At 72.1% G+C, this 57671-nt stretch carries 47 protein-coding genes and 1 pseudogene (1 of these 48 running past the window's edge); 18 read left to right on the top strand and 30 right to left on the bottom strand.

The annotated features are described in order from the left end of the window. The 3 genes from ACFWEJ_RS01445 to ACFWEJ_RS01435 all read right to left on the bottom strand — a co-directional run. Positions 1-596, bottom strand: partial view of a histidine phosphatase family protein gene (locus tag ACFWEJ_RS01445; RefSeq protein WP_377227418.1) — the 5' portion only. It extends 157 nt beyond the left edge of the window; only the first 596 of its 753 coding nucleotides appear in the window; its start codon is at positions 594-596; its stop codon lies beyond the left edge, outside the window. A 43-nt stretch (positions 597-639) separates the two neighbouring features. Beyond that, positions 640-1395, bottom strand: a complete 756-nt coding sequence (locus tag ACFWEJ_RS01440) for a zinc ribbon domain-containing protein (protein ID WP_377227417.1) — start codon at positions 1393-1395, stop codon at positions 640-642. Between the two features lie 83 nt (positions 1396-1478). Continuing rightward, a complete protein-coding gene (locus ACFWEJ_RS01435) occupies positions 1479-2402 on the bottom strand; it encodes a Nif3-like dinuclear metal center hexameric protein (protein WP_377227416.1) in 924 nt (307 codons plus the stop codon). Positions 2403-2614: 212 nt separating this feature from the next. Between ACFWEJ_RS01435 and ACFWEJ_RS01430 the strand changes: the two genes are divergently transcribed. The 3 genes and pseudogenes from ACFWEJ_RS01430 to mtnN all read left to right on the top strand — a co-directional run bounded on the left by ACFWEJ_RS01430 (position 2615) and on the right by mtnN (position 5799). Then, positions 2615-4378 carry a SulP family inorganic anion transporter gene (locus ACFWEJ_RS01430; protein ID WP_377227415.1) on the top strand — a complete coding sequence of 588 codons (1764 nt, stop codon included), beginning with the start codon at positions 2615-2617 and terminating at the stop codon, positions 4376-4378. 42 nt (positions 4379-4420) lie between these two features. Next, a pseudogene (locus ACFWEJ_RS01425) lies at positions 4421-4870 on the top strand (S-ribosylhomocysteine lyase); the annotation flags it as partial. 188 nt (positions 4871-5058) lie between these two features. After that, positions 5059-5799 carry a 5'-methylthioadenosine/S-adenosylhomocysteine nucleosidase gene (gene mtnN, locus ACFWEJ_RS01420; protein ID WP_377227414.1) on the top strand — a complete coding sequence of 247 codons (741 nt, stop codon included), beginning with the start codon at positions 5059-5061 and terminating at the stop codon, positions 5797-5799. On the opposite strand, the gene ACFWEJ_RS01415 is transcribed toward mtnN, so the two are convergent. Then, positions 5768-6841, bottom strand: a complete 1074-nt coding sequence (locus tag ACFWEJ_RS01415) for a LysR family transcriptional regulator (protein WP_377227413.1) — start codon at positions 6839-6841, stop codon at positions 5768-5770. The genes mtnN and ACFWEJ_RS01415 overlap by 32 nt on opposite strands. Positions 6842-6951: 110 nt before the next feature. Between ACFWEJ_RS01415 and ACFWEJ_RS01410 the strand changes: the two genes are divergently transcribed. Then, a complete protein-coding gene (locus tag ACFWEJ_RS01410) occupies positions 6952-8244 on the top strand; it encodes an aspartate aminotransferase family protein (protein WP_377227412.1) in 1293 nt (430 codons plus the stop codon). A gap of 42 nt (positions 8245-8286) precedes the next feature. Here ACFWEJ_RS01410 and ACFWEJ_RS01405 read toward each other — a convergent pair whose 3' ends face one another. Continuing rightward, the gene (locus ACFWEJ_RS01405) at positions 8287-10089 is read right to left on the bottom strand and encodes a bifunctional 3'-5' exonuclease/DNA polymerase (protein WP_377227411.1); all 1803 of its coding nucleotides are present in this window, start codon (positions 10087-10089) and stop codon (positions 8287-8289) included. A gap of 176 nt (positions 10090-10265) precedes the next feature. Between ACFWEJ_RS01405 and ACFWEJ_RS01400 the strand changes: the two genes are divergently transcribed. Continuing rightward, positions 10266-11870 carry a DUF222 domain-containing protein gene (locus ACFWEJ_RS01400; RefSeq protein WP_377227410.1) on the top strand — a complete coding sequence of 535 codons (1605 nt, stop codon included), beginning with the start codon at positions 10266-10268 and terminating at the stop codon, positions 11868-11870. A gap of 95 nt (positions 11871-11965) precedes the next feature. Here ACFWEJ_RS01400 and ACFWEJ_RS01395 read toward each other — a convergent pair whose 3' ends face one another. From ACFWEJ_RS01395 to ACFWEJ_RS01350, 10 genes are all read right to left on the bottom strand, one after another. After that, the gene (locus tag ACFWEJ_RS01395) at positions 11966-14023 is read right to left on the bottom strand and encodes a hypothetical protein (RefSeq protein ID WP_377227409.1); all 2058 of its coding nucleotides are present in this window, start codon (positions 14021-14023) and stop codon (positions 11966-11968) included. Further along, on the bottom strand, positions 14020-15261 hold the full coding sequence (locus ACFWEJ_RS01390) for a VWA domain-containing protein (RefSeq protein ID WP_377227408.1): 1242 nt from the start codon (positions 15259-15261) through the stop codon (positions 14020-14022). Before ACFWEJ_RS01390 ends, ACFWEJ_RS01395 begins: the two co-directional genes overlap by 4 nt. After that, complete coding sequence (locus tag ACFWEJ_RS01385) at positions 15258-18029, bottom strand: DUF5682 family protein (protein WP_377227407.1); 2772 nt, start codon at positions 18027-18029, stop codon at positions 15258-15260. The genes ACFWEJ_RS01390 and ACFWEJ_RS01385 overlap by 4 nt, the downstream gene beginning before the upstream one ends. A 20-nt stretch (positions 18030-18049) precedes the next feature. Then, positions 18050-19198, bottom strand: a complete 1149-nt coding sequence (locus tag ACFWEJ_RS01380; protein ID WP_377227406.1) for an AAA family ATPase — start codon at positions 19196-19198, stop codon at positions 18050-18052. 199 nt (positions 19199-19397) lie between these two features. Next, positions 19398-20024, bottom strand: a complete 627-nt coding sequence (locus ACFWEJ_RS01375; protein WP_377227405.1) for a dihydrofolate reductase family protein — start codon at positions 20022-20024, stop codon at positions 19398-19400. Next, on the bottom strand, positions 20021-20524 hold the full coding sequence (locus ACFWEJ_RS01370; protein ID WP_377227404.1) for an SRPBCC family protein: 504 nt from the start codon (positions 20522-20524) through the stop codon (positions 20021-20023). The genes ACFWEJ_RS01375 and ACFWEJ_RS01370 overlap by 4 nt, the downstream gene beginning before the upstream one ends. Then, entirely contained in the window at positions 20521-20901 is a 381-nt protein-coding gene (locus ACFWEJ_RS01365; RefSeq protein ID WP_377227403.1) for an ArsR/SmtB family transcription factor, read from the bottom strand. The genes ACFWEJ_RS01370 and ACFWEJ_RS01365 overlap by 4 nt, the downstream gene beginning before the upstream one ends. A gap of 132 nt (positions 20902-21033) precedes the next feature. Next, on the bottom strand, positions 21034-24888 hold the full coding sequence (locus ACFWEJ_RS01360; protein WP_377227402.1) for a DUF4132 domain-containing protein: 3855 nt from the start codon (positions 24886-24888) through the stop codon (positions 21034-21036). A 138-nt stretch (positions 24889-25026) separates the two neighbouring features. Then, positions 25027-26451 carry an aspartate--tRNA(Asn) ligase gene (aspS, locus tag ACFWEJ_RS01355; protein WP_377227401.1) on the bottom strand — a complete coding sequence of 475 codons (1425 nt, stop codon included), beginning with the start codon at positions 26449-26451 and terminating at the stop codon, positions 25027-25029. 257 nt (positions 26452-26708) lie between these two features. Then, positions 26709-27644 (bottom strand): alpha/beta fold hydrolase, encoded by a 936-nt coding sequence (locus ACFWEJ_RS01350; RefSeq protein ID WP_377227400.1) that lies wholly within the window; start codon positions 27642-27644, stop codon positions 26709-26711. A 174-nt stretch (positions 27645-27818) separates the two neighbouring features. Between ACFWEJ_RS01350 and ACFWEJ_RS01345 the strand changes: the two genes are divergently transcribed. Together ACFWEJ_RS01345 and ACFWEJ_RS01340 are read left to right on the top strand one after the other, a co-directional pair. After that, on the top strand, positions 27819-28475 hold the full coding sequence (locus ACFWEJ_RS01345; protein ID WP_377227399.1) for a heme oxygenase (biliverdin-producing): 657 nt from the start codon (positions 27819-27821) through the stop codon (positions 28473-28475). A 126-nt stretch (positions 28476-28601) separates the two neighbouring features. Beyond that, entirely contained in the window at positions 28602-30338 is a 1737-nt protein-coding gene (locus tag ACFWEJ_RS01340) for an L-aspartate oxidase (protein ID WP_377227398.1), read from the top strand. Positions 30339-30440: 102 nt separating this feature from the next. Here the strand turns inward: ACFWEJ_RS01340 and ACFWEJ_RS01335 are convergent, their stop codons facing one another. Next, positions 30441-31202, bottom strand: a complete 762-nt coding sequence (locus ACFWEJ_RS01335; protein ID WP_377227397.1) for a cytochrome b/b6 domain-containing protein — start codon at positions 31200-31202, stop codon at positions 30441-30443. Beyond that, positions 31189-31686: a hypothetical protein gene (locus ACFWEJ_RS01330; RefSeq protein WP_377227396.1), complete on the bottom strand. Its 498-nt coding sequence runs from the start codon at positions 31684-31686 to the stop codon at positions 31189-31191. Before ACFWEJ_RS01330 ends, ACFWEJ_RS01335 begins: the two co-directional genes overlap by 14 nt. A 173-nt stretch (positions 31687-31859) precedes the next feature. On the opposite strand from ACFWEJ_RS01330, the gene ACFWEJ_RS01325 reads away from it, so the two are divergent. Then, positions 31860-32423 (top strand): RNA polymerase sigma factor, encoded by a 564-nt coding sequence (locus tag ACFWEJ_RS01325; RefSeq protein WP_377227395.1) that lies wholly within the window; start codon positions 31860-31862, stop codon positions 32421-32423. Continuing rightward, the gene (locus tag ACFWEJ_RS01320; protein ID WP_377227394.1) at positions 32420-33514 is read left to right on the top strand and encodes a zf-HC2 domain-containing protein; all 1095 of its coding nucleotides are present in this window, start codon (positions 32420-32422) and stop codon (positions 33512-33514) included. The genes ACFWEJ_RS01325 and ACFWEJ_RS01320 overlap by 4 nt, the downstream gene beginning before the upstream one ends. Positions 33515-33632: 118 nt before the next feature. Here ACFWEJ_RS01320 and ACFWEJ_RS01315 read toward each other — a convergent pair whose 3' ends face one another. Then, on the bottom strand, positions 33633-34709 hold the full coding sequence (locus ACFWEJ_RS01315) for a LacI family DNA-binding transcriptional regulator (protein WP_377227393.1): 1077 nt from the start codon (positions 34707-34709) through the stop codon (positions 33633-33635). Positions 34710-35004: 295 nt separating this feature from the next. Here ACFWEJ_RS01315 and ACFWEJ_RS01310 point away from each other — a divergent pair, with 295 nt between their 5' ends. From ACFWEJ_RS01310 to ACFWEJ_RS01290, 5 genes are all read left to right on the top strand, one after another. Next, the gene (locus ACFWEJ_RS01310) at positions 35005-36264 is read left to right on the top strand and encodes an extracellular solute-binding protein (protein WP_377227392.1); all 1260 of its coding nucleotides are present in this window, start codon (positions 35005-35007) and stop codon (positions 36262-36264) included. A 5-nt stretch (positions 36265-36269) separates the two neighbouring features. After that, a complete protein-coding gene (locus ACFWEJ_RS01305) occupies positions 36270-37406 on the top strand; it encodes a carbohydrate ABC transporter permease (RefSeq protein ID WP_377227391.1) in 1137 nt (378 codons plus the stop codon). Positions 37407-37447: 41 nt separating this feature from the next. After that, a complete protein-coding gene (locus ACFWEJ_RS01300; protein WP_377227421.1) occupies positions 37448-38281 on the top strand; it encodes a carbohydrate ABC transporter permease in 834 nt (277 codons plus the stop codon). After that, positions 38278-40431: a glycogen debranching N-terminal domain-containing protein gene (locus tag ACFWEJ_RS01295; protein ID WP_377227390.1), complete on the top strand. Its 2154-nt coding sequence runs from the start codon at positions 38278-38280 to the stop codon at positions 40429-40431. Before ACFWEJ_RS01300 ends, ACFWEJ_RS01295 begins: the two co-directional genes overlap by 4 nt. Positions 40432-40570: 139 nt before the next feature. Further along, positions 40571-41605: a LacI family DNA-binding transcriptional regulator gene (locus ACFWEJ_RS01290; RefSeq protein ID WP_377227389.1), complete on the top strand. Its 1035-nt coding sequence runs from the start codon at positions 40571-40573 to the stop codon at positions 41603-41605. 798 nt (positions 41606-42403) lie between these two features. On the opposite strand, the gene ACFWEJ_RS01285 is transcribed toward ACFWEJ_RS01290, so the two are convergent. The 4 genes from ACFWEJ_RS01285 to ACFWEJ_RS01270 all read right to left on the bottom strand — a co-directional run bounded on the left by ACFWEJ_RS01285 (position 42404) and on the right by ACFWEJ_RS01270 (position 48045). Then, positions 42404-44839, bottom strand: a complete 2436-nt coding sequence (locus ACFWEJ_RS01285) for a TIM-barrel domain-containing protein (protein ID WP_377227388.1) — start codon at positions 44837-44839, stop codon at positions 42404-42406. A gap of 58 nt (positions 44840-44897) precedes the next feature. Beyond that, complete coding sequence (locus tag ACFWEJ_RS01280; protein ID WP_377227387.1) at positions 44898-45719, bottom strand: carbohydrate ABC transporter permease; 822 nt, start codon at positions 45717-45719, stop codon at positions 44898-44900. Between the two features lie 89 nt (positions 45720-45808). Further along, positions 45809-46699: a carbohydrate ABC transporter permease gene (locus tag ACFWEJ_RS01275; RefSeq protein WP_377227420.1), complete on the bottom strand. Its 891-nt coding sequence runs from the start codon at positions 46697-46699 to the stop codon at positions 45809-45811. A gap of 53 nt (positions 46700-46752) precedes the next feature. Continuing rightward, positions 46753-48045, bottom strand: a complete 1293-nt coding sequence (locus ACFWEJ_RS01270) for an ABC transporter substrate-binding protein (RefSeq protein WP_377227386.1) — start codon at positions 48043-48045, stop codon at positions 46753-46755. Positions 48046-48206: 161 nt separating this feature from the next. On the opposite strand from ACFWEJ_RS01270, the gene ACFWEJ_RS01265 reads away from it, so the two are divergent. Beyond that, positions 48207-48914 carry a TMEM175 family protein gene (locus tag ACFWEJ_RS01265; protein ID WP_377227385.1) on the top strand — a complete coding sequence of 236 codons (708 nt, stop codon included), beginning with the start codon at positions 48207-48209 and terminating at the stop codon, positions 48912-48914. 10 nt (positions 48915-48924) lie between these two features. After that, positions 48925-49527 (top strand): VOC family protein, encoded by a 603-nt coding sequence (locus tag ACFWEJ_RS01260; RefSeq protein WP_377227384.1) that lies wholly within the window; start codon positions 48925-48927, stop codon positions 49525-49527. Between the two features lie 7 nt (positions 49528-49534). On the opposite strand, the gene ACFWEJ_RS01255 is transcribed toward ACFWEJ_RS01260, so the two are convergent. Further along, a complete protein-coding gene (locus tag ACFWEJ_RS01255) occupies positions 49535-49906 on the bottom strand; it encodes a hypothetical protein (protein WP_377227383.1) in 372 nt (123 codons plus the stop codon). Positions 49907-50220: 314 nt separating this feature from the next. Here ACFWEJ_RS01255 and ACFWEJ_RS01250 point away from each other — a divergent pair, with 314 nt between their 5' ends. Continuing rightward, entirely contained in the window at positions 50221-51444 is a 1224-nt protein-coding gene (locus ACFWEJ_RS01250; protein ID WP_377227382.1) for a DUF4241 domain-containing protein, read from the top strand. A gap of 81 nt (positions 51445-51525) precedes the next feature. Continuing rightward, positions 51526-52149, top strand: coding sequence for a hypothetical protein (locus tag ACFWEJ_RS01245; RefSeq protein ID WP_377227381.1), 624 nt, complete (start codon positions 51526-51528; stop codon positions 52147-52149). Positions 52150-52253: 104 nt separating this feature from the next. Here the strand turns inward: ACFWEJ_RS01245 and ACFWEJ_RS01240 are convergent, their stop codons facing one another. The 7 genes from ACFWEJ_RS01240 to ACFWEJ_RS01210 form a co-directional block, all read right to left on the bottom strand. After that, the gene (locus ACFWEJ_RS01240) at positions 52254-53609 is read right to left on the bottom strand and encodes a M15 family metallopeptidase (RefSeq protein WP_377227380.1); all 1356 of its coding nucleotides are present in this window, start codon (positions 53607-53609) and stop codon (positions 52254-52256) included. Positions 53610-53810: 201 nt separating this feature from the next. Then, on the bottom strand, positions 53811-54386 hold the full coding sequence (locus ACFWEJ_RS01235; protein ID WP_377227379.1) for a hypothetical protein: 576 nt from the start codon (positions 54384-54386) through the stop codon (positions 53811-53813). A 117-nt stretch (positions 54387-54503) separates the two neighbouring features. Further along, positions 54504-55073: a hypothetical protein gene (locus tag ACFWEJ_RS01230; protein WP_377227378.1), complete on the bottom strand. Its 570-nt coding sequence runs from the start codon at positions 55071-55073 to the stop codon at positions 54504-54506. A gap of 204 nt (positions 55074-55277) precedes the next feature. Next, positions 55278-55853: an SMI1/KNR4 family protein gene (locus tag ACFWEJ_RS01225; protein WP_377227377.1), complete on the bottom strand. Its 576-nt coding sequence runs from the start codon at positions 55851-55853 to the stop codon at positions 55278-55280. Positions 55854-56067: 214 nt separating this feature from the next. Continuing rightward, on the bottom strand, positions 56068-56523 hold the full coding sequence (locus tag ACFWEJ_RS01220; RefSeq protein ID WP_377227376.1) for a hypothetical protein: 456 nt from the start codon (positions 56521-56523) through the stop codon (positions 56068-56070). Between the two features lie 723 nt (positions 56524-57246). After that, complete coding sequence (locus tag ACFWEJ_RS01215; protein ID WP_377227375.1) at positions 57247-57480, bottom strand: bacteriocin immunity protein; 234 nt, start codon at positions 57478-57480, stop codon at positions 57247-57249. After that, positions 57480-57671 (bottom strand): HNH endonuclease signature motif containing protein (locus tag ACFWEJ_RS01210; protein WP_377227374.1); only part of this gene is annotated, 192 nt, incomplete at its 5' end. The genes ACFWEJ_RS01215 and ACFWEJ_RS01210, both read right to left, overlap by 1 nt.

Here is a 57671-nt window from a genome sequence, read left to right as displayed (position 1 = left end):
TGCCCCACCACCACGACCGTGCGGTCCACGCCGCCCGCTAGCAGCTCGGTGAGGCCGTCCCAGACGCGGGCGCCGACCTGCGCGTAGGACTCGCCGCCCGGCGGCACGAAGGTGCCGGTCGAGTGCCACTGGGCCAGCTCGCCCGGCCAGCCCTGCTCGATCTCTGCGGCGGTACGCCCGTCCCACTGCCCGAACCGGCTCTCCGCGAACCGGTCGTCGGTGCTGACGTGCAGCCCGAGGCGACGTCCGACGGCGGACGCCGTCTCCTGGGTGCGCACCGTCGGGGAGGCGACGAGCGCAGTCGGACGCGGCAGGTCCGGCCAGAGGCCGCCGCCGCGCATCCCGCCCGACGAGGCCGCCCCGGCCCGCGGCGCCCGCCCGATGCGGAACACGGCGTCCGCCGCCTGGGCGGCCTGGAGCCGACCGCGGGCGCTCAGCGACGGGCCGGGCGCGTCCGAGCCGGAGTAGACGCCGGCCTCCGTCAGCGGGGTCACGCCGTGCCGCACGAGCACCACGGTGAGCGGGACGGCGTCGTCGAACCGCGTGGGGATGCCCGAGGGACGCACGTGCGTGTCGAGGCCGGGCGCCTCGCTCATGCTTGATTCATCCGGTGGGTCGTGCAGCAGCTCGTCCAGCAGCTCATCCGGCGGCTGCGCCCGTCGTCGACGCGACGCGCACCAGGATGCGACCGCACTCCTCGCAGCGCACCACGGCGTCGGGCGCCGCGCTGCGGATCTTGTCCAGGTCGACCGGCGGCAGGTCCATGCGGCAGCCGTCGCAGCGGTTGCCGTTCAGCACAGCCGCGCCCGTGCCGCCGAGCTGCGCGCGGAGCTTCTCGTACAGCGCCACCAGGCCCGCGTCGAGGCCCTCGATCGTGGACGCGCGGCTGGCCGCGAGCGCCGCGACCTGCGCGTCGACGTCGGCCCAGCCCGCGTCGCGCTCGCCCTCGACCTTCGTCTTCTCGGCGACGAGCTCGTCGTTCGCGGCCTCGACCTTGGCCAGCGCGTCCTCGTGCGCCTCGAGGCGCTCCATGACGTCGAGCTCGACCTCCTCCAGCGCGGCCTGGCGGGCGGCGAGCGAGCGGAGCTCGTCGGTGAGCGCGACGGCGTCCTTGGCGGTCACGCTGCCCGTGTCGAGCCGCTGCTGGTCGCGCGCTGCGCGGTTGCGCACCTGCTCGACGTCGCTCTCCGCCTTGGTGAGCTCGCGCTTCAGGTCGGCCACCCGGGTCCGCGACTCGACGAGCGAGGCGCGCAGGTCGGCGATGCGGCCGTCGAGCTCGGTCAGCTGCGTGAGCGCGGGAAGGCTCTTGCGCGTGTGCGCGAGCTGCTGAGCGCGGGTGTCGAGCGCCTGGACCTCCAGCAGCCTGCGCTGGTCTTCGGGTGGTGCAGTAGCCACGGGAGGCGTCCTCTCGGTCGTGATCTGGGGGTGGTCCAACGCTACCCCGCGCCCGACGTCCCGGGCGCACCCGGACGGGGTGCTCAGCGGGACGGGATCTGGCCCGTCCAGGGGTCGGTGACCAGCTCGCTGACGCGTGCCTCGACCGCGAGGCCGTCGGCCGCGAGCGCCGCGCCGAGGTCCTCGACGGCGTAGCGCAGCCAGGGCCACTCGCTGGCGTAGTGGGCGGTGTCCACGAGGAAGGGGGTGCCCGCCGGTCCGGGGGCGCCGGCCGCGCGAGACTCGAACTCGGCGCGTTCGCGCAGCTCGGAGGCCGGGTGGTGGCGCAGGTCGGAGGTGACGTAGACGTCGGCGGCGGCCGCGCGGACGGCGTCGAAGTAGCCGTCGCCGGACCCGCCGAGGACGGCGGCCGTGGTCACCGGGGCGTCCGGGTCGCCGGAGAAGCGGATGCCCTGGCCGGTGGCGGGCAGCGCGGCAGCGACGCGGCGCGCGAAGCCGGCGAGGGTGGTGGGCTCGGCGAGGCGGCCGACGCGGCCGATGCCGCGGGCGGCGGCGGTCCCCTCGCTGCCGTCGGTACCGGGGGCGCCGCTCACCTCGAGCGGTCGCCGGTCGGTGATGCCGACCAGGTCGGCGAGGGCGTCGGCGACCCCGCGCGGGGCTGCGTCGGCGTTGGTGTGCGCCACGTGCAGGGCGCAGCCGCCGGTGAGCAGCCGGTGCACGACCGACCCCTTGAAGGTGGTGGCGGCCACGGAGCTGACGCCGCGCAGGAACAGCGGGTGGTGGGTGACGAGCAGGTCGGCGCCCCAGTCGAGGGCCTGGTCGACGACGGCGGACACCGGGTCCACCGCGAACAGCACCTTACGGACCGGGGCGGCCGGGTCGCCGACCACGAGGCCGACGGCGTCCCAGCCCTCGGCCGTCGACGGCGGGTAGAGGCCGTCGAGGGCGGCGACCACCTGCGCCAGCGTGGGAGGTGCGTCGGGGGCGGGGGCGTCGCTGCTGCTCACGCGGTGCAGCGTAGTACGGGCTCCGGAACAGGGCCGGGCGGCCGGACAGGCAATCGACGGCCGCAGGATGACCGGTGCGCCCCGTTACGCCGGAAACGCGCTCTGACCTGGGCGTTTATCGTGCCGCTCACCGAGCGGACGGGCCGTGACCTTGCTACGGTCCTTCACTTATGGGGGATACCGTCGAGCACCGCCTTGGCGGTCCATTGACCATGCGCGCCAGGCTGACCGCTGCCGTCCGCGAGCGCGTCGACATCCGCGATCTCATGCCGTCGCGCGCCGACTACGACCTGCGGCCGCGCACGTTGCGCTCCGATCTGCTGGCCGGCATCACGGTGGGCGTCGTCGCCCTGCCGCTCGCGCTCGCGTTCGGCGTGAGCTCCGGCGTCGGGCCGGCCGCCGGGCTCGTGACGGCGGTCGTGGCCGGCATCGTCGCCGCCGTCTTCGGCGGGTCGAACCTCCAGGTCAGCGGCCCCACCGGGGCCATGGCCGTGGTCCTGGCGCCGATCGTCGCGCAGCACGGCGTCGGCTCCGTCGCGCTGGTGACCCTGCTCGCGGGCGCGCTCGTGCTCGTGTGCGGGCTGCTCCGGCTGGGCCGTGTGGTCACCTACATCCCGTGGCCCGTCGTCGAGGGCTTCACGCTCGGCATCGCCGCGATCATCTTTCTGCAGCAGGTGCCGGCCGCCGTCGGCATCGCCGCCGAGACCGGGCACAACACCCTGGTCACGGCGGTGCGGTCGGTCGGTACCGCGCTCGGGTCGGGCAGCCCGGCCGACGGCGGACTGCCCACCTGGGTGTGGACGCTCGGGGTCGTGGCCGTGGTCGCCGCCGTCATGCTCCTGCTGCCGCGCGTGGCCAGCGCCCTGCCCGCGTCGCTGGTCGCCGTGGCCCTGGTGACGCTCCTGGCGGGAATCTTCGACGCCCCCGTGCCGCGCATCGGTGAGCTGCCCAGCTCCCTGCCGGTCCCCGTGCTGCCCGACGCGACCCCGGACGCCGTCCGCGACCTCGTGGGCGCGGCCGTCGCCGTGGCGGCGCTGGCCGCGATCGAGTCGCTGCTGTCCGCCCGCGTGGCGGCCACGATGAGCGGCGCCCAGGGCCGGACGACGACCTACCACCCCGACCGGGAGCTCGTCGGGCAGGGGTTCGCGTCGCTGGCCAGCGGCGTGTTCGGCGGCATCCCCGCAACGGGCGCCATCGCGCGGACGGCGGTCAACGTGCGCTCCGGGGCGCGCACCCGCCTGGCCGCCGTCGTGCACGCGCTCGTGATCCTCGCCGTCATCTACCTGGCCACCGGGCCCGTGGGGCACATCCCGCTGGCCGCGCTCGCCGGGGTGCTCATGGTCACCTCGTTCCGCATGATCGGCGCCTCGACCATCCGGTCGGTGCTCACCTCCACCTGGCCCGACGCGCTCACGTTCGTGGTCACCGCCGTGATCACCGTGGCCTTCGACCTCATCGACGCCGTCCAGATCGGCCTGCTCGTCGCCGCGTTCTTCGCGCTGAAGGCCGTGGCGGGCGCCGCGGCGGTGCACCGCGAGCCCCTGCCCGGCGTCGCGCACGAAGGTGACGAGCGCATCGCGCTGTTCCGGCTGGAGGGCGCCATGTTCTTCGGCGCGTCCGACCGGATACTGAGCGAGGTCACGGCGATCACGCACGGCGAGCGCGCCGGGCCGGGCGGGGCGGGCGGACCTGAGGACGAGCCCTGTCTGCGCGAACCCGTCGACGTCGTGATCCTGTGGCTCTCCCACCTGCAGCTCGTGGACGCCACCGGCGCGCGGGCCCTGGCCGATCTCGTGCTGGAGCTCGAGCAGCGCGACGTGACCGTGCTGGTCAAGGGGATCCAGCCGCAGCACCGCAAGCTCCTGGAGGCGGTGGGCCTGAACCGGATGCTGGCGCACGAGAGCCACCTGTTCACCGATCTGCCCGCCGCCGTGGAGCACGCGAGGTCGCATGTGCCCGCGCCGCTGACGGCATAGGCTCGGACGGTGACCGAGTCAGCATCCTCCCCAGCGCCCCGTATGAACGTCGAGTCCTTCAACCTCGACCACCGCGCCGTCGCCGCGCCCTACGTGCGCCTCGCGGACCGCAAGCAGCTCCCGCACGGCGACGTCATCGTCAAGTACGACGTGCGCTTCACCCAGCCCAACGTCGCGCACCTGGAGATGCCGACGGTGCACTCCCTGGAGCACCTGTTCGCGGAGCACTCGCGCAACCACTCCGACGCCGTCCTGGACTTCTCCCCCATGGGCTGCCAGACCGGCTTCTACCTGATGCTGCAGGGCGAACCCGAGTACGACGACGTGCTCGCCCTCATCGACGCGACCCTGCGCGACATCGTCGCCGCCTCCGAGGTGCCGGCCGCGAACGAGGTGCAGTGCGGCTGGGGCGCGAACCACACCCTGAGCGGCGCGCAGGAGGCGGCGTCCGCCTTCCTGTCCGCGCGCGGCGTGTGGTCGGAGGTCTACGCGAAGGGCGCGCCGGGCGAGGCCTCGGCCGCCGACGCCGCCGCCCGTGACGCCGCGGCCCGCGAGGCTGCCGCGCGCGACGCCGAGGCTGGCCTGCAGCGGGAGGGTTCGCCGCTGCCTGGAACTCCGCTGCCGGGGACGCCGCTGCAGGGCTCGCCGGTGTCGCCGGAGCAGAACGGCGGGGCCAACCGGTGAGCGACGGGCCTGTCGCCGCTGTCCCTGGTGCCGTCGCCCCCGTCGCCGTCGTGCTCGTCGCGATGGACGACGAGGCGGCGCCGTTCCTCTCCCTCGCATCCGACGTCGGGGAGCCCGAGCGGGTCGGCCTCGCCGAGCAGCGCACGATCACGCTGGCCGGCCGGCCCGTCGTCCTCGTGCGTACCGGCATCGGCTTCGTCAACACGACGGCCGCGGGCACGGGCACGATCCTCCGGTACGGCACGGGTGTGCCCCTGATCAGCGCGGGCAGCGCCGGCGGCCTCGCAAAGGACGTCGCCGTGGGCGACGTCGTGCTGGGCGCCCGCCTCGTGAACGCGGACGCCGACGCCCGCGCCTTCGGCTACGTGCTCGGCCAGGTGCCGGGCATGCCCGAGGCATACGACGCCGCCCCCGCGCTCGCCGACGCCGTGCGCCGTGCCGCGACCACGGTCGACGACCAGGTGCTGCGCGAGGGCAGCATCGGGTCCGGCGAGAAGTTCGTGACCACCGACCTGGCGCAGCAGCTCCGCTCCGACTTCCCCGACGTGCTCGCCGTCGACATGGAGTCGGCCGCGCTGGCGCAGCTCTGCCACAACTTCGGCGCGGACTTCGTGTCGGTGCGTGCCGTCTCCGACCTGTGCGCCCCCGACGGCACCGAGTTCCGCACCCACGTGGACGACGCCGCGCACCGGTCCGCCGAGGTGGTCACGGCCGCGATCGGACTGCTGGGCGGCTGACGGCGGCGGTCTCGGCGGCGGGCTCGGCGGCGGGCTCGCGGGCGGCCGGCTCGCGGGCGGCGGCGTCCGTCTCGCGGGCCGCGGCGCCCGTCTCGCGGGCCGCGGCCTGGAGCTGCGCGACGGCGTGGGCGATGAGCGCGGCCCGGCGCCGGTCGTGGCGGGCGTGCACGACGATGCGTCGTGCGACCGTGGGCCGCACCACCGGCCGGGCGACGAGGCCGTCGGGCAGGTCGGTGACCGCCAGGAGCGGGAGCACCGTCACCCCGACCCCGGCGAGCACCAGTCGGAGCGCCGCCCGGTGGTCGTCGAGCCGGGCGGCGTAGCGCGGCGTGAAGCCCGCGGCGCTGCACGCGGTCAGGACGATCTGCCCGATCGGGCTGTCGTAGATGTCGTAGTCGATCCAGGGCTCGCCGGCGAGGTCCCGGAGGCTGACCGCGGGGGCGGCGTCGGGTCCCATCTCGGGGCTGATGCCGGGGCCGGCCCCGGGACCGGCTTCGGTACCGGCAGCGAGCGGGTGGTCGGCCGGGAGCACGGCGACGAAGCCCTCGACGGTGAGCTCGTGCCGTCGGTACCCGTCGAGGTGCACCTCGGCACCGCCGGCGGGCTCGGTCCGGACGTCGAGGTCCGGCCGCCGTCGTCCGCGCCCGTCCACGGGCTCGTTCAGGCTGATCTCGACGGTGAGGTTCGGCTGGAGCTCGCGGACGCCCTGCACGACGGCGGGCATCCACTGCTCGGCGGCCGAGGCGAAGCAGGCGACGGCGAGGTGCTGGCCCTGGCCGCTGCGGAGATCCGCCACGACCCGTTCGAGGAGGCCGAAGTCGGCCAGGAGCACCTGGGCCTGGTCCGCCAGGTGGCGCGCGTCGTCGGTCGCGACGATGCCACGACCCTGCTTCTCGAACAGGACCAGCCCGGTCTCGCGCGCCAGGGCGGTCATGTGCTGGCTGATCGTCGCGGGCGAGTAGCTGAGGTTCCGGGCCGCCTGGTTGATGGAGCCGGCCGCGAGGACCGCCCGCAGGATCTCGAGCCGTCGGGGATTGAGCATGACGCGACTGTACGGGGATGACGAACGGTCACGCGGTTTTGTTTGCTTGTCCTGATCCTTTCGCGCGATCGAAGATGGCCTTCGGCTCACCATGAAGGACGGCGATCGACATGACGTTCCAGGACGAGGCGGACCGCCTCCTGATCCGCTACGGCCCGAGCTTCAGCCCGCGGCTGATCGAGCGCGCCGCCGGCTCGTACGTGTACGACAGCGACGGCACGCCGATCCTCGACTTCACGTCCGGGCAGATGAGCTCGATCCTCGGGCACGCGCACCCGGACATCGTCGCGACGGTGTCGTCGTCGGTCGCGTCGCTGGACCACCTGTTCAGCGGCATGCTCAGCGCCCCCGTGCTGGGCCTGGCCGACCGGCTGACCACGACGCTGCCCGCCGGCCTCGACAAGGCGCTGCTGCTCAGCACGGGCGCGGAGTCCAACGAGGCCGCGATCAAGCTGGCCAAGCTCTACACCGGCCGCTACGAGATCGTCTCGTTCGACCGCTCGTGGCACGGCATGACGCAGGGCGCGGCGTCCGCCACGTTCTCTGCGGGGCGGCGCGGCTACGGCCCGCCGACGCCGGGGAACCTCGCCCTGCCCACCCCGAACGCCTACCGCTCCCCGTTCCGGCACGCCGACGGGTCGTACGACTGGGAGGCCGAGCTCGCGTACGGCTTCGCCCTGGTGGACCAGCAGTCCGCCGGCAGCCTGGCGGCGTGCGTCGTCGAACCCATCCTGTCGTCCGGCGGGATCATCGACCTGCCGCCCGGGTACCTGCGCCGCCTCAAGGAGCTGTGCGAGGAGCGCGGGATGCTGCTCGTCCTGGACGAGGCGCAGACCGGCCTTGGCCGCACCGGCACCATGTACGCGTTCGAGCGCGACGGCGTCACGCCCGACATCCTGACCCTGTCGAAGACGCTCGGCGCCGGGCTGCCGGTGGCCGCCGTCGTCACCAGCGCCGAGATCGAGCAGGTCTGCTATGACCGCGGGTTCCTCTTCTACACGACGCACGTCTCGGACCCGCTGGCGGCGGCCGTGGGCCTCACGGTCCTCGACGTCATCGAGCGCGAGGGCCTGGTCGAGCGCGCCGCACGCCTGGGCGAACAGCTCACCGGGCGGCTGCACGCGCTGCGCGACGCCTACGACGTGGTCGGCGACGTCCGCGGCCGCGGGCTGCTGCAGGGTGTGGAGCTGGTCCAGGACAAGGTGACCAAGGCCCCCGCCGACGCGCTCGGCAACGCGGTGACCTCGGCCTGCCTGGACCGGGGCCTGCACATGAACATCGTGCAGCTGCCGGGGATGGGCGGCATCTTCCGGATCGCGCCGCCGCTGACGATCAGCGAGGACGACCTGCACGGGGGTGTGGACATCCTGGAGGCGTCGCTCAAGGCCGTGCTGGACAGGTAGAGCTGGACCGGTAGAGCTGGACCGGGATCGGCGGACTGGCGGTCAGCCCTTGGCGTCCGCGTAGCTCTCGGTCACGGCGACGCTGAGCGGGAAGTCGACGGGAAAGTCCCCGAACAGCAGGCGGCCGGCCTCGTCGGCGGCGTCCCGCACCTCCTGCGCGACGACGTCGGCGAGCGCCGCCGGGGCGTGCACCACGATCTCATCGTGCAGGAAGAACACCAGGTGCGGCCGGCGGTCGAACGGCGTCGGGGCGAGCCCGGGGACGCCGCCGGAGGCGTCCTCCCCGAGCGCCCAGAGCCGACGACGGATGGACGCGATCCAGCACAGCGCCCACTCCGCCGCGGTGCCCTGCACCACGAAGTTCCGGGTGAACCGGCCCCAGGACCGGGTCTGGCTGCGGGCGCGGGACTGGGCGTCGGCGCCGGCGTCCTCGTCGAACGCGGAGCCCTGCACGGCGGCCCAGGACTCGCCGGGCAGCGGCGAGCTGCGGCCGAGCCGGGTGGTGACCACCTCGCCCCGCTCCCCCGCCCGGGCCGCACGTTCGACCAGGTCAATAGCCTGCGGAAATGCCCGGGCGAGCCGCGGCAGCACCTGGGCGCTGACGCCGGTCGTGCCGCCGTACATGGCGCCGAGCATCCCCACCTTGGCGTGCTCGCGGGAGTCGACGGCCCCTGTGGCGACGATCCCGGCGTACATGTCGGTGCTCGCGCCGTCCTTGGTGCGGCCGGCGGCGGCCATGCGCTCGTCGCGGGCCAGGGCGGCCAGCACGCGCGGTTCGAGCTGGGCAGCGTCGGCGACGACGAAGGTCCAGCCGGGGTCGGAGACCACCGCGCGGCGCACGTTGTGCGGGAGCTGGAGCGCGCCGCCGCCCGTGCTGGCCCAGCGGCCGGTGACGACGCCGCCCACGACGTACTCCATGCGGAACCGGCCGTCGGGCGCCCAGGTGTCGAGCCAGTTCCAGCCGTTCGCGGTGTAGAGGCGGTAGAGGCTCTTGTACTCCAGGAGCGGCGCGATCACGGGGTGGTCGAGCTTCTCCAGCTCCCACTTGCGCAGGCTGCGCGAGCCCACGCCGGCGTACTCCATGGCGCGCAGCAGGTCCTGGTGAGAGTCGGGGTTGAGCGTGGGCGGTGCGTCCAGCGCGGCCCTGATCTGCTGGGCCAGCGCTTCGAGCTTCGCGGGCCGCACGCCCGGCCGGGGCCGCGGGCCGAGTGCGTCGGTGAGGATCTCGTCGTGGATGTCGCCGCGCCACGGGAGGCCGGCGTGGTGCATCTCGGCGGCGGCCAGCGCGCCCGCGGACTCCGCCGCGAGCAGGAGCCGGAGCCGTCCGGGGTCGGTGCTGTCCTTGATCGCGAGGAGCTGGGCGGCCAGCTCCGTCACAGGGTCGAGCGGGTCGGCAGGGTCGCCCTCTGCGGCGCCGGCCGGGCTGGTGGTGGCGGGTGCGCTCTCGCCGAGGTCGAAGAGCGCCTCGGCGCCGGGGTGCCGGTCGGGCCGGACCAGCGCGGCCGCCGTCGGACCGCCCGGAGGCGGGATGGGGGTGAGCCGGTCCCAGGCCGTCGGCCCGGCCTCGGCGAGCGCCGTGTGCGCCGACAAGGCCGAGGCACGGAGCACCGTATGCGCGAGCCGGAGGTCGTGCGCGCGGTCGACCCGGACCCCCTCGGCAAGGAGGGCGGGGTACCAGCCGTTGGTGTCGTCCCAGGTCCAGCGGACGTGAGCCGCCTCGTCGGCAGCCACCTCCTGGGCCAGGGCGGACGTCTCGACGACCCGCGGCTCTCCCTCGGGCACGCCCGTGTCGGACACCGGCCGCAGGCCGATGCCGGAGCCGTCCCGCGAGACCACCGTGTGCATGGGCCCAGTCTGCCGTGCGCCACTGACACTCGGCCGACGGGATGGTCCCGGGCGGCCCGAGGCTGCCCATGAGTTATCCACAGATCGTAAATCTGCCTAGAAGCACGTACGGATGTTCTATATCGTCCATCGTGTCGCCGGCACCAGGCCGAGCGTCGGATCGAGGGGGTGGACCGATGGTGCTGGCACAACCGAGCGCGACCACCGCAGGTGCACGCTCGCTCGAGGAGATCCTGACGGACCTCCAGGTCGTGACACGAGAGCTGATCGGCGCGGCCGGACCGGCAGCGCTGGACGGCGCTGCCCTGGGCGGTGCAGCCGGGATCGGCGTGCGCCTCACCGCGGCGTCGCCGCTGCTGCGCGCGGTGTGCTCGCAGCTCGACATCCTCCGGATGACCTGGCTGCCTCGCATCGAGACGGACGGCATGTGGGCACTCGACGGTTCGCGCACGTTCCGGACCTGGCTCGCCCGCCGGGAAAAGGTGACCATGCGCACTGCCGGCCGAGAGACGCTCACGGGCGAACGCCTGCTCGAACACCTTCCGGCCACGCTCGCCGCCGCCCTGAGCGGGCGGCTCGGGATGGACCAGGTGCGCGCGATGGTCGACGTCGGCCCGACGTCGGACGACCGGCGCAAGGCGCTGATCAGCCCGGTCGACACGGGGCCGGCGAGCGTGACGGAGGCTGGTGGGACGCCGGGCGACGGGACGACGAACGAGCTGGACACACCCGAGCGACCCGGCGCGGACGACCCCGGGGAGGCTGACACCGCGGCCGACGGCGTCGGGGACCCCGAGCGCGCCGCCCAGTCCCCGGACCGGTCACCGACCGGAGAGGAACTGCTCCTCGTCCTTGCCGACCAGCACGGTCCGCTGGTGTTCCGCCGGTTCGTCGATCGGTTTGCGCGCGTCGCCGACCCGGAGTCCGACGAGCGCGGATACAAGCAGGCGTCGGAGCGCGAACATCTCGACGTGGCCAAGACGTTCAGGGGCTACCACGTCAACGGGTTCCTCACCGACGAGCACGGTGAGGCACTGCGGGCCGCGATGGACTCCGTGATGGGGGCGCCGACACAAGGTGACGAGCGGACGCCCGCACAGCGTCGCGCCCAGGCACTCGCCGACCTCGCCCGCACAGTGCTCGACAACGGCCTCTCCGGAACAGGCGCGGCCGTGCGGCCGCACGTCACCGTGACCGTGTCGTGGACGGAGCTCGTGCGCCTGACCAGCCAGTTCTCCTGCAAGATCCCCGGACAGCTTCCCGGCCAACCTTCCTCGCCCGGCGAGCCCACGATCGCGGAACCAGCCGGTCTGACCGATGTCACCGCGGCACCCGCCCGGTTCGGGATCTCGGCGTCGCTGGTCCCGACCGCCACGCTGCGCCGTCTGCTGTGCGACTCCGCCGTGACCCGGGTGGTCTTCGGGGCGGACAGCCAGGTGCTCGACGTCGGGCGGGCACAGCGGACCGTCACCGGGCAGATGCGCCGCGCCGTGATCGCCCGCGACAGACACTGCGTCTACGTGGACTGCACCCAGCCGCCCGCGCGGTGCGAGGTCCACCATGCCGAACGCCACTGGGCCGACGGCGGCGACACCAGCGCGCGCAACGCCGCACTGTTGTGCTGGCACCACCACGACCTGGTCGACACCACCGGCATCACCATGCGCTGGACCGGGAACCCCGACGGCGCCCGCCACTCCGGCTGGACCCTGGTCAACCGGCACGGCAAGGAGATCAACCCCGCGGGGAGCCCGCTTCGAGCGATCGGAGAACGGAGGTGAAGCAACCCGAACCGCCCGCACTGAGCACGAGCCCCGCGCAGGCGCGTGCTGGCGCCCTGCCCCGGCCGGACCTCCGGCCGGGGCAGGCAGTCGAATCAGCCCGCGACGTCCGCCACGGCTCGGGCCCGGCCCACGACGAAGGCGGCGTGCAGCACCGCGGGCGGCGTCAGCTCGCCGGCCAGCAGGCCCTGGGCCGTCCGCTCCAGGGTCGCGAGCCCGAGGTCTCGCGCCAGGATGCGCGCCTGCTCGACGTCGGACCGCTGCCGCACCGTGAGCGCCGGCCGGCCCGTGGCCGCCGCCGCGAGCAGGACGTCGCCCAGCAGCAACGTGACACGGCGTACCGGGGGCGGCGGTGCCGTCGGCGGCCGGACGGCCTTCGCCGAGGACGCCTGGGCCTTGAGCTTGCGGATCCGCTTGCGCCAGAAGTCCCAGTAGCTGTTCTCGAGCGACCAGGCCGGCGTGATCGTGGGACTGACCAGGCGGATCGCGCCCTTGTCGCGCACGAACAGACCGACCGGCTCGTCCCGCTCCTCGCGGCGCTCGATCGTCACCGCGACCAGCCTCGACCGCACCGACAGCAGCGTCTGGACCGCCTGTTCCCCCGCGGCCGGCAGGCGCAGCTGCCGCGTGTCGCCGTCCGAGGTGACAACGGCGAGCGTCAGCTCCTGCCGCACCTCGTCGATGCCCACCTCGCCGACGTCGCGGACCAGCACGAGCCGCACGTTCGCCGGTCGGCGTCCGAACCCGACGACGTCGCGCGGCTGGACTCCCACCCCCGTGCGCTCGGCGATCACGCGGAGCTCCTCGAGGTCGAACCCGTCGCCCTCCAGCCGCTGGAGCACCGGGGTGCCGCCCGCGCCGAGGCCGCCGTCGGGCTTGGTCCGCACCTGGGTGAGGGCGAACGCCCCCTCGCACAGGGTGCTCAACGACCTGTTCCACAGGAGCGGGCTGGTCCAGCTCCGCTGGAACCTGGGGTCGCTGCCCGACGGGCGGCCGGTCACGACCTGCCGCACCTGGCCGGCGTCCGTCGTGGCAGGCGCACCCGCCTCGGTCTCGGTGTCCCAGCCCAGGTAGGCCAGGCCACGCGACCCGCTCTGCGACGTCCACCAGCGGGCCCCGAGCGGCACCCACCGCGGGAGGTCGATCTCGTCGTCGGCGCCCTTTCCGGACCCGCGCCCACGGCCGGTCACTGCGCGTCCGGACACGCGCGCGGCAGTTACCGGCACGCCCGTGGCAGGTCCCGAAGAGGCGGCAGCAGCACCCGTCGAACCGGCTGTAGCAGCCGATCCGCGTGCGGAAGTACCCGCCGCGCTGGCTGTCACACCCGGCGCGCCCCCGGCGCCAGACACCGGTGCGCGCGTCGCACGAGCTGCACCGGCCGTTCCGGCCGGGTCCGCCGCACGCTCCAGCACCTCGCACATCGCCCAGATCTCGGCGAAGGCGTCGAGCAGGTCGGACTCCGTGACGGCGTCGTCGCGACCGGCGAGGCCCGCGACGAGGCCGCCGGCGATCCGGACAAGGCCGTCGAACCGCACGTTGCCGACCAGCTCGGGCGCGACCTGGTCGAACCCGGCGACCCGCACCCGGCCGGCCAGCGCGGTCAGCGACTCGGCGTCGTCCATCCCGAGGTGCGACAGCCCGCCCGACATGAGCCGCCCGACGACGTCGCGCACCTCCGCGAGCGCCTCCCGCCGGCGCTTGAGCACCGCCGGGGAGGGGGCGCGGCCCGTTGTCTCACCGCCAACCCCAGTCCCCACACCAGGAGCAGTCGCCCCACCGGCCGCAGTCGCTCCATCCGGGACTGCCCCGGATCCGGCCGCCCGGGGCACGGACTGCGCGACGACAGCGCCAGCATCGGCGCCCGCCGGCGCCACGTCGGGCGCGATCCCGGTCGCCCACAGGCAGGCGGCCACGACGTGCTGGCACACGCCCGCCGTCGGGCAGTCGCATGCGACCGCGGCCGGGCCGCGGCCGTCCACGCGCACCGAGACACCCGACACGTCGAGCACCGCGCCCTTGGCGTCGTACGACACCTCGGTCACGGAGTCCTTGCGAGCCCGGCGCAGCAGGCCCGCGTTGCCGAGCGCCTTGAGCGCGTCGTCGTCCAGGCCCGCGTAGGGCGCCGCCCACGCGTAGGTCTTCCGGTCGCTCATGAGAGCACCTCCCCCAACCACTCGGCGAACCGTTCGGGCGTGAGCGCGGCGACCTCCATGCCGCACTCCGCGAGGTGCCGGGCCGTGCCCTGGTCGTAGACGGGTTCGGCCGCCTCGTCCAGGGCGGCGAGCCCGAGCATGGTGACGCCGGAGGACGCCATGCGCCGCACCGTCGTCAGCAGGTTCGACACCGATCCGCCCTCGTAGAAGTCGCTGACCAGCGCCACCACCGTCCGCGACGGGTTGCGGACCTGCTTCTCGGCGTGCCGCACGGCCCGTGCGATGTCGGTGCCACCCCCGAGCTGCGCGGTCATCAGGACCTCGACGGGGTCGGCGGCCAGGTGCGACATGTCCACCACCGAGGTGTCGAACAGGTAGAGCTGCACGTTGATGCCGGGCAGCCCGGACAGGATCCCGGCGCACACCGCGGAGTACAGCAGCGACGGCGCCATCGAGCCCGACTGGTCGACGAGCAGGATGACGTCCCAGGTCAGGGTGCGCTTGGCCCGGGCGGAGAAGCGGACGTCCTGGACCGTCATCCGGCCGTCGGCGTCGACCCGGCCGAGGTTGGCACGCAGCGTGCGCTTCCAGTCGAAGTTCCGCGCGACCCGGTGCATCGACCGGCGCGACCGGTCGATGCGGCCGTTGACCGCCGTGGCGAAGCGGGGCCGCAGCCGCCGCACGACGTCGTCGACGACCCGGCGGATGATCCGCCGCAGGCCCGCCGCGGCCTGGTCGCCCAGGGCGCCCCGGACCTGCAGCATCGCGACGGCGAGCTCGCGCGACGGTTCGAGGGTCTCGAGCGCGGTCTCGTCCTGCAGCAGCTCCGTGAGGCCGTACCGGCTCACGGCGTCGACCTGCATGCGCTCGAACGTCTCCCGCGGGAACAGGCTGCCGGCCTCGCTCAGCCAGCCGAGCGCGGTGACGTCCACGCCGTGCGGCTGGGACCCGCCCAGTCCTGCGCCCCCACCACCGCCGCGCGCGCCGCCCTCACCCGGGCCGGTGCCGCGACCGACGCGGTGCCCGCGGGCCGTGTACTCGCGGTCGTACAGGTATCGCAGGGACCGCTCCAGCCCTTGGTCCTGCTGGCTCACCTGCAGCTCGTCGGCCGCGTACCGGCCCAGCACCAGGCGCCAGCGCCGGGCGGCCTCGTCGTCGGAGACGGACGGCGCCGCGTCGGGTGCGTCAAGATCCTCGGGCACCCCGAGATCGGACCTCGTCCGACCGGTCGCGCTCATGCTTCTCCTCCTGCCGTGCCGACGCCGGCGGCGTCCACGGCTCTCGTCGTTGCGGTCGTCGGGCCCCAGTGGGCCAGCCCGTCCCGTTCCAGCACCGCGACCAGCTCCCGGTCCAGGCCCAAGCCGGTCGCCAGGTCCTCCTCCGACAGCGCGACCCGCACGTCCACCTGGTCCACCCGCGCCCCGGTGCGCTCCGCCACGCGCTTCGCCAGCCGGTGCGTCTCGGTGGGGCGCAGCCACGTGAAGGCCCGCCGCAGGTCGGGCAGCACCGCCAGGAACGCGTCGCCGTCGAGCGTGCGCAGCGCGTCGTCCACGGCGTCGAACATCTCCGGCGTGTGCAGGATCAGGTCGGGCGCGGCGCGCATCACGCCGCCCAGGAACCGCACGGCCGCCCCCGGGTCCGCACCCGCGGACAGGGCGCCGCGCACCCGGGTGACCAGGACGTCGTCAGCCACCTCGCCGTCGGTGAACCCCAGGGCGAGCAGCGCACCCGCGACGGCGGGGGCGGTGCCCTCGTCGTCGCGCAGGCGCGCGAGCTCGCGCTCGACGGCGATGCGGTTGACGGCACCGTCGGCCCGGTCCGCGCCGCCGTCTGCCGCAGCGCCGTCTGCCTCGCCTGCGTCCGCTGCCGCCGCGTCCCGGAGCAGGGAACGCAGGCCGATCAGGGTGCCGATCGCGGCGTCCTCGTCCTCGGCCCGGACCTTGCCCAGGTCGCTGACCAGGTATGCCGCGGTGGCGAGCGCCTGGCTCACGAGGTCGAGCAGCTCGCCCGCGTACTCCTCGGCGCCCAGCTCGACCCGCGCCTGCCAGAGGCCGAGCAGCCGGCGCGCACCCGAGACGACGGAGTCCACGTCGCGGTCGGTGTCGAGGGTGACACGCAGCAGGGACACGATCCGGGGCAGGTGCGACCCCATCCCGATCACCAGCGCCTGCGCGACGAGCCGCGCGAGGGCGTCGACCGACGCGGCCGCCGCCCCGGGCATGGAGCCCGTCCCGGTGCCGGCCAACCGCGCCTCCGCCTCGTGCAGCCGGGCGAGCGCCACGGCCTCCAGGGTCGCGCCGAGGTGCACCATCTCCACGAGCCGCGCCTCGACCAGCGGCGTCCAGCAGTACTGCCACTCCTCCGTGATCAGGCCGAGCCCTCGGCCCGCCACGTGGTCCGGACCCGAGACGAGCTGTCCGAAGCCCGCGCCGACGAAGTCGAGCAGCGCCAGCACCTGGCGCTTGGCCCGGTGCGACGCCGTCCGCCGCGCGTCCAGGCGTGCCGTGCGCGGCAGCGAGTCGTCGACGACGAGCCGCACCGCACGCACCCGCTCGCGCACGTCGCGCACGAGCGGCGGCGACGCGCTGCCGGGCGGCAGGTCGCCCAGAGCCCGGCCGCCGAACACCTCGGCAATCGCCAGCCCCAGCGGCCGCTCCGGTTCGCCCGGTCCGCCGACGCCGCCGTCGTCCTGCACGTAGCACGAACGCATCGCGTCCAGCAGGTCGGTTCGGCCGGCGAAGGCGCGTTCGCGCAGGTCAGCGAGCCGGGTCGCCGACGCCGCCGCGGCGCCCACCTGCGGCAGGCTGACGGCATGCCCCCGGTCAACGGCGCCCCGGGCGACGTCCACCAGGATCTCCGCGGCGAGGGCGCGGGCGCCGACCGGACCGGACGCCGCGACGTCCGGTCCGTCGGTGCACTCGACCGCCAGCTCCCGCAGGTGCGCCGCGTGCAGGCGCTCGTAGTAGCCGGGCGAGGGCATGCCCGCGCCGTACCCGCGCAGCCCGTCGAGCCGTTCGTGGTCGTAGCGCACCAGCCAGGCTTCGCCCTGGGCGATCGGGCCGAAGCCGCCCTCGGGCTGCCGGTCGCGCACGGGGGCGCCCTCCGGCGCGCCGGACAGCGCCTCGACCAGCGCGAGCGTGTGGAAGGCCCCGGTCACGACGAGCACCGGCCCGCCGGCCCCTGTCGAGGTTTCCGCCACCGCTTCGGCGATCCGGGCCGACATCCGCGCCTCGCGGTCCAGGGACCCGTCGGCGGCGAGCACGCTCTCCTCGTAGTCGAGTCGCGCGAGCGCCGCCCACGCGAAGACGTCGTCGAACAGGGCTCGCCAGTCTGCGAGCTCGGCGCTGCGCCGGGACTCGAACAGGTGGTCCCACACCTCGTCGTGGTCGCGGCACCCGAGCCGGCGGGCGAGCGTCGCGACCGCCTCGGAGTGCGCCAGGTAGCGCTCGGACATGAGGGTCCGCGCGAAGGGGTCCGGCTCGCCGGCGAGGTTCGGCCCGAAGCTTCCAGGCTCCTCCGATCCCTGCCCCGAGACCGCGTGCTCCGCCGCCGACCGCTCGCCGAACGACCGGTCGATGAACCTGAGCTCCGCGCCGACGCCCCGCCCCGCGTGCAGGGCGACCCACTCCGGGGAGAAGGACGCGAGCGGGTAGAAGCCGGCGCCGTCCCCGGGTTCGCGGTCGCCAGGGCCCGCCGCAGACCCCGAGCCGGAACCCGAGCCGCCGAGGCTCAGCACCGCGATCGGCGGCCGGGTCGCCTCGTGCAGCAGGTCCGGGATGAGCCGCGTGAACTCCTCGGGGCCCTCGATGAGCACGGCCGACGGCCGCAGCTCCTCGATCGCCGCCCGCACCGCCACGGCGCACGCCGGGCTGTGGTGCCGCACGGGCGCGAAGTAGATGCCGCGCTCGGCCCGCAGCCGTCCGACGGCGTCAGCGGCCGTGCGCAGGCGTTCCGGCGCGAGCTCCCAGACGGCATCAGCGCGCCGGCCTACGACGTCGTCACGCACCGCCACAGCCGCCCCGCCCGTCACCGCCACAGCGGCTCTGCCGCGGTGAAGAACGCCTTCCAGCGGGCGTCGGTGCGGGCGCGCTCGCGCACCACGTTGTCGACGTAGTGCCGCAGCCGGCGCGCGTCCTCCTCCTCGCCCTTGAGCGCGACGCCCGCGACCTGCCGGGCGACCTCGGCCGCGGTCACCGTGCCGTCGCCGAGGTACCGGGCCTCCAGGGAGGCGGCCACGGCGACGTTGACGGCCTCGGCCGTGGACATGACCGTCTCCGGCCGCTTCACGGGAGCGCCCTCGCGCGTGCTGCCCGTCCGCAGGTCCTGGAACACGGTGACCAGCACCTCCAGGACGTCGCGCGGCACCTCGGGGCGGTCGCCCTCCGGTCCCAGCTCGGCCGCGAGCTGGCGCTGCACCAGCTCGATCTCGAAGGCGCGGTCGCGCACCGGAGCCACGGTCTCGAAGCTGAACCGGCGCTTGAGGGCCGCGGACATCTCGTGCACGCCGCGGTCCTTCAGGTTCGCGGTCGCGATCACGGTGAAGCCCGGCCGGGCAGCGACCCGCGCGTCGGGCCCGAGCTCGGGGACCATGAGCTGCTTCTCCGAGAGGATCGACACGAGCGTGTCCTGGATCTCCGGCGCGCAGCGCGTGATCTCCTCGAAGCGCACGACGCGCCCCTCGCGCATGCCCGTGCAGATCGGCGACGGCACCAGCGACCGCTCGCTCGGCCCCTCGGAGACCAGGAGCGCGTAGTTCCACGAGTACCGCACGTGGTCCTCGGTGGTGCCCGCGGTGCCCTGCACCGTCAGGGTCGAGCTGCCCGAGACCGCCGCCGAGAGCAGCTCCGACAGCATCGACTTGGCCGTACCGGGCTCGCCCACCAGCATCAAGCCCTGCCGCCCCATCAGGGAGACGACGGCGCGGTCCACCAGCGGGTCGTCACCGTAGAACTTGCGGGTCACGCCGAGCTCCTCGGAGCCCACGACGAACGCCCGCACGGCCCGCGGGCTCAGCCGCCAGCCCGGGGGCCGCTCGTGCCCGCGCTCGGCGTCCCAGGCGTCGAGCGTCGCCAGCTCGGCGGCGTAGCGGATCTCGGCGGGCGGGCGGATCTCGGTGGCCTGGCTGATCTCGGTTCCAGCGGTCGTGCCTGCCGAGACGGTGGTGTCCGTGGTCATGACGTCCTTCGGTGCGTGCGTTACGAGTGATGACGTGCGAGTGATGACGCGAATGATGGCGTGCGAGTAATGCCGCGACGGCCCTGGTCAGGGCCGCTGCGGTCAGCGTGCGATCAAGGTAGCGGGAGCCACTGACACGCCTGCGCAGGCTCTGGTGGCCGCACCTGCCGTCCCCGCCAGCACCGCGGGGGACGCCCGCTCAGACGATGTCCGAGACCCCGGCATACGTCGCGACAGCCGGCTCGCCGGCCCAGGCGTAGACCTGGATCACCAACCCGCTCGGTGTCGACTCGCTGCTGACGAGCCTCAGCCCCGCCGGCGCGCCGCCGTCCGGGAAGAGACGCCTGCCGCTCCCGACGACGACCGGCGCGACCACGAGGCGGAGCTCGTCGATCAGTCCGGCGGCGAGCAGCGACTGCGCGAGCCGCGCGCTCCCGTGGATCTGGAGCTCACGACCCGGTTGCCGCTTGAGCGCGGCGACCCGGGCCGGGACATCGCCCGAGAGCACGGTGGTCGGGTGCCAGGTGCCCTCGGCGAGCGTCTGCGAGGCGACGTACTTGGGCAGGCCGTTCATGAGCGCGGTGAACGGGTCGGCCGGATCGGTGATCTGCGGCCAGTCCCGCGCGAAGGCGTCGTAGGTGCGTCGGCCGAGCAGGAGCCCGTGGGCCTCGCCGAGCCACTCGACCGTCCGGCGGACGAACACCTCGTCCACGTGGGGCACGAGCCACCCGCCCCTGGTGAACCCGTCGCTGGTGTCCTCCTCCGGCGACCCGGGCCCCTGTGAGACGCCGTCGAGGCTCACGAACTGCATCAGGACCAGCCTCATGCCCTCGCCTCCACCAGCTCGGCGAGCTGCCGGGTGACCGTGCCCCAGCCGTCGTGGAAACCGAGCTGCTCGTGCCGGTCGCGGTCGGCGACGTCGCGGTGCATCGCGGTCGCGCTGTACTCCGTGCCGTCCGGGTGGTCCCGCAGGGTGATCACCGCGGTCACGAACGGTTGCGTCGAGGGACGCCAGCCGGCCACGAGCGCGTCGGTGAACACGATCCGCTCGAGGTCGTCGACGGCGAGGAAGCAGCCCGTGATGTGCGGGCCGAACTCGACGCCGTCCTCGCTCAGCTCCGTGCGGAAGGAACCGCCCGGGCGCAGGTCCATCTCCCGCACGCGGCAGATCTGCGGCGCCGGGACCCACCACTGCTCGAAGCTCGCCGGGTCGGCCCAGGCGTTCCAGACCGACGACCGCGGGGCAGCGATGACGCGGGAGACCGTCAGGTCGAGGTCGGACCGGCCGGACCGGCCGTCCGGTGAGGCCCCGTGCGGCGTGGTCATGAGAGAACGTCCTTGTTGTCGGGGTTGGGGTCTTCGGTGTGGTCGTCGGCGCCGGACTGTGCCGCGGTGACGAACTGTTCGAGCCGGTCCGTGCGCCCCTCCCAGATGCTCCGCTGTTCGCCGAGCCAGCTCTCGACGGCGTCGAACGCCTCCCGCTCCAGCGTGCAGGTGCGCACCCGGCCGACCTTCTGCGACCTGATCCACCCCGTGCTCTCGAGATAGCGGATGTGCTTCATGAACGACGGCAGCGCCATGTCGAACGGCGCCGCGAGCTCGCCGACGCTGGCCGGACCCGCGCCGAGCCGGCCCAGCACCGCGCGCCGGGTCGGGTCGGCGAGCGCCTGGAACGTACCGTCGAGCACCGAATGCTGAGCCATACGGCTAAGTTAACGCGGGCGAACACTAAGCGCAAGGGCTAAGTGTCCCGAGCGCGGCCGACGCCGGACACGCGTGTGCTGCGCGGGCACCTCGACCCGCGCAGCACAGCACTCAGAACTGGTCAGGGCTGGTCAGTACTGGCTCTTCTTCTCCCAGTCCGCGTCGAAGGCCCCGCCCTCGGCCACGGTCACGTAGTCCCGGTAGGACACCGCGAGCAGCACCTTGGGCACGTCCTCGAGCTTGAGCCGGCCCCGGTCGTCCCACGTCCCCGTGCGGCGGAACACCAGCCCCTGGACGGCCGCGGTAATGTTCTCCTCCGGCAGGAACGCGCCGGTGAACTCGATCTCGACCGTGAGGTCGAGCGTCGGGTACTCCTTGCGGTAGGCGGAGAACCACCCGGCGTCCTCGGCCTGCGACCGCGAGTACCCGAGCTTGGTGGCCCGGCCGCGGATCGTGAACGAGTCGCTGAGCCAGCCCTTGCGGGTGTCGATCATGGTGGCGGTGCCCGGCAGGTCGGGCAGCGCGCCGGCGGCATCCGCCTCGGCGCCGAGGCCCTGGTCGAACAGCGGCGTGATCTCGTAGTCGCCGAGGTGGCTGCGCCAGGCCGGCGCGCCGGTCTCGTCGTCGTCCCCGAGGGTGGCGGCGTGCACCAGCGACACGCGGGCGTCGTCCGGGAGGGTGACGTCCTCGTCGTCGACGCCGATCAGCGCGCCGCCGTCGCCCGGCCGGAACGTCACGGTCCCCGTCGAGCCGGAGTCGGCCGCGCCCGGCAGCTCCGCCGCCCACACCAGGCGCGCGGCCAGGCGGGACATCAGCGGGTGACCCAGCACGAACTCGCGCCAGTCGGCGGCGCTCCACGTGCGGCCGGTGACCATGGCCTCGGCGAAGCGCTGGGTCTGCAGCGCGACGACGGCCTTGAGCTCGGCCCGCGACTCCTTGAGCTGCCGCTTCGCCTCGGCGTACACCTCGTCGTCGTCGGACGCGCGCTTGGCCGGCAGGGCCTTGACCACCTTGCCCGCGGGGTTGCGCAGCTCGAGCGTGAACGCCTCGGTGATGCGCCCGGTGACCACGCGCGCCTCGCCGCCGTCGGTGCCACCGTCTGCGCCCGAGGGCCCGGCGAGGTCGAGGCGCAGGATGCCGTCGTCGTCGAACCCGGCGGTCTGCACCGTGCGGTCGGCGAGCTGGTCGCCGTCCCAGCCGTTGCGGTCGGCGATGTCCTGGGCGAGCGCCCCGGCCGCCTCCTGGACGGTGCGCTGCTTGAACCGGCGCGACACCGCGAGGAGCTGCTGCACCGCGGCCCGGTCGCCGTTGGCGGCGAGCGCGCGCACCAGGTACTCGGCCTGGGCGCGGCGGCCCTTGTGGGCGGCGAAGTAGTGCTGGGCGGTCGTCGCGAGCCCGGCCCCGGGCATCCCGACGGTCAGCGCGAGCAGACCCTTGTCCTGCGTGGCCGACCCGAGGTAGGTGGCCTGGTCCTCCCGGTAGAGCCGCTTCCAGAAGTCCTCGACGGTCTGCCCCGCCTGGTCCGCGTAGTACTCGGGGTAGCGCTTGATCGCGGACTGCAGGTTGTCCCAGCGGGACTGCGCGTGCTGGTCGGCGTACTCACGGGAGTGCTCCACGGACGGGTTGCGGGTGTCCTGGGCGACCCAGGCGCGCAGCACGAACGAGCCGAGCGCGGCCCGCGAGGCCGGGTCCAGCAGGCTGACGTACCGGGCGATCAGGCCCTCGCCGCTGGGCGCCTTGAGCTTGGAGGCAAGGACGACCCACCAGCGCACGACGTCCCGCGGCACGACGCCGCCGGGCTCGCCGGCAGCCCCGGCACCAGCACCCGCCCACCGCACCTCCGGGAGCTGCTCGAACGGGAACCAGTCGAGGCTCGCCGGGATCTTCGCCTTGAGGCCCTTGCCGGCCTCGGCCTGCAGGATCTCCGGCGCGAGGTCGGCCGAGATGTCGTCGCCGAGCGTCTCCAGGGCCGAGAGCAGCGCGGCCCGCGCCGCCTCACGGCGCTCCTTCTTCAGGGCGGCGCGCAGCGCGGGCACCGCGGCAGGGTCACCGATGCGGGCGAGCCACACCGCGGCCGACGCCCGCACCTCGCCCTTGCTGTCCGCGAGCGCCTGCTCGGCCAGGGACCGCGCCCCGGTGTGCGCCTCCAGGACCTGCTGTGCCGTGACCCGGTGGGTCTTGCCCGCACCGAGCGCGAGCGCCGTGAGCTTGGGCAGCAGCATGGGCGGCAGGGCTGGGAACTCGCGAAGCATCGCGAGCGCCCTGCCGGTGCGCTCGCCGCCGTCCCCGGTCCGCAGGCTGCGTTCCAGGATCTCGGGGCGCTCGGCAAACCAGGGCCAGGCGACCGACGCCGGGATCTCCTCGTGCCCCCACCAGCGGTTCAGCACGAGATCGGTGACGAGCCGCTCGACGTCCGGGATCCCGGCGCGCTCCAGGCCGTCGTGGAGCTGGCGCAGGTCGGTGACCTCGTCGAGGTGCCCGCGCAGGTTCCACAGCAGGTTGTTGCCGTCGCTGCGGCCGCCGTGGACCAGCGCCCGCAGGCGCACGTGGAACATCAGGCTCTGGTCGGCGAACGCCTCGTGGCGGCGGTCCGTGAGCCAGGTGACCAGGGGCGAGCTGCGGAGCTGCCGGGCCGGAGCATTCGCCGTGAGCACGCGCGGGAGGGCCTCGACGTCCTTGGCGGTGATCTTCTCGAGCTGCTTGAGGTTGTTCTGGGCGGACTTGAGCACCCACTCGTTGTGGCCGGCCTTCGCACTCTTCCGGGCCTCGTCGAGGTTGGTCCGGGCCCGGGCGGTCGCCTGCTCGACGTCGGTGCGGAGCTGCTTGACCCACGCGTCGTCGAGCACGGGGTCGGGCAGCGGCTCCCAGTCCGGGAGGTCGATGGCGGCGTCCTGCGCGGGCGTCTCGAGCGCGCGGGCGCGCTCGACGGTCTGCTCCAGCAGCTTGACTCGCGCGCCCTGCCCGGCCGCGACCTTTCCGTTCTCGTCGCGCAGCGTGGCGAGCGCCGCCTCGCACGCGGCGAGGCCACCGTCCAGGGCGGCCAGCCGTGTCACGGCCTCACCGAGGGCGCCCGACTTCGCCGTGGTCAGGAAGGGTGCGAGCAGCTCCACCTGCCGGTCGTCGGGCAGGGTCGCGAGGTGCTGCAGCGCGGCGGCGCGCACGCCCTTGGCGGGGTCGGCGGCGAGGCCCGCGACGATCCGCGCGAACTCGTCGCTCGGGACCTCCTGGGTCGAGATGCGCCTGCCGATCTGGCCGAGCACCTCCTCCTTGCTCGCGGCGGTCAGCCCGGGGACGACGTCGGCCAGGAGCGCGGCGTGCTCGCCCACGAACTCGCCGAACGCGACGGACTTCATGATCCCCTCGCGGGCGTCGGAGTACCAGGAGCGGCCCTTCGAGGAGCGGTGCACGATCGCCACGAGCACGGTGCGCGAGGCGGCGTCGGCCGGGACGCCGCCCTCGACCGCGGCCTCCTCGAACATCGCGGGCGTCCAGCGGGTGCGCGTGGCCTGGTCCCCGTTGCCGGGGCGGTTGCGCTTGGGCGTGCCGATGTGGCCGATGTCGTGCACCAGGAGCGAGAGCCATTCGGGCACGGCCGGGATCTCGACGGTCTCGCAGGCCTGCGCCAGCAGCCGGGCGAGGCGGACCACCTGCGCCATGGCGCCGACCGCGTAGACGCGGCGGCGGCCGTTGACACCCTTCTCCGTGGTCCAGCTCTTGTGCTGGGCGGCGACCTTCTTGACCAGGTCGGGCGAGACCCAGCTCGACCAGTAGGTGGTGCGGCCCGGCTGGTCGAGCAGCCGGTCGACGTCGTCCGTGGCGGCGGACGCCACCTGGGTCAGGACCTCCGGCGTCGTGCCCTCCAGCACGTAGCCCACCGCGTCCTCGTACAGACCGGTGCCGACCAGCGACAGCGGCGCGAGCGCATCCGCCACGCCTCGCGCCGTCTCGTCGCCGCCCCGCACCCGGTCCATCAGCTCCTGCAGCATCTCGCCCCATCACGTCGTCGTCGGCCATCGGGGCAGAGCTCGCCCCTGGATCGTGCCGCCTTCAGCAGCACGCGCACAAAGTAGCGGTGGCCACTGACACCCGGGCGGAGCATCCCGCCCGGGTGCCAGGTGCGACGACTAGGGCGTCAGCCGGTGCAGGTCCCGCGGGAACGGCGTCACCTCGCGGATGTTGGCCGCCCCCACGAGGCGCGCCACCCACCGCTCCAGCCCGATCGCGAACCCGCCGTGGGGCGGCATCCCGTGCCGGAACGCCTCCAGGTAGGACGCGTACGACGCCGGGTCCTCGCCCCGGGCCTCGATCGCCGCGACGTAGTCGGTGTACCGGTGCAGGCGCTGCCCGCCCGTGACCAGCTCCAGCCCGCGGAACAGCAGGTCGAAGCTGTTGCTCCACCGTGGGTCCCCAGCCCCCTCACGGGTCGGCTCCGGGTGCGTGTAGAAAGGCCGCTTGGCCATCGGGTAGCCCTCGACCGCGACGAAGTCCGACCCGTGCTCTGCCCGCGCCCACTCCCCCAGCGCGCGCTCGTGCTCGGGCGCCAGGTCGGGTTCGTCCGACGGCGCCCCGACGAGCTCCAGGGCGTCGGCGAAGTGCAGCACGGGGAACTCGGCCGGGATCCGCGGTACCTCGACGCCCAGCCGCTCGGCGGCCCCCGACGTGCGGACGGCGTCCGCCATCCCGGCGAGCACGTCGCGCAGCACGGCCAGCACGTCGCGGTGGTCGCGCACGAACCCGAGCTCGACGTCGAGCGAGCGGTACTCCGCGAGGTGCCGCACGGTGTCGTGCGGCTCGGCCCGGAACACCGGCCCCACCTCGTAGACCCGCTCGAAGACGCCGACCATCTGCTGCTTGTAGAACTGCGGCGACTGCGCGAGGTAGGCGGGCCGCCCGAAGTAGTCGACGGGGAACACGTTCGCCCCGGACTCCGTGGCCGTGCCGACCAGCTTGGGCGTGCAGACCTCGGTGAAGCCCGCCGCGTCCAGCGTCGCGCGGAACCCGCGCAGGCTCGCCGCCGCGACCTCCCAGCGCGCCTTCTGCGCGGGGTGCCGCCAGGCGACGGCGGCGTGGTCGAGCAGCGTGGGCAGGGCGGCGCTCAGGGCCGGCCGCCACAGCTCGACCGGCGGGGTCTCGGCGGCGTCCGTGAGCGGCGTGATCACCAGGCCCGCACCGCCCAGCCCGGTGACCTCCACGCCGCCGGGCGCCTGCGGGTTCGCGGTGACCGTGCCGGTCACCTCCACGGTGGTCTCCTCGGGCGGCACGGCCGGCGCCGTCGGCCCGACGCCGTCCGGCCGGACGCCTTCCTGCCAGGCACCGGTACGCACCACGACCTGGGCGAGTCCGGTGCGGTCGCGCAGCACCAGGAACGTCACGGTCGCGAGCTCACGACGACGGTGCACCCAGCCCTGCAGCCGCACGACGGACCCCGGCGGAACGCTCGGCAGGTCGCGGGCGAGGGTGCGGGCGGGAACCCCTGTGGACCCAGCCAGGGCCGGCGTCGTCGGGAAGGTGCTCGGGGACGGCGCAGGGGACGGCAAAGGTGGTCTCATCATTCCTCCAGAGAGCGCAGGCCCTGGAGGAGCGGGCGGGGGCTAGGTCGCGGTGCCACCACTCCTTTGCCGGGAAGCCCCGGCCTCTCGTCGGTGCGCCGCACGCGCGGGTGGTCGCTCGCCCGGCAGGCCGGGCCGAGGTTCGTCACGCCTCACGCTCACCACCGCACACGCTATGCCCGACGGCGCCGGCGACGCCACACGATTCGGCGCTCGCCTCACCGGCGGCCGGGCTCCACCGACACGGCCGAGCCACCTCACCCGGCGTCGACGGCGTCGAGCCAGGCCCGCACGGCGTGACCCACCGCGACGTCGTCCTCCAGCGGCACGAGGTGACCGCGACCGGGGAACGCGACCACCTCGGGATCGCCGGGCAGCAGCTCGCGCAGGCGGCCGGCCTGTTCGAACGGGATCCACGGGTCGTCCTCGGCCCAGCCGACGCGGACCGGGCAGCGCACCTCGCCGAGCCGACGGACGACGGGCGCGGTGTGCGCGGGCGAGAGCTGCGCGATCTGGCGGTAGAAGGCGGCCTGCCCGACGTCGTCGAGCCACGGCTCGGCGAGCGTCTCGACCTGCTCAGGAGCGAGCGCATGGTTGGCCGCGCCGGCGATGTACTCCCGCACCAGGGCGCCGTGCAGCGGCCCGGGAACCGCCGCGAAGACGGACTCGTTGCGCGCCACGAGCCGGAAGAACTCCGAGCCCCAGGGGTCCAGCGTCACGATGTCGAGCAGGAACAGGCTCGCCAGGTCCGCACCCTCCAGGAGGTGGGCGCCGAGGGCGACGGCTCCCCCGATGTCGTGCGCAACCAGGTGCGGGCGGCCCAGCCCCCAGTGCCGCAGGAGCGCGGCCAGCCGCCTGCGCTGGGCCACGAGGTCCACGGCGACCCCAGCCCCCTTGGATGGGGCGCCGTATCCGGGCATGTCCCACAGGAAGACGCGATACCCCCGCCCGGGCAAGCCCTGGCTCAGTGCACGCGCCACTGGAGCCCAGACCTGTGCGGACCACGGCGTGCCGTGGCAGAGCACGACGTCGCCGGCCGAGGGCCCGCCGGCCGGCTCCAGCACGTAGGTGGCGATGCGCTCGCGGGCTCCCTCGCCCTCGCCGGCGCCGTCACCGGCGACACCGACGTCGACCTCGACGAACACCGGCTCGGGCAGGGCGGACGGGCGTGGGACGGAGGCGTGACCAGGCATCACACGACGCTATCCCGTGCCTCTGACACACCCCTTGATGACGGGCGCCCAGCCCCCCGAAGGTCCCGGGCGAATAAGGTGAGGCTTGCCTTACTTCTGTTGCTATGATCGGATGGTGATGACACATTGTCAGCACGTCTGCCAGCACGTCAGCACCGCACCGGAGGAGACCCCGTGAGCCTGCCCGTCGAGGAAATCGCCCCCGTCCCCCTGTCCGCAGTGCTCCGTCAGGGCACCCGTGACGCCCATGCCGGTGCCAACTCGGAGCAGTTCATCGAGGAGCTCCTGTCGGGAGCGCTCACCCGGGACGCGCACGCCGACCTCACCGCACAGCTCCTGGTGGTCTACGAGGCCCTGGAGGAGGCGAGCGCCGCCCTCGGGAGCGACGACCGGGGCGCCGGCCTCGTCTTCACGGAGCTCACGCGTGTCCCCGCGATCGAGCGGGACCTGGCCTTCCTGTACGGGCCGGACTGGCGCGACAAGATCCGGATCCTGCCCGCGACCCGCGCGTACGCCGAGCACGTCCGCGCGGTGGGCGGCAACCTGCCGCAGTACGCCGCGCACTCCTACACGCGGTACCTGGGCGACCTGTCCGGCGGGCAGATCGTCAAGCGCATGATGAAGGAGCACTACGGCCTCGACGAGGAGGGGCTGGCCTTCTACACCTTCCCCGACATCCCCAAGGTCAAGGTGTTCAAGGACGCCTACCGCGAGGCGCTCGACGAGCTCGACCTGGACGACGACGAGGTGGCCGCCACCCTCGCCGAGACGCACCACGCGTTCACGCTCAACCGGGCGGTCTTCACGGAGCTCGCCGCGATCCACTGCTGACCCCGTAGCGGCGTCGTCGCTGGCCACAGCGCCGGTTCTGACGCCTCGGCGTCTGACATGTCACATCGTCTGACTTGTCACATCCCGAGGCGTCACGTTCCCCGCTCGTGCGTTGTCAGATGGAGTATGAACACCACCGAACGTCGCATCTCCACGACAGCGCTCGTCATCGGTACGGGCGGTTCCGGCCTGCGCGCCGCCATCGAGCTCGCCGAACAGGGGGTGGACGTCCTCGCCCTGGGCAAGCGGCCCCGGATGGACGCCCACACCTCGCTCGCCGCCGGCGGGATCAACGCCGCCCTCGGCACCATGGACGCGGAGGACAGCTGGCAGCAGCACGCCGCCGACACCATCAAGGAGAGCTACTTCCTGGCCAACCCGCACACGGCCGAGATCGTCGCGCAGGGTGCCGCGCAGGGCATCGCCGACCTCGAGCGGTACGGCATGGCCTTCGCCCGGGAGGACGACGGGCGCATCTCCCAGCGGTTCTTCGGCGCGCACACCTACCGCCGCACCGCGTTCGCCGGCGACTACACCGGCCTGGAGATCCAGCGGTCCCTCGTGAACCGGGCGACGCAGCTCGACATCCCGATCCTGGACTCGGTCTACGTCACCCGGATCCTGACCCACGACGGCGCGGTGTTCGGCGCCTACGGGTTCGACCTCAACGACGGCACGCCGTACCTGATCCACGCCGACGCCGTGATCCTCGCCGCGGGCGGGCACAACCGCATCTGGCGGCGCACGTCGTCCCGCCGCGACGAGAACACGGGCGACTCGTTCCGCCTCGCCGTCGAGGCCGGAGCGCGCCTGCGCGACCCGGAGCTGGTCCAGTTCCACCCGTCGGGCATCCTGGAGCCCGAGAACGCTGCTGGCACGCTGATCTCGGAGGCCGCGCGCGGCGAGGGCGGCATCCTGCGCAACGCCCTGGGCGAGCGGTTCATGCAGAACTACGACCCCGAGCGCATGGAGCTCTCGACCCGCGACCGGGTGGCGCTCGCGGCGTACACCGAGATCAAGGAGGGTCGCGGCACCGAGAAGGGCGGCGTCTGGCTCGACGTCTCGCACCTGCCGCGCGAGACGATCATGACGCGCCTGCCGCGCGTCTACCAGACGATGCTGGAGCTGCAGATGCTCGACATCACGGCCGAGCCGATCGAGATCGCGCCGACCGCGCACTACTCCATGGGCGGCGTGTGGGTGCGTCCCGAGGACCACAGCACCGAGGTCGACGGCCTGTACGCGATCGGCGAGGCGTCCAGCGGCCTGCACGGCGCCAACCGCCTGGGCGGCAACTCGCTGATCGAGCTGCTGGTGTTCGGCCGCATCGTCGGCCGCGCCGCCGCGGCCTACTCCGCCGGTCTGGAGGCGCAGCGCCGCTCGCACGACGCCGAGGCCTTCGCCCGCGCCGAGGTGGCCGACCTGCTCACCGCCGACGGGCACGAGAACGTGCGCGCCCTGCAGCGGGCGATCCGCAACACGATGACCGAGCACGCGGGCGTCGTCCGGGACGAGGAGGGCCTGACCGCGGGCCTGCGCGAGCTGGACGAGATCGAGGCGCGCACCCAGGAGATCGGCGTGCACCCCGACATCGCCGGGTTCCAGGACCTCGCGCACGCCTTCGACCTCAAGGCGTCGCTCATCGCGGCCCGCGCCACGCTGGAGGCCGCCCGCGAGCGCCGCGAGACCCGCGGCTGCCACAACCGGAGCGACTACCCGGACCTCGACCCGGCGCTCCAGGTGAACCTGGTCTGGTCCCCGAAGACGGGCATCGTCCGCGAGGAGATCCCGGAGGTCCCCGAGGAGATCGCAAACCTGATCGCAACCCAGGAGGTCTCGACGCAGGGCAAGCTGGTCGAATAACCCGACCCCCACCCCCCCTGCCTCGTTGAGTGCTGGGTATTTGCGCCCTTTCGCGTGCCAGGAGCGCAAATGCCCAGCACTCAACCAGTCGGGTTGGGGGGTCTAGCGGCGGTGGCGGGGGTCGTGGGCCTCGCCCGTGGTGCGTTCGGTCCAGCCCGGCCAGACCCGCTGGGCGTCGCGCTCGTGGAGCTTGCCGCCCAGGTGCATCGCCCGCCACACGCCGCGGTAGCCGGGCAGGATGCCGGAGGCGATGATCACGTGCCCGACGACGACGGGGGTCACCACATACGTCGACCACCGGTGCACCGCGGCGAACCAGACGAACGCAGGTCCCCCGCTGACGAGCGCGAGCCCCACCCCGGACACGACCAGGGCGAGCAGCGTCGCGACGAGCACCAGGTTCGCGATGCGCTGCCCCGGGTCGAACCGGCCCTCGTGCCGCCCGAACCGCCCGGTGAGGATCGCGGCGGGCCAGGTCCGGAACCACGCGCCGTCGCCGTGCTCGACCCGGAAGGTCTCCCGCCAGAAGGTGCGCCAGCCTCGCGCGCCGACGACGACGGCCAGCACCGTGAGCCCGGCGAGGACCCAGCCGGTGACCGTGTGCACGTCGGTGTCGGACACCCCCGTGGCGCGAGCGATGACGCTCGGGCTGCCCTCGTTGCCGAGCAGCAGCCACCAGCCGGTGATCAGCAGCACGATGACGGTCACGTACACGCCGGCATGGAACCAGCGTGCCGGACGACGGTTGCGCTCGACCGTGCCGGTCTCGTGCTGCCCGGTCTCCTGGCGCTCGGTCTCCTGGCGCTCGGTGCCATGGCGCCCGGTCTCACGGCGCCCCGTGTCGTGCCGCTCAGTAGCTGTCACCGTCGTCTCCCGTGCTGTCACCCGTGCTGCCGCCGGACCCCACGGTCACGTTGATCTGGGTCTCCACCCCGGCCGCCGAGTGGTCAGCGTTGCGCAGCGACGCGTCGATCTCGTGCTCGCCCGCGGGCAGGTCGGTGACCTCCACGCTGTCGCCCTCGACCACCATGTACTCCTGGTCGTTCCCGTCGAAGTAGACGTGCACGTGATCCTTGCCGGTGTCGGTCGGGCCGAGCTCCTCGCTGGAGGAGAGGTCGATGGTGAACGGCGTCTCGACCGTGGCCCCGTCCTTGGGTGACGTGATCTCGAGGGTCATCCCGCCACCACCGCCACCACCCGAGTCGCCCGAGTCCCCGGAGCCACCCCCGCCGTAGCCGCCCCCGCTGCCACCGCCGCTGCCGCAACCCGCCAGGAGCAGGACGCTGAACGCCGCCCCGGCGGCGAGCCGCGCCCCTCGGCTTCTGGACGCTCCTCGTAGTCTGGACATGGTTACCTCCTTGTTCCGGGTGTCACCGACGACGCCCGTCACCTGTCCCTACGTGGCGGGGCGCCCGACGGATCTCTCGGGCACCGAAGCGCGACAGGTTCGAGCCGAAGATCCGGCCGACGAGATCCGGCGGGGTGAGATCCAGAGACGGGTCCCGGCACGTAGGAAGGGACATGACGGCATCGGACGAGGCGCTCCTCGCCGGGATGGCCGCGGACGACCCGGACGCGGCAGCCGTCTTCGTGCGCCGGCACCAGGCACGGGTCTACGGGCTGGCGCTCTTCGTGGTCGGCATCCCCGCGGTCGCCGAGGAGGTGGCGCAGGAGACCTTCGTCCGCGCGTGGCGACACGCCGACGGGTTCGACCCGCGGCGGGGCCGCGCGACGACGTGGTTGCTCGCGATCGCCCGGCACGCCGCGATCGACGTGCTGCGGGTGCGGCGCGACGTGCCCGTCGACCCCGTGATCATGGCGGAGCGGATCACGGCCGAGACCGTCGCCGACCCCGACCTGCTCGCGGACCGGGTGGCGACCGGCACCACGGTGGACGCCGCGCTGGCGCACGTGCCGCGGGAGCAGGCGACGGCGGTGGTGCTCGCGGCGGTCTTCGGGCTCAGCGGGGCGGAGATCGCGCGGCGGACCGGCGTTCCGCTGGGGACGGCCAAGACGCGGATCCGGCTGGGGCTGCGGCACCTGCGCGACGAGCTGGCGAGCAGCCGGGAGGAGGAACGGCCATGAACGGGGCGGACTGGGGCGGGCCAGGCGGTAACGGGCCAGGCGGGAGCGGCTCGGGCAGGAGCGGCGACCGCTGCGCCGAGCTGCGCGATGCCCTCACCGAGGTGGCGCTCGGTGTCGCGGACGGCGCGACGCGGGCCGCCGTCATGACGCACCTGGCGACGTGCGACCGGTGCCGCGACGAGCTGTCGTCGCTGGCCGACGCCGCCGACGAGCTGCTGCTCCTGGTGCCGGAGCGCGAGCCCCCCGCCGACTTCGAGGGGCGCGTGCTGGCCCGGCTCGCGGGCGACCCGGCGCGGCCCGACACCGGTCCGACGAGCCGCGCACCTGGTGCTCCGATCGAGCCGGACGCCTGGGACGGCCCGCCGACCGGCGCCGGAGCCGGTCCGGCAGCACCCGGGCCGGCGACGCACGGCCCTGCGTCACCCGGCCCCGCGACCGTCCGGCGGCACGGCGCCCGGCGGGCCGTCCTCGCCGCCGCGCTCGGCGCAGGTCTGCTCGTGGCGGGCGGCGCGAGCGTGTGGGTCGTGACGGCGCCCGACCGAGAGCTCGCGGCGTCGTACCGAACGACGCTCGACACGGCGCACGGCCGCTACCTCACCGCCGCCGACCTGGTCGCGGACGGCTCAGCGGATGGCACGACGGACGGCACGGCAGGCGACTCGGCGGACGGCTCTGTCGGCACCGTCTTCCTCTACGAGGGCGATCCCTCCTGGGCCTACGTGGTGGTGCGCGACGCCGGACCGGCGGCCAGCTACGACGTCACCGCCGTCGTCGCGAGCACAGAGAACACGGGCGACCCGGACGCCGTCGTCCCGACCCCGTACGGCAGGGGCATCCATGCGACGGAGCCGGGCCACACGACCTTCGACCGCAGGGCCTCGGAGGCCGGCACGCCGCCCGGCACCGGCAACCCCGGCGGAACCAGCGGCAGCCCCGCCGACGACGACACCCGCGAGATCTCCCTCGGCTCGTGCGTCGTCACGACCGGCACGTGCTCGGCGGGCGGTGTGCTCGGCGTCCCCGTGCGCGGCGTCGTCTCCGTGCGCCTGACGACCCCGGACGGCACGCCCTGGGCCACGGCCTCCCCCTGACCCACCCCCGTTGTTGAGTGCTGGCCTTTTGCGGTTTTCGAGGCCGAAAAAGCGCAAATAGCCAGCACTCAACGACCGGGTTGGGTGGTGAAGGCGGGGTGGGGTGGCGGGGACCCGGTTAGGGGGTTGGCGTTCCGCGGACCACCAAGCGGGGTTCGACCAGGACGTATGCGGCCTCCTCCGTGGAGTCGCGCTGGTCGCGCCTCAGGACGACGCCGCCCGTGGGGCCCATCAGCAGGTCCAGCACCCCGGCCGCGACCTGCTCCGGGAGCTGCTCCACGCTGCTGATCCCCAGCGCCTCGGCGGCCGGGGTGTTGTCGAACCCGACCACGGGCAGGTCCGGCCGGCCGAGCGCCGTGGCCGCCAGGTGCGCGCCGATCGCCAGGGAGTCGCTGACGCAGACGACGGCGTCCACGGCGGGGTCGGCCGCGAGCGCCGCCCCGGTCAGCTCACGGGCCAGGCCGACGCTCTCCTCGGTGTGCCAGCGGGGGCCGGCGGACCCGGCGTCGGCCATCGCCTCGCTCCAGCCGCGGGCGCGGTCGTCGCCGGTGCCGGACCCCTCGGGCCAGCCGAGGAACGCGATCTTCGGGCCCGCCTGGTCGAGCAGGTGGCGGGTGGCGGCGTAGGTGCCGGCGGCGCCGTCGACGTCGGCCCAGGAATGCTGGCCGACGCCGTCACCGGCCCCGTCGCCAGACCCGGCCCTGCCGCCGGACCCGTCGCCGTCCGACCGCCAGGGGCGGCCGAACGAGACGAACGGGACGCCGCGCCCGTGGAGCCAGGTGGTGCGCGTGTCCTCGTGGGACGTGCCGGTCAGCACGACGGCGTCGATCTCGCCGCCGTCGACGAGGTCGCCGATGCGCTCGATCTCCTCTGCGGGCGTGCGCGCGGCGTAGAGCAGGATGCGCATGCCGCGCTCGCTGGCGCGCTCGGTCAGGGCGTGGACGAAGCGGTCGAGCACCACGCCGGAGATGCCGCCCGCGTAAGGGTCGAGCCGCACGCCGATGGTCGAGCTGCGCCGGGTGCGCAGGCGGCGGGCGGCGGCGTGCGGGCGGTAGCCCAGCTCCGCGATCGCCAGCTCCACGCGTTCGCGGGTGGGCGCGCGCACGATGTCCGGCGCGTTCAGCACGTTGGAGACGGTCTGGCGGGAGACGCCCGCCGCGCGGGCGACGTCCTCCACGGTGGGGGCCTTGGTCATCGTGCTCCCCTTCCGTTCGCCGCGCCTGCGTGTGCTCGTGAGACCGTCTGCCGTCGTGAGGCAGCGTGCCTCCGTGAATATCCGGAACGTGATGTCCGGAACGTCATCCTAGGTGCGCCGTCCGCGAGGTCGTCCACCTTGACACCGCACCCGAGCGCTCCATAACCTCCTGCACAGCATAATTTGATCGTTCAAACTCGCACGTCGTCAAGAACCAGCACGACGGCGGGAACCCGCATCTCGTCAAGAACAGCACCACGTCACGAACCACGTGCCTCATCAAGGGAGAAGAGACATGACACGGCCCATCTCGCGAAAGCTCGTCGGAGCGGGCGCCCTGCTCGTCGCCGGCGCGCTGACGCTCACCGCCTGCGGCGGCTCCGGCTTCGAGGACACCGCCGAGGAGCCCGCGGCAGGCGCCGCGGAGCTCACCAGCTCCGACGACGCGCTCTCGATCCTCATCGGCTCGTCCGGCGACGCCGAGACCGACGCGGTGACCGAGGCGGTCGCGGCGTGGTCCGAGGAGTCCGGCGTCGAGGCCGAGGTCCAGGTCGCCAGCGACCTGCCCCAGCAGCTCTCGCAGGGCTTCGCGGCCGGCACCCCGGCGGACCTGTTCTACCTCGCCCCGGAGGCGATCGCCGGCTACGCGGACAACGGTTCGCTCCAGCCGTACGGCGACCTCCTGGCGAACAAGGACGACTTCTACCCGTCGCTCGTGCAGAACTTCACGGTCGACGACACGTTCTACTGCGCGCCCAAGGACTTCTCGACGCTCGGCCTGGTCATCAACACCCAGCTCTGGGCGGACGCCGGCCTGACCGACGCCGATCTCCCCACCACGTGGGACGAGCTGGCCACCGTGGCCGAGAAGCTGACCACCGACGACCAGGTGGGCCTCTCCTTCGGCGCCGAGTACCAGCGCGTGGGCACCTTCATGGCCCAGGCCGGCGGCGGCCTCGTGGTCGACGGCGAGCCGGTCGCCAACAGCGAGGGCAGCGTCGAGGGCCTGACCTACGTGCAGTCCCACCTGAAGGACGGCACGTTCGCGTACGCGGCCGACCTCGGCGCCGGCTGGGGCGGCGAGGCCCTCGGCAAGGGGCTGGCCGCCATGGTCATCGAGGGCAACTGGGTCACCGGTGCGCTGACGAACGACTTCCCCGACGTCGAGTACACCGTCGCCGAGCTGCCCGCCGGCCCCGCCGGCCAGGGCACGCTGCAGTTCACCAACTGCTGGGGCATGGCCGCCGACAGCCCCAACCAGGAGGCGGCGCTGAGCCTGGTGGAGCACCTGACGAGCACCGAGCAGCAGCTCGCGTTCTCCGAGGCGTTCGGCCCGATGCCGTCCATCGAGTCGGCCGCGGCCGACTGGACGAGCGCCAACCCGGACCTCTCCGCGTTCCTGGACGGGGCCGCGTACGCCCAGTTCCCGCCGAACTGGGCCGGCGCGTCCGACGTCATCACCGACCTCAACGCGCAGCTCGAGTCGCTGAAGACCGGTGACCCGCAGGCGATCCTCGACACGGCGCAGTCGAACCTCGAAGCGATCGCCGAGTAGCACGGATGTCCGTTCTCGCGTCGCCGCGTGACGCCGCGCCCCGCCGTGCCGGGTCCCCTCGCGGGATCCGGCACGGCGAGGCCGTGGCCGGCTGGCTCTTCACCCTGCCCGTGCTCGTGATCCTGGGCGTTTTCCTGCTCGTCCCGGTCCTGATGGCGCTCTGGGTCAGCTTCTCGGACTGGTCCGGGCGCGGCAGCCCGCTGTCGGCCGGCGTCGGCTTCGTGGGGCTGGACAACTACGCGGCCGTCACCACGGGCGGTGGCCTCGCCGAGCGCGACTTCGGCGTCGCGCTGCGCAACAACGCCTGGTACGTGCTGCTGGTCGTACCGCTGCAGACCGCCCTGGCCCTGTTCCTGGCGGTCCTGGTCAACCGCGCGGTGCTGCGGGGCCGCGGCATCTTCCGCACCGCGTTCTACTTCCCCTCCGTGACCAGCTCGGTGGCCATCACGGTGCTGTGGCTGTTCTTGTTCTCGACATCGGGCGTGGTCAACACGATCCTCGCCCGGCTGGGCATCGCCGGGCCCAACTGGTTCAACGAGCCGAGCGGCGTGCTGCACAACCTGCTGGGCGCGCTCGGCGTCACGAGCGGACCCGACGCGCTCACGCAGCACGGCTTCCTCGGCGTGACCTGGTGGGACTGGCTGGCCGGGCCCTCGGTGGCCATGTCGGCGTTCGTGCTCATGGCGATCTTCACGACCAGCGGCACGTTCATGCTGCTGTTCATCGCCGGCCTGCAGAACATCACCCCCGAGGTCGAGGAGGCCGCGATGGTCGACGGCGCGAACGCCTGGCAGCGGTTCTGGCGCATCACGCTCCCCCAGCTCAAGCCGACTCTCTTCACGGTGCTGACCCTGGGCCTGATCGGCTGCTGGCAGGTGTTCGACCAGATCTACACCGGCACGCAGGGCGGCCCGGGCAAGACGACGCTGACGCCCGCTTACCTCAGCTACCAGTCGGCGTTCCTGTCCCAGGAGTGGGGCCAGGGCGCGGCGATCGCGTTCATCCTGTTCGTCATCATCGTGCTGCTGACGATCCTGCAGCGCTTCGTCCTGCGCGAGAGTCCTGACGTGCCGCGGCGGGCCCGACGACGTCGCCGTGCGACCTCTGCAGCTGTCGCCCCGTCGACGGAGGACGCCCGATGAGCCGCACCCCGCGCCGTCCGCTGCTGCGCACCCGCCACCGCATGCCCCGCAAGGCGTTCGCCTGGCAGCTCGGCCTCTACGCGCTGCTGGTCCTGCTGGCGCTGGTCTACGTCTACCCGTTCCTGGTGCAGCTCGCGACGTCGGTCAAGACCGAGGCGGACGCCGCGGCCGACCCCGTCTCGCTGGTCCCCGACCCCCTGACCTGGGCCGCCTACGGCCGCCTGTTCCTGCGCTCCGACTTCCCGGTGTGGTTCGCCAACTCCGCCGTCGTCACGATCCTCGTGACCGCGGGGCGCGTGTTCTTCGACTCCCTGGCCGGCTACGCGCTGGCCCGGCTGAACTTCCGCGGACGCGGCGTGGTCTACGCGGCGTTGGTCGCCGTCATGGCCGTGCCCACCGTGGTGCTGCTGATCCCCAAGTTCCTGGTCATCAACCAGCTGGGCATCTACGACTCGTACGCGGGCATGGTGCTGCCGCTGCTGGTGGACGCCGCGGGGGTCTTCATCATGAAGAACTTCTTCGAGTCCGTGCCGAGGTCCGTCGAGGAGCAGGCGCGCATCGACGGGGCCGGCACGTTCCGGATCTTCTGGTCCGTGGTGCTGCCCATGGCCCGGCCCGCCCTCGTGACCATCGTGATCCTGTCGTTCCAGGGCTCCTGGAACGAGCTGAGCCACTTCATCGTCGCCGCCCAGTCCCCCGAGCTGACGACCCTCACCAAGGGCGTCGCGTCGCTGGCGAGCGGGCAGCTCAGCCAGGGCAGCCAGTACCCGATCAAGCTCGCCGCCGCGGCGATCATGACCATCCCCGTGGCGGTCGTGTTCTTCGTGTTCCAGCGACGCATCATGAACACCAGCGAAGGAGCCGTCAAGGAATGACGACGAGCACGACGACGAGCATGACGTCCACCACCCCGCCCCTGCAGCCGCTGCTCAGCGACGCCGTCATCGCCCTGCGCGCCCCGACCCAGGTCTGGTCCGGCAGGGACGGCGACCTGGGCGCCGCGCCGATCGACGGCGTCTACCACGGCGACGTCCGGCACGTGCGCGAGCTGGTGCTGGAGTGCGCCGAGTCCGACGTCGAGTACATCTCGGTCGCCCCGGACAGCGCCTCGCACGTCGTGTTCGGCGGGCTCCTGCGCCGGTCGGACGACGCGACGCCCGACCCGAAGGTCCGCCTCGTGCGCGACCGGCGGGTCGCCGACGGGGTGCTCGCCGAGACCTGGACGGTCGCCTCGCACCTGACGGAGCCGACGCGCGTGACGCTGCGGCTGCGGCTGCGGGCCGACTTCGCGACCCTGCACGAGGTCAAGGCGGGGATCGCGGGTTCGGCGGGCTCTGCGGGCTCTGCGGGTTCGGACGGCGCAGCGGGGTCGGACGGCGGCGGGAGCGAGGGTGCCGGTGACACCCTCACCGTCGCCGTCGCGCCCGGCTCGGCGACGGCGCGCTCCGGCAGCGCCTCCTTCACGCTGACCGCCGACGGCGCCACGGTGACCTCGGCCCCGGACGGCGCGATCGAGGCCGTCTGGCCGCTCGACGTCCCCGCCCGCGGCCAGGCGGAGGCGGCCTGGACGCTCGCCCTGCACGACGACGCGATGGTGGTTCAGGGTGCCGACGGCACCTGGCCCGGAGTCGCGGCGGGCGCCGCGGCGACCGGACGCGCGGGCGAAGCGGCGGGCGACTCCGCGGGCACGGCCCGGATCGCCGTCCCCGAGGGCGCCGACCCCCGCCTCGGCCGCTGGCTCGACACCGCGCTCGACGACCTCGACGCCCTGCGCCTGACGCTGCCCGGACACCCGGACGACGAGTTCTTCGCCGCCGGCGCGCCCTGGTTCTTCACGCTGTTCGGCCGGGACGCGATCTGGGCCGCCCGGCTCGCGCTCCCGCTCGACGTCCGCGTCGCGGCCTCCACGCTGCGCGTCCTGGCGCGGCTGCAGGGCACCGCCCACGACGTCGAGACCGCCCAGGAGCCGGGCAAGATCCTGCACGAGCTGCGCGCCACGCCGCTCGAGATCCCCGGCGAGGGCGTCGTCCTGCCGCCGCTCTACTACGGCAGCGTGGACTCCACGCCGCTCTGGGTGTGCCTGCTCGCCGACGCCTGGCGTGCCGGCATGCCCGACGACGAGGTCGCCGCCCTGCTGCCCACGCTCCGCGGCGCCCTGACGTGGCTGCTGGAGCACGGCGACAGCGACGACGACGGGTTCATCGACTACATCGACCGGTCCGGGCGCGGGCTGGCCAACCAGGGCTGGAAGGACTCCGGTGACTCCATCCAGTGGCGCGACGGCAGCCTCGCCGACGGCCCGATCGCGCTGTGCGAGGTCCAAGGGTACGCGTACGAGGCGGCGCTCGCGGGCGCCGAGCTGCTGGAGGCGTTCGGGTCGGCGGACGGCGGGGCGCCTGCTGCGGCGGGCACCGCGCCGTCGGGCACCGCGCCGTCGGGCACCGCGCCGTCGGACAAGTTGAACCCGGCCGGGCTGCGCGCCTGGGCCGCGGACCTGCGCACCCGGTTCGCGGCGTCGTACTGGGTCGAGACGCCGGAGGGCCGGTACCCCGCCGTCGCGCTGGACCGGGACAAGCGTCCGGTCGACACGCTGACCAGCAACATCGGGCACCTGCTCGGCACCGGCATCCTCGACCCGGCCGAGGAGGAGCACGTCGCCGGCCTGCTGCTCGGTCCGACGATGTCGACGGGGTTCGGCATCCGCACGATGTCGAGTGGCGCGGCGGGGTACTGGCCGCTGTCGTACCACGGGGGCAGCGTCTGGACGCACGACACCGCCATCGCGGTGCACGGCATGCACCGCGCGGGCCTCGCCGACAAGGCCCGTGAGGCCGTCGACGGGCTGCTCGCCGCCGCCGAGGGTTTCGCGTACCGCGTCCCGGAGCTGCACGGGGGCGACCCCGCGACCCGCGCCGGCGTGCCCACACCGTACCCGGCGGCCTGCCGCCCGCAGGCATGGTCGGCGGCGGCAGCGATCACCTGCCTGGCGGTCACGGGCGCGCGGACGGACGCCGTCGCCGTCTGACCCGGTCCCGTCTGACCCGGGCCCGTCTAGCCCGGGCCCGTCTGACACGGGCTGCCCGAAGGTCCGCCGCGGAGGTCCCGCGGCGGACCTTTCCCGTGCTCAGTCCCGTGCTCCGAGACGCCAAAGGTAATCTTTCGTCATGAACCGGGTGACCCTGCAGGACGTGGCGGACCACGCCGGGGTCTCGATGAAGACCGTGTCCAACGTGGTGCGCGGCTACCAGCACGTGAGCCCGCGGATGCGCGAGCGGGTGCAGGCCGCGATCGACGAGCTCGGCTACCGGCCCAACCGCACCGGCCGCAGCCTCGCGACGGGCCGGTCGAGCATGCTCGGGCTCGCCTTCCCGGACCTGCGGCGGCCGTACTTCGCGGAGCTCGCGCACGTCTTCGCCCGGGTCGCCGAGGCGCGCGGCTACCGGCTGCTGCTCGCGGAGACGGGCGCCACGGCGGACGGCGAACGCTCCGTCCTGCGCGACCCCGAGGCCGGGATCATGGACGGGATGGTGCTCCAGCCCCAGGTCCTCGCCGCCCGGGACCTGGACGACCAGCGGCACGGCCTGCCCATCGTCTTCCTCGGCGAGGACCCGCAGCCCGACGGCGCGGACCAGGTGGCGATCGACAACGTCGCTGCCGCCCGCGACGCCGTCGGGCACCTGGTGCGGTCCGGACGGCGCCGCATCGGGTTCCTTGGCCACGAGACCGACCGGATCTCGTGGACCTCCACGCTGCGGATCGAGGGCTACCGCGCCGCGCTCGCCGAGGCGGGCCTGCCCGCCGACCCGTCGCTGCTCGTCGCGCGGCGGCAGGACGGCGACGCCCGCGACGCCGAGGAAGCCCTCAGCGCCGCGCTGGACGCCGGCCTGAAGCTGGACGGCCTCCTGTGCCGCGACGACCTCGCGGCGATCGGCGCCCTGCGTGCCCTGCGCCGGCACGGCCTGGACGTCCCGGGCGACGTCGCCGTGATCGGCTGGGACGCCATCGAGCTCGGCGCGAGCACCGCACCCAGCCTCACGTCCGTCGCGCCGGACACGAGGGCGCTCGCCGAGCGGGCCCTCGACCTGCTGCTGGAACGCCTGGAGGGCTACGCCGGCGCGGGCCGCCACGTCACGGTGGGCCACACGATCGAGTACCGCGAGAGCGCCCCGAAGCTCCCGCCCCCGAGCGACACCCCCTAGTCGCCCGCCCGCCGGCTCCGGCAGCACTCCCCTGCCCAGGCCGGCACTCTCCTCACCAAGTCGGCAGTCTCGTGACCAGGCCGGCAGTCCCCTCACTCAGGTCGGCAGCTTCCTGACCAGGTCGGCACATTGCATCGAGGTCGGCACAGCCCTGTGCCGACCTCGATACCAACTGCCGACGCCGATACGAACTGCCGACCTCTCGCGCGCGGCACCGGCAGGGTGCGCGCCGCCGCACAGCCATCTACCCAGTCATTGGGCCCGAAACTGCCCTGATTTCGGGCCCAATGACTGGGTTGATGCTGCGGCGTCCGGCACCGACGTTCGGCGGCGCGGCTGGTGTCGGCGGCTGGTGTCGATCTCGACAGACAGTCGACGTGGGTCTCGGCGGGTGCCGGTTCCGCCGTGCTGCGTTCACCGCAGCCGTTCGAAGTTCACCGTGCCTGGACAGTCCGGCTCAGCCAGAACACCCAGGGCGCAGCCGTTCGGAGTTCGCCGTGGCTGGATAGTTCGGCCCGGCCGGAACACCCAGGGCGCAGCCGCTCGGAGTTCACCATGGCTGGATAGTTCGGCTCAGCCAGAGCATCCAGGGCGCAGCCGGACGAAGTTCAGCCCAGCCGACACCCCTCGTCTGTGCTCACGTTGCCTCCAGCCGGCCCGACAAACCACCCACAGCAGTCAGCCCCACCAGTGAGCCCACACTCGCCGGCCTGCACCAGTCCGCGCGAGTGAGGCAGTCCCGCCCGGGACCGTCCGCCCGGGAGCGCCGTGCAGGGATTCCGCGCGGGACTGCCTCGCTCAGGCTCGTGTCGGGTCGACCGCCGCGAGCTGCTCCACCAGCGCTGCCCGCACCGAGTCCGGCAGGTCGACAGCGGAGAGTTCCGCGAGCTTCTCGGCCACCGTGTGCGTGCTGCTCACGACGTCCCAGGCCTCCAGCTTCTCCGGGTTGCCCGACTGCGCGCTCTCCAGGATGACGCGGGCCGCCTCGGTCCGGTCCGAGCCGATGCGCAGCGGGCCGCCCTCGACGCGGACCACGATCTCCGCCGTCGGCGGCGCGGAAACCTTGATGCTCCACCGGCCGTCGACGCCGTCCACCGCGACCACGGCGCCGTTCACGGTCACCGGCCCTTCGGGGAGCCCGGCGAAGAACGTCACCGTCCACTCCCGGTGCGCCGGCACCGCCGTCGCGTCACCGCGCACCGGCTCGATGCGGAACTCGCCGCGCTCGCGGTCCCACCGCAGCGCGGTCGACGCGGCGGGTCCGGCATCGCTGCTCGGCGCACCGCCGATCGAGGCAACGCCGTCCACCGGACCAACCACACCGTCCTCGGCGTCCTCCACCAGCACGAACTCTCCCGACGCCCCCGGCGCCACGAGCACCTCCAGCGCCTCGGGGTTCCGGGTCGCGTCGAGGTCGGGGCCTGCGTCGAGCGGCAGGATGCCGCCCTCCCTCAGCAGCGCGGGGACGGACCCGAGGGGCCGGTGCATCTCGACGGTGCGTCCGCCCTGGTAGACGGCGTCGGTGAAGATGTCGGTCCACAGCCCGTCGGGCAGCCACACCCGCGCGCTCCCCCGGAGCGACGCGGCGTCGCGGGGCGCGGTGATCGGCGCGACCACGAGCTCGCTGCCGAAGGCGTACTCGTTGGGCACGCGGTACGCCTCGCCATGCCGCGGCTCCAGGTGGTACATCGGCCGGACCAGCGGCACGCCGGCGGCGGCGCGGTGGTTCATGGTGTGCAAGTAGGGCACCATGCGGTGCCGGAACCGCAGGGCGTCGTCCATCGCGGCCCGGTGCTCCGGCGGGAAGACCCACGGCTCCTTGCGGATGAACGGGTTGTTCGCCGAGTGCAGCCGCATGATCGGCGAGAAGACGCCGAACTGCACCCAGCGGGTCGCGAGCTCGTCGTCACGCACTCCGCGGGTGTGCCCGCCGATGTCGTGGCTCCACCAGCCGTAGCCGATGTTGGCCGCCGTCGCCGTGAACTCCGGCTGGAACGCCAACGACTCCCACGAGACCACGGCGTCGCCGGAGAAACCGACCGCGTACCGGTGGCTGCCGGGTCCCGCGTACCGGGAGAACGTCATGCCCGGCTTGCCGTCGCGGGCGGCGTCGAGGTGGTGGAAGTGGTTCAGCACCCACAGCGGGTCCACGCCCGCCATCCCGGAGGTGCGCCCCTGCTGCCAGTCGATCCACCAGAAGTCGACGCCCTGCTCCTCCAGCGGGTGGTGCAGCTCCCGGAAGTACGCCTGGAGGAACGCCGGATCGGTCGGGTCGAACGGGATGGGCTGCTCGGTGTCCGGGTCCACGCCCAGGGCGCGGGCCATCGCGGGGTACGCGTCCTCGAAGGCGCGGACGCCGTCGGCCGGGTGCAGGTTGAGCGTGGTGCGCAGCCCGCGCTCGTGCAGGGAGCCGAGGAAGCCCGCGGGGTCCGGGAACAGCGTGGGCTCCCACGAGTAGCCGGTCCAGCTGCTGCCGAACCGCTCCGGCACGGAGCCGACGCGGTGCCAGTCCATGTCGATCACGGCGACGGAGAACGGGATCTGCTCGGCCGCGAACCGGTCCATGAGCGCCAGGTACGACTCGTCGCTGTAGGGGTGGTACCGGCTCCACCAGTTGCCGAGCGCCCAGCGCGGCAGCCGCATCGGGTGCCCGGAGACCCGGTAGAGGTCGCGGACGGCGTCGCCGTACTCGCGGCCGAACGCGAACACGTACAGGTCCTGCCGGCCGGGCACGCGGGAGCCCACCCAGCCGTCGTCCTCGAACAGGAACGACGCCGAGTCGTCGACCACGCCGATGCCGTCGCGCGACACGACGCCGGGCTCCAGCTCGGCACGGCCGTCGACGTCGTCCAACGTGCGGGCCGTGCCGCCCAGGTCCCACGTGGGCTCGCCGTACCGCCAGCGCCCGGAGTCACGCCCGAGGATCTCGACGACGAGACCGCTCGCCGAGAACTCCCCGCCGTCGTACCGCAGCCGGGCGCGCGCCGTCGTGAGCACGACGCCCTCGCCGACCCGCTCGACGGCGAAGTCGGCGGGCGGCAGGTCGCGGCGGATCGCGAACGTGGAGGCGCGGTCCTCGAACCCGCCGTCCGCCGAGCGCTCGACCCGGAAGACGCCGTCGCTCAGCACGGTGATGCGCCACCCGGCGCCGTGCACCTGCTGCTCGCTGCGCGCGCGGGGCGCGGCCTCCGGCAGGGGCCGGACGACGGACAGGCTGTCGACGATCTCTGACATGGAACTCCTCGGTGCTTGCGGTACGTGCTTCGATTCGCGACGGCTCAGCCGGTCAGGCTCAGCTCTTGACGGCGCCCTGCGTCACGCCGCTGATCACCCAGCGCTGCGCGAACAGGTAGGCGACGATCGTCGGCGCCATCGCCATGAGGTACGACGCGAACGCGACGTTGTAGTTGGTGCCGAACTGGCTCTGGAAGATGTTCTGCACCACGGGCAGGGTCTGCAACGTGGGGTCGGACATGATGAGCGACGGCATCATGAAGTCGTTCCACGACGCCAGGAACGCGAAGATTCCGACCGTAGCGTTCATGGGCCCGAGCAGCGGCAGGATTATGCGCCAGAAGATCTGCCACGTGCTCGCGCCGTCGATCCGGGCGCTCTCCTCCAGCTCGATCGGGATGGAGCGCAGGTAGGCGGTGTAGAGCAGCACGCTGAACGAGAGCTGGAACATCGCGTGCAGGATGCCCACGCCCAGCGGGTTGTCCAGGCCGGTCAGAGCCGTGAGCTGGATCTGCGGCAGCGCGACGACGGGGAACGGCAGGAACAGCGCCGCGAGCAGGTAGACCATCGACCAGCGGAAGAACCGGTGCGTCCAGTTCCGGGCGATGGCGTAGGCCGCCAGCGAGCTGAGGAACAGCGTGAGCAGCACGGCGATCGCCGCCACGGCCAGCGAGATGCCGAACGACACCGGGAACCGCGTGAGCGACCAGGCCTCGGCGAAGCTCGCCGGGTTGAACGGGGCCGGGAGCGAGAACGCGTTGCCGTCGGCGGACTGCGCGCTCGTCTTGAACGCCATCGACAGCGTCACGTACAGCGGCACGAAGACCGTGAGCGTCGCGAGACCGAGCAGGATCGTCAGCGGCCAGTTGGTGCGGTGCACGCGGCCGACGTGCGCAGGGCGCGGGGATCGGGCGGACGGGCGCGGGCCGGCCGGGCCCGGGCCGGCGGTGCGAGAGGCTTCGACGGTGGTCACAGCTGGACCGCCCTTCCACGGGTGGCGACGATCTGGGCGACGGAGATGAGCGCGGTGACGACCAGGAACACCGTGGCGTTGGCCATCTGGTAGGCGTAGTCGCCCCCGGTGAAGCCGCCGAAGATCGTCATGGCGACGCTGCTCGTGGCCGTCCCGGGCCCGCCGCCGGTCAGGCCGACGATGACGTCGTACACGCCGAGGTAGCCCTTCACGCCGAGGATCGTGTTGATCAGGATGAAGCCCGCGATGAGGGGCACGGTGATGGACCGGAACTGCCGCCAGGGCGTGGCGCCGTCCAGGGCGCTCGCCTCGTACAGGTCGCTCGGGATGGACGTCAGGCCGGCCGTGTAGACCAGGAGGGCGCCCGGGATCGTCTGCCACGCAGACACGATCACGATGGACAGCCAGGCCAGGTCGGGGTTGCCGAGGATGCTCTCCTCCAGCGGCCCGAAGCCCACCGCCGTCGCGATCGCGGGCAGCGAGTTGGAGAAGAGGAAGTTGAACACGTACGCCACGACGATCCCGGAGACCACCATCGGGATGACGAACACCGTGCGCAGCGTGGTCGCGAATCGGATCCGCCGGGTCAGCGCCACCGCCAGCGCGAGCGCGATGGTCTGCGCGACGACGACGGTGACCAGCGCGAACCCGAGCGTGAACCCGTACGACTCCAGGATGCGCGGGTCGCTGAACAGCGCGGCGTAGTTGCGCAGGCCCAGGAACGACCAGTCACCGAAACCCACGTAGTCGGTGAGGCTGTAGAAGATGCCGATCAGCGCGGGGACGATCACGAACGCCGTGAAGATCAGCAGCGTCGGGACCAGGAACACGTAGTACAGCGGCTCCACGCGCCGTCCACTCTTGCGACGGATCGTGGACTGGGCCATCGGACGGCCCGTGCCCCGGGCCGCCGTCGAGCTCTGGTACATCGTTGTGTCAGTCATACCGTGGCCTCCCGTCCGGCGAGCCGGCGCCAGTCGGCGTCGAGCTGGCGGAGCATGCCCTCGAAGTTGCCGGAGCGGATCGCGGACTGCAGGTAGTTGCCGAGCGGGATCGACGTCGGCACGAACGTCCCGGCCCCCTGGTAGAAGGCGGCGCGGTCCACGTAGTCCTGGAGCCCGGCCAGGCGCTCGTCCTGCTGCGGCGGGGCGTCCTTGAGCGTCGAGTACGCGAGGTTGTCGCTGTTGTAGGCGTTGATGTTGTCGGGCCGCATGAGGAACTCGACCAGCTCGCGGGCCTCGTCCTGGTGGGCCGACGCCGTCGGGATCCACAGGCCCAGGTCGATGTTGACCCGCGCCTGCCGGTCCTCGGGGTTCTCGGAGACGGGCAGCGCGAAGGTGCCGATCTCCAGGTCGGGATCCACCAGCGCGATCTGGCTGAGCGCCCAGGGGCCCTGGAGGTACATGGCGGCCTCGCCCTTGCCGAAGGCGAGGTTGCCGTCGGCGTAGGCCCGCACCGCGTGGTCCTCGTTGAAGTACGACGAGATGGTCTTGGCGCGCTCCATCGGCACGGCGAAGTCCTTCTCGAAGGAGACCTCCGAGTCCGGCCCGACGTCGGTGCCCAGCTCCTTGAGGCGGCGGAAGAACTCGCCGGGCGCCACGAGGCTGCCGACGGAGTAGTCGAACAGGCCCTGCCAGAGTGTCCAGGTGTCGCGGTCGGTCGCGTAGACCGGCGTGATCCCGGCGCGGGTCAGCTCGTCGCAGACGTCGACGAACTGCGTCCACGTCTCCGGGACGGGCAGGTCGTGCTCCGCGAAGATCTTCTTGTTGTAGATAACACCGGCAGCCGCCAGCGAGTACGGCAGCACGCTGGTGCGGCCGGGGTACGTGGCGTACTGGTCGGTGAGCTCGCCGATGTCGGTCCGGACCGCCCGCGCCGACGGCAGGTCGGAGAGGTCACCGAGCACGCCGCGCTTGATGTAGCGGGCGAGCTCCAGGTTGTCGTTGAAGCAGCCGACGTCGGCGGGCTCGTTGCGCACGAACTGCGGGGCGATGGCGACGGTGCTGTCGTGCACCACGGTGAGGCCCGGCCGCTCCTTCTCGAACCGCCGCAGCAGCTCGTCGAAGTAGGCGATGACCTCCTGCTTCTGCTCGTAGAAGCGCAGGGTGGTGCCTCCGCCGGACCCCGCCGAGGCCGACGCGCACCCCGCCACACCGAGCGCGACCAGTGCGGCCGAGCCGGTGAGAAAGGACCGTCGGCTCAGCGATGAGGGACGACCTGAACCTGGACTCACGCTGCATCTCCCATGCTCGAACTCCGTTGCTCGCGGCGACCGTCGGAATTTACAGCGCTGTAAAAGATCCGTCAAACATCCGGCGGCTCGGCTTCCTCGTCGGTCCGACTCGAAGTGGCAGGATCACCGACGAAGATCCAGGCCAGTCCAGGGAGGTCCCGATGGAAGCGCGGACGGAAACCGCACCAGCGCCCGTGCGCACCAGCGAGCGCCTCATCGCGTTCCTCGACGCCGCGATCGCCATCGCGCTGACCCTGCTGATCCTGCCGTTGATGGAGAGCGTGTCGGAGGCGGTGGACGAGCAGCAGACCCTGGGCGAATACGCCGCCGAGCACAGCTGGCAGCTGCTGGCCTTCGCGCTCAGCTTCGTGATCATCGCGATGTTCTGGCGCATGCACCACGGGATCCAGGCGCCGGACACTCCCCTGACCCAGCCGCACCTGACGCTGCAGCTCGCCTGGCTGTTCACCATCACGGTGATGCCCGTGGTCACGGCGCTGACGGGCGGCCTGGACACGGACCGGCCGCTGGTGGCGTCGTACATCGGCAACCTCGCGGTGAGCGCGTGGCTGCTGTTCGTGATCGCCCTCGTCGAGCGCCGCGACCGGACGGCGGCCGGGCTGCCCGTGGACGCGACCCTCCCGGCGACGCCGCTGGCCGTCGCGCTGCTGTTCACGCTGACCCTGCTGCTGGCGCTGATCGTCCCGTCGTACTCGTGGCTGTTCCTCATGGCGCTGTCGGGTCTGGTCCGGGCCATGCTGGTGCGGTTCGGCGTCGTGGGGCGGGAGCGGCCAGCTCGCGGCGGGGGCAACGGCGCCGCCGAGCACTCGTCAGGAATCGAGAAGCGCCCCCCGCCGTCCGCTCCCTAACGTTGTGGGCATGGCAAACATCGACTCCGTCACCCTCGAGGTGGCCGACCCCAGCACCGCCCGTTCCTTCTACGACGCCGCCTTCGGCCTGGGCGAGGACCGCCTCGACCTGCGCGCCGGCGAGACGCCCAGCACCGGGTTCCGCGGCTTCCACATCTCCCTCGTCTCCGACCAGCCCGGCGACGTCCACGCGCTGTTCGACGCCGCGGTCGCCGCGGGCGCCTCGGTGCTCAAGCCCATGGCCAAGTCCATGTGGGGCCACGGCGGCGTGGTCCAGGCGCCGGACGGCACCATCTGGAAGATGGCGACGTCCGCCAAGAAGGACACGCGCCCGGCCGAGCGGCGGTTCGACGAGATCGTGCTCCTGATCGGCGCCGAGGACGTCTCGGCGAGCAAGAAGTTCTACGTGGGCCACGGCCTGACGGTCGGCAAGAGCTTCGGCTCCTACGTCGACTTCAAGATGGGCTCCAGCCCCATCGGCTTCGGCCTCTACAAGCGCGCCGCGCTGGCCAAGGACGCCGGGGTGCCGCCGGAGGGCACGGGCTCGCACCGGCTCACGGTGGGCGGCGACCTCGGGAAGGTCACGGACCCGGACGGGTTCGCGTGGGCGTGAGCGACGGCTACCCCGGCGGCGTCGGCGGGTAGAACTCGCCGTCGTCACCCTGGACCCTGGCGTCGAGCGCGCCGGCGAGATCGATCATCTTCGCAAGAACCGCTTCGTCGGGGTTCCGTACCGTCACGCGACCACCGTGGAAGCGGAACGGGACCTCGGCGTGCTGCGGGTGCCCGGTCCACGCCGCGAGGTCCGGGCTGGGGATCGTGAGCACTTGCCCACCGGGAAGCGCGGCGGTGATCCCGTCACGGAGGCTGAGCTCCGCATCGGTCTCGACGAGAGCACGCCACTCGTCGGCGCCGATCAACGGGCCGTCGCCGTCCGGAGCGCTGCTTCGCGTGATGTGCAGTTCATACCCCATTGCGTCCTCCTTGATCATCCTCTGAAACATGCGGTACCACCGACGGCAGGGCAGGTGCCTCACTTCATGCCTCGCGCCAGCAGCGTTCCCAGCACCCACGCTCTCGCGCGCGCAGGCGACCGCCATGGTCGCCGGTGACTGCCCGAGATGTACAGTTTCGGCTCATGGACGGGAACGGGCCGCGGACGGCGACAATCGTTGTGATGACCTCTGTCGTCGCAGGTGCGATCTTGCTGGCGGCCTTTCTTCCCGCAGGCATTGATGCCGTCCGAGCCAGGTTCGGTACTGCCAGCACCGTGGTTCCTGGTGAAGACCCTCTGCGCCCGGCCTTCATGGAGCTGCCTGAGAGTCCCGCCGGCGACCCCTGCGCGGCCGAGCGGGATCCGGCACCCGCCGGGCTGTCCGCGACGTACGCCCTGGGCTGGGACGACGGGCTGGTCGGCCCGCTCAGTCCCGAGCAGGCGAGCCAACGCGACGAGACCGGGCTCCCGTATGTGGCGGTGCTGCATTCGGAAGGGGACGCGCACGCGGTGGTCCGCGTGGCGTGGGCGGATCGCCGCGCGGAGATCGACGTGCTCGACGACGCCGGTGAGCCGACGTCTCGGGACGAGTTCCGCGTCGACGACGACGGGTCGCTCTTCCTGCTGGACCACACCGACGGTGAGCCGATCTCGGTCGAGCCATCCGAGGAGCACGTGGTGCGGACGGTGAGCTACGGGCGGGACGGACAGGCGGTCTGCGGGCTGAATGACGGGGGCTTCCTCCAGACATCGGCCGAGATCGACCGCCCGCATACCGACCGTCCCACCTTCGGCGCCTGGCAGGAGGTTCTCGCGATCGCAGGCATCGAGGGCGCCGACCTGTCCGGCACGGCCGGATCGCCTCCGCTCCCGGTCAACGACGACGGCGACCGGTGGGCTCCGGGCCATCCGTTGCGCCCTGGCGACCTCGAGGCGATGTTCACGCCAGGCTCGCGCGCCCGCGAGTCGGGCGATCCCGTGGAGATCGAGGTCGTCGAGGCGGGCGAGGTCAAGCTCCCGTCGGGTCGGCTCCTGGCCACCGACCCCGGGTACCTGACACGGGATCTTCGGCCCGAGGAAGGACCACTCACGGCCCGGGTCTCGCCGGGTTCCTACCCGGTCGAACTGAGCATCGCGCAGAACCTGGAGAACGCCTGGGGCACAGTCGCCGGAGCGCGGGTCGTCGTGTCTGACGAGCCCGTGGTGTCCTGGGACCTCGGTCTGCGCGAGGGCGAGACCGAGGCCGATCTCAACGACGAGGAGTTCTTCGGTTTCGGCGTCGACACGGGGACTGCATCGTTCACCGACGTCGAGGCGATCTCCGCCGTCGCGGACCCTGCCCAGGAGGTCTTGGGCTCCCTGGACGACGACGGGTACCAAACCGTCGACAACGGCGCCCTGGTGATGTGGCACGCCGGGTACGGCGACGGGTTGTACCCCGTGTGGGTGGGCCGCGACAGCGGCGGCGCGGTTGCGGCCTTCGTCGCCGACATGCTCGTCCTCGACGGACCGGACGAGTCGACCGCAGGACCCTGACCAGCTGCCGGCACGTCTGCGCAGGCCCGCCGTAGGCCTTGGCGTCGGTCTTGACCAGGACAGCTCGGCTAGAGTCCGCGCATGGTCCGCTACGAGCAGTCATGGAACCGGACGAGGAGCAACGAGCGCATGGTCTGGGCGGCCCATCTGCTCGACCTGCTCTACGTTGAACCGCGAACGAAAGACCTCTCACCGGGATGGAGCATGGGCGTCATCCGTTTCTGGTCCCATGACGGCCGCAGAGCACGCGACGTGGTTCTGGTCCGGCGCGAGTACTCCGCAGGCGAACCGACGGGCCGCACTCAGGTTCTCGTCCCGGCACCGGACGAGATGTATGACCCGTGGGGGCCGTGGGGCTCCTGGCACACCGCTGAGACCGACGACGAGGCGCTCGCGATCATCTGCGACGAGCTCGACAACCTGCCGCACCGAACGGTTGAACCTGTGGTGTGGACTCTGCGGGACGACGACGGTGTCGTCGTGCGGCTGGTCGCGACGGAGCCGGACTACCCCGGTCTAGCTGGTCAGATGGATCCGACGCACCTGTTCACCCGATGGAGCGAACACCTAACTGACAAGCGACGGATCGATTCCGTTCCCGGGCTCACGATGCACGACCACACCGGCGCCAGTGTGCCCGCCTACCGGATCATCGTCTTCGACGACGGCGGAGTCAGCTGGCGCTGGGACCTGGCGGAGAGCTGACGAGACCGCTTCCGGTGTGGGCTCATCGAGGTCCACGACCGCCCGTTCCGGAGCCGCGCCCACAGAGCCCTCATCGCCGTGGCCATCGAAGGGCCCTGAGCACTTCAGTAACTGTTCGGCGCCTTGACCGACTGCCAGTGCCACGGCTCCGGGTTGCGCCCGGACGGTTCGGCGAACGGCGGGTGCACCCAGCCGTAGGCCTCCGCGTTGGCCTTCAGCCAGTCGTACTGCGCCGACCCGAACGCGGCTACCCCGCCGCCGATGTCGATCGCCAGACCCGTGCCGTGGTTGGAACAGCCGGGCGGGGCCGCGGTCTTGGACGACGGGTCGTACAGCGCCTCCTGTTCCGCGTAGGTGCGGTAGGAGGAGTTGATGGTCATGTTCACGCCGAATTCCGCCGCGTAGGCGGCGTTCAGCTCGGCCAGGGCGCCGACGACGTCGGAGCGCACGTAGTGCCCTGAGGCGAACGGGATCTGAGCCAGCTCGGACGACGACAGGTGCCCGTTCTCGGCGGACCAGACCTGGTCGGGCTCGGGGCAGGTGCCGGCCGGACCGGTGTTGGTGTCGTCGGTCGTGCCGGTGTCGTCGCCCGGCTCGGCACCGGTGTCGTCCGCACCCGGGTCGGTGGCGTCAGCCTCTGCCTCTGCCGCGTCGTCCGCGGTCTCCGCCGACACCGCGGCGGCGGCCTCCTCGATACCGGTCGCCGCCTCGGCCAGGGCCTTGGTCAGCCGGCCTGCGTCGCCGAGGACGTTGGCGCTCGCCTTCAGTGCCGCACCGGCCTCGGCGCTGCCCGCCTGAGCGGTGCCGGCCTGGGCCGTCGCAGCGGGAGATGCGTCCGCCTTAGTTTCCGCCGCGGTCTGGACCTCCGCCGCCCGCGCGATCAGCTTGTCCGCCTGCGCTGTCAGATCGCCCGCGCCGTCCAGCGCGGCGCGCAGGGCGTCCCGGCCGGCGGCGTCCGCGGCCGACTCCGCGTGCACCTGCTCGCCGTCCGCCACTGCCGCCTTCAGAGCATCCCGGGACTCCTCCAGCCCGGAGACGGCCCGGGCCAACCGGGCCTGCCGCCCCGAGGCGACGACCGCGCCGGTCGCCTCACGCAGCGCGGCGGTCACGGCGGGCACGTCGTCGTCGTCGAGCGCGTCACTTGCCTCCAGCACCGCGCTGGCATCGACCTCTGTACCCGATGCGAGTGTGGTCACCGACTTCAGGGACGCCAGCGCCCGCTCGGCGTCCTCGATCGCCGTGTTGAGCGCACGACGCGCGGACTTGGCCGCGGCCTTCCCGTCCGGGCTCTTCAGCACGGCCCGGGCGCCGTCCAGGTCAGTGGTGAGGGCGGTCTGGAGCGACACGCTCTCGGCGATCGCCGCCTGCGCTCCGCCCGCCGCGGACGACGGGTTGGTCGCCTCCGGTTCGAAGACATCGAACGCGTAGGCGCTCCCTGCCGCGACGACCAGGCTTGTCACGGCTGCGACGATGCCGATCGTCCACCGCTTGCGTCTCCGCTCCGAGGCACGCGTGCCCCGCCTGGGCCGCGGCGACGTTGGAGGCGCCGGCGGCTCGGGCCAGAGGGGGGTTTGGGTCAGCACCGACGGAATCTACCGCCGATCCGGGGCCGGCGCTCAGATCGCATGGGGTGAATTTCGTGCCAATCTCACGAGCTTCGTCTACACGGCAGGGCCAAAGAGCTTTACTCGCTCGGAAGCTCCCTCAAGCATCGGAACAGCCAGCGGCTGGTTGCGCGATCGGAACTCACCGAGCAGATCCTCTGCAAGATTCTGACAGATCTCGGTGAAGTTGACGCCTTCAGACTTTTTTCGATTCAGTCGCACCTGATAATCCGATGGAAACTCATCCGCCAAGCGCCTGATCCTCGTGAGTAGATCTTCCACGTCGGCGCCAGGTGCCCCCATATCAACAGACAAGGTGTACAGCCCACACAGACCGTGCAACAGATTCCAGCGATACGACCGCCGTCCTTCACCGACAATACGGTTGTCGACAGGCCAGGTCGAGAGCGTTACGAAGTCGTATCGAAACTTCTCCCGCGCCGGATCTATTGCAGGACACACGACCCACCCCGACTCAGGTCGATCGAGTCTCTCCAATTCCGCACGGAAGAATTCTGGGCCGCCCCCAAGACCGTCTTTTTCGCCGATCGCCCTCAGGGAAACAGTCAGGTCGCTCCAAGACATCGGAACGCCGACCCTGCCGATCACGGCACCCAGAGCCACTCGGTTCATCGCTGTAGCGCTCTCAGGTGAGACACTCTCTTGTTGCGCCCGCGTCCACGATGGCACTCCTCCCGAGCCAACGTTTCCTCCACAGCCACTGCAAGATCGATACCCGCGCAGGCCGAACTAAACACGGTCTGAAGAATCGATCTCGGGCTGGGACGTGAACCAAATATCACCCACCGAGTTCGCGATCCCGAACGGGGTGAACTCAGGATCGGCCAACACGTGCCACAGAAATTCGGACGCGGACACTTCAAACCGAGCCATTCCGTTTTCTAAGGTGTCGTCAAGCCCATCACTAGCTTTGGCAATCACCGGCCACGAACTTGGGTCGACTCCCGGAGTTGCATACCAGAAATAGATATCACCAAGTTCTGTGCCACCCCAAGGAATTAAACCCGCCTCGCCCGGTTCAAACATCAGATACGGCGATAGGACGCCACCACCGCCAGCATCACCCCGCCCAACCGTCGCCGAGAGATGGTGCCACATAGCAAGCAAGCCATCTCCGCTATCCGCACGTCCGTCGTGCACGAAGATGAACCGGCAGAATGCCCCCTCACCGAACCTGGTGGCCAATGCGAAATAGTCGTCAGGCAGGCTGACCTGAAGCCGTGCCTCGATTTCGGAGCGGTCGACATGGAAGGATGAATCGACTCGACCTACAAGTTTCCCGATTCTCTGCACCCACATAATGCCCCCTAGTCGTAGCACCGTGCACATCGGCTTCGCCCGATCGACGGGTGTCACTAACGCCGGCGGAGGGATCGCGTCGTACTCGTGAGAATCTGTCCGTCTAACGCATGCGAGCGAAAGTCTCGAGAAGCGCTCTCAGTCGTAGTCACTTAGGCGCACCAGGCAGCGGCGGCGTCCACTGCAACGCAAGACCGTCTGCAGTCAGCTGGCCGTATAGGTGTTCCCCTCCGGGTCGTCAAACGTCGGCGGTTGAATATGTCGCGCCACGCCAAATTGACTGAATTCTTCGTCGCAGGCGACACGCCAAATAAACTCTGAGGCCGTCATGTCGAACTGATGAAAGGGCGGCCGTTCGGCCGATAGTGCCAATATCGGCCACCGTTTGGACCCAGCCGGGTCGACCAGCCAGTAGTAGCGGTCATCGGCAGTACTTGAACCCCATTCGAGCAGGCCAGGCGAATTGGGCCGATAGAGCTCATACGACTGATATCTCGACCGAGACCAAGGGTTTTCCCGGTACGAGGTTTCGAGGCTGTGCCACAGCCCAACCAGGTCGTAAGGATCACCTGGTTCCGCTGTATAGATAATTGCCGCCCGGGAAATCACGCCCCCGCCAAGAACCTCAACCAGTTCCTTGTAATCCTTGGGCAGCTCAATCCCTAACTCTGCCTCGACATTCGGCCAACTCACCTCCTGTCGAACTGCCCTGAATCCGACCGCATCCGTCAGCCGCTGGACCCACGGCTCGAAGCCATCCAAGACAACGGCGCCTTCCATGTTGCGATCAGTCTGTTGGCAAACACCCAGGAGTCCGGGTGCCAACGCTCGTGTTGTAGACCATACAGAACCCGCTCTCCTTCGTCACGCTACTGGACCAAAGCATCGTGATCGTGTGGGGATACGGCGAGTCGTCACGATAGTGCGCGTTTACGGAATAGAAGATCGCGTCGTTTTCTTGGTTGGAACGAATTACCATGCGTGACCCACGTGGTCACCAACCTCTAGTTCTACCGCCAGGCCCCATCAATAACACCCTCACGCCGGCGACACTGCGCAACGGCACAGGCGGCCTGACGCCTGAATCCTGATGCTTTAAGAAAGGCACCGGCCCTGCCAACTCGTTTGTCACGGCAAGACGACCGGATCCATCGGGGATTTTGACTTCATCGTTCGTGTCCGCGATGCGTCCGAGTAGCATCAACAACCCTGAGATGTCCCCGGCCTCGGCTTCGACGAGGTCGGTCATATACGGGACTGCCGGTGACGTGATCCGACCGACAACTCGCCCACCGACGAGGAGCTCAAAGAGTCCGTCGACTGCGCCCTCCGCTATCGCGGGATCCGTCGATGACACGTTGGCCAAGCACTCTCGAACCTCCTCATCCAAAGGCCCGTACACCCGCTTAAGTTCCTCGTGGATGCACCTTACAGCCACGTCGCTGATCACCTCTCTTCGACCCCGGAGCGTTAGCACGTTGCGGGTACTACATCCGGGCCCGACCTTGCCCCACCGCCGGCACTGTGGGCGTCGATCCTTCACAGATTTGGTAACCACAGCCGGCACGCCGTGGTCGAGGACCGCGTCCGGATCGCGAAGCAGACCGCCCTGGGTATCTGCCCTCAGCATCGTGGCAGGTCAACTCGCCTGGACGCTCCTGACAGGCATCGCTGCCGACCTCGACGCCTGGACCTGGCCCCTCGGGTTCGCCGACCACGAACTGCTCGCGAAGGCAGAACCGATGACCATGTGCCAGCTCGTCTGCCGGCTCCCCGCCCGACTGGCCCGCCACGCCCCGCAGCAAACGATCGCTCGGCTTCGACCGCGACCACCCCCACGCCGCGGCCACCACCTGGTAGCGGCTGACCGCGATCACAACCTGACCGGACGACGACGTCCCGACGCGCCGCGCAGAAGGAGCGGCGGCAACAGCACGACCCCGGCCGGAACCGGCGCACGTAGCGACACGCACCCGCCAAGCACACCAAGACCGGGTCAAGAACCAGATCTGACGAGACGATCAGGCGGGGCTACCCACCATGGGAATAGCCGAGGCAAGAGATTCCTCGATCGCGGTCCACGGTTACCCCCCCCCCCGCGGCATGAAGATCCATCCTCATGGAAAGCCTGCCCTCCCCCGGAAGGGTCGCGAGACGCAGTTTTGCGCATCGTTCACCCGGGCCCCAGTTGAATGGCGCGATACGCCATCGCTCGTTGCACGACTTCTTCCGGCGTAGGGTCGGAATCAAAATGCTCATCCGGATAGAAGATCAGGTCGCTCGCATTTGGGTGCGGGACTTGGCTCTCGAAATAACTGACAAGCTCATCAGTTTCAGACTCAGAGAGGCCAGGCGCCCCTTCCATTATCTCGCGGACTATGGCCGCCAATCGGTCCGTCTTGTTCATCAGACTGCCCTGCTCCCGAAATGGTATTTCGTGTCGAGGACTTGGGAGTGGAACTTCGGTGTGACCACCATCAGGTTGTCTGGATTGTACACCGCACCGCCATGCTGCCGAGGCTGGACGTGATGCAGCTCGTACCGCTTCCTGTTTCCATGCGTCTGAGACTTGTGGACGTAAGGGGCATTTCCCTGTTC

Origin of the sequence: Promicromonospora sp. NPDC060204, assembly GCF_042728455.1 — a bacterium.
GTDB lineage: Bacteria > Actinomycetota > Actinomycetes > Actinomycetales > Cellulomonadaceae > Promicromonospora.
Note: the sequence above shows the minus strand (reverse complement) of the source record. Positions and strands in the feature narration are given on the sequence as shown.

Excerpts from the sequence above, each read along its gene's own strand:
- ACFWEJ_RS01365 (WP_377227403.1), bottom strand. The coding sequence starts at position 20,901 with ATGGCTCAGCATTCGGTGCTCGACGGTACGTTCCAGGCGCTCGCCGAC.
- ACFWEJ_RS01290 (WP_377227389.1), top strand. The coding sequence starts at position 40,571 with ATGAACCGGGTGACCCTGCAGGACGTGGCGGACCACGCCGGGGTCTCG.
- ACFWEJ_RS01390 (WP_377227408.1), bottom strand. The coding sequence starts at position 15,261 with ATGAGCGCGACCGGTCGGACGAGGTCCGATCTCGGGGTGCCCGAGGAT.
- ACFWEJ_RS01305 (WP_377227391.1), top strand. The coding sequence starts at position 36,270 with ATGTCCGTTCTCGCGTCGCCGCGTGACGCCGCGCCCCGCCGTGCCGGG.
- ACFWEJ_RS01405 (WP_377227411.1), bottom strand. The coding sequence starts at position 10,089 with ATGCACACGGTGGTCTCGCGGGACGGCTCCGGCATCGGCCTGCGGCCG.
- ACFWEJ_RS01320 (WP_377227394.1), top strand. The coding sequence starts at position 32,420 with ATGAACGGGGCGGACTGGGGCGGGCCAGGCGGTAACGGGCCAGGCGGG.
- ACFWEJ_RS01395 (WP_377227409.1), bottom strand. The coding sequence starts at position 14,023 with ATGAGCGACCGGAAGACCTACGCGTGGGCGGCGCCCTACGCGGGCCTG.
- ACFWEJ_RS01225 (WP_377227377.1), bottom strand. The coding sequence starts at position 55,853 with ATGGAAGGCGCCGTTGTCTTGGATGGCTTCGAGCCGTGGGTCCAGCGG.
- ACFWEJ_RS01250 (WP_377227382.1), top strand. The coding sequence starts at position 50,221 with ATGGAGCTGCCTGAGAGTCCCGCCGGCGACCCCTGCGCGGCCGAGCGG.
- ACFWEJ_RS01370 (WP_377227404.1), bottom strand. The coding sequence starts at position 20,524 with ATGACCACGCCGCACGGGGCCTCACCGGACGGCCGGTCCGGCCGGTCC.
- aspS (WP_377227401.1), bottom strand. The coding sequence starts at position 26,451 with ATGAGACCACCTTTGCCGTCCCCTGCGCCGTCCCCGAGCACCTTCCCG.
- ACFWEJ_RS01285 (WP_377227388.1), bottom strand. The coding sequence starts at position 44,839 with ATGTCAGAGATCGTCGACAGCCTGTCCGTCGTCCGGCCCCTGCCGGAG.
- ACFWEJ_RS01235 (WP_377227379.1), bottom strand. The coding sequence starts at position 54,386 with ATGAACCGAGTGGCTCTGGGTGCCGTGATCGGCAGGGTCGGCGTTCCG.
- ACFWEJ_RS01350 (WP_377227400.1), bottom strand. The coding sequence starts at position 27,644 with ATGCCTGGTCACGCCTCCGTCCCACGCCCGTCCGCCCTGCCCGAGCCG.
- ACFWEJ_RS01430 (WP_377227415.1), top strand. The coding sequence starts at position 2,615 with ATGCGCGCCAGGCTGACCGCTGCCGTCCGCGAGCGCGTCGACATCCGC.
- ACFWEJ_RS01295 (WP_377227390.1), top strand. The coding sequence starts at position 38,278 with ATGACGACGAGCACGACGACGAGCATGACGTCCACCACCCCGCCCCTG.
- ACFWEJ_RS01375 (WP_377227405.1), bottom strand. The coding sequence starts at position 20,024 with ATGAGGCTGGTCCTGATGCAGTTCGTGAGCCTCGACGGCGTCTCACAG.
- ACFWEJ_RS01410 (WP_377227412.1), top strand. The coding sequence starts at position 6,952 with ATGACGTTCCAGGACGAGGCGGACCGCCTCCTGATCCGCTACGGCCCG.
- ACFWEJ_RS01315 (WP_377227393.1), bottom strand. The coding sequence starts at position 34,709 with ATGACCAAGGCCCCCACCGTGGAGGACGTCGCCCGCGCGGCGGGCGTC.
- ACFWEJ_RS01400 (WP_377227410.1), top strand. The coding sequence starts at position 10,266 with ATGGTGCTGGCACAACCGAGCGCGACCACCGCAGGTGCACGCTCGCTC.
- ACFWEJ_RS01310 (WP_377227392.1), top strand. The coding sequence starts at position 35,005 with ATGACACGGCCCATCTCGCGAAAGCTCGTCGGAGCGGGCGCCCTGCTC.
- ACFWEJ_RS01255 (WP_377227383.1), bottom strand. The coding sequence starts at position 49,906 with ATGATCAAGGAGGACGCAATGGGGTATGAACTGCACATCACGCGAAGC.
- ACFWEJ_RS01415 (WP_377227413.1), bottom strand. The coding sequence starts at position 6,841 with ATGCTCAATCCCCGACGGCTCGAGATCCTGCGGGCGGTCCTCGCGGCC.
- ACFWEJ_RS01330 (WP_377227396.1), bottom strand. The coding sequence starts at position 31,686 with ATGTCCAGACTACGAGGAGCGTCCAGAAGCCGAGGGGCGCGGCTCGCC.
- ACFWEJ_RS01325 (WP_377227395.1), top strand. The coding sequence starts at position 31,860 with ATGACGGCATCGGACGAGGCGCTCCTCGCCGGGATGGCCGCGGACGAC.
- ACFWEJ_RS01300 (WP_377227421.1), top strand. The coding sequence starts at position 37,448 with ATGCCCCGCAAGGCGTTCGCCTGGCAGCTCGGCCTCTACGCGCTGCTG.
- ACFWEJ_RS01245 (WP_377227381.1), top strand. The coding sequence starts at position 51,526 with ATGGTCCGCTACGAGCAGTCATGGAACCGGACGAGGAGCAACGAGCGC.
- ACFWEJ_RS01340 (WP_377227398.1), top strand. The coding sequence starts at position 28,602 with ATGAACACCACCGAACGTCGCATCTCCACGACAGCGCTCGTCATCGGT.
- ACFWEJ_RS01360 (WP_377227402.1), bottom strand. The coding sequence starts at position 24,888 with ATGCTGCAGGAGCTGATGGACCGGGTGCGGGGCGGCGACGAGACGGCG.
- ACFWEJ_RS01215 (WP_377227375.1), bottom strand. The coding sequence starts at position 57,480 with ATGAACAAGACGGACCGATTGGCGGCCATAGTCCGCGAGATAATGGAA.
- ACFWEJ_RS01265 (WP_377227385.1), top strand. The coding sequence starts at position 48,207 with ATGGAAGCGCGGACGGAAACCGCACCAGCGCCCGTGCGCACCAGCGAG.
- ACFWEJ_RS01230 (WP_377227378.1), bottom strand. The coding sequence starts at position 55,073 with ATGTGGGTGCAGAGAATCGGGAAACTTGTAGGTCGAGTCGATTCATCC.
- ACFWEJ_RS01275 (WP_377227420.1), bottom strand. The coding sequence starts at position 46,699 with ATGGCCCAGTCCACGATCCGTCGCAAGAGTGGACGGCGCGTGGAGCCG.
- ACFWEJ_RS01260 (WP_377227384.1), top strand. The coding sequence starts at position 48,925 with ATGGCAAACATCGACTCCGTCACCCTCGAGGTGGCCGACCCCAGCACC.
- ACFWEJ_RS01380 (WP_377227406.1), bottom strand. The coding sequence starts at position 19,198 with ATGACCACGGACACCACCGTCTCGGCAGGCACGACCGCTGGAACCGAG.